Below are 56,486 nucleotides of genomic sequence, written 5' to 3'. Positions count from 1 at the left end.
CTCGGCACCTCATGGGTCTTGCGACTGAGGCGGCGCGTGTCGCGGCTGGTCTTCATCTCCTTGATCTCGCGGCGGAGCTTGGCCATCCGGGTGTTGATGCGGCGCCGGTCGAGCTCGATCTTGGTCTCACCGGGACCACGGGACCCCATGCCCTGGCCACCGGCAGCCTGGCCACCGGCCTGCCGCGACATCGACTCACCCCAGCCACGCAGCCGCGGCAGGAGGTACTGCAGCTGGGCCAGCTCGACCTGCGCCTTGCCCTCCTTGGACTTCGCGTGCTGGGCGAAGATGTCAAGGATCAGCGCGGTCCGGTCGATGACCTTGACCTTGACCACGTCCTCGAGCGCACGCCGCTGGCTGGGCGTGAGCTCGGTGTCGCAGATGACCGTGTCGGCGCCCTCGGCGATGACGATGTCACGCAGCTCGATGGCCTTGCCCGAGCCGAGGTAGGTGCCGGTGTCCGGCTTGGCGCGGCGCTGGACGAGCCCGGCGAGCACGGTCGAACCCGCGGTCTCGGCCAGTGCGGCGAGCTCGCGCATCGAGTTGTCGGCGTCCTCGGCGGTGCCCTCGGTCCAGACCGCCGCGAGGACCACCCGCTCGAGCCGCAGCTGGCGGTACTCGACCTCGGTGATGTCCTCGAGCTCGGTGGACAGCCCCGCGACACGGCGCAGGGCAGCGCGGTCCTCGCGGTCGTACTGGTCGCCGTCGTAGCCGGCCCCGTCGCTGTCGAGGAATCCGTCCTCGGTCGCCAGCGCGGTGGCCTTCAGGTCAAAGATGTCTGATCGCTTCAGTGTCATGTCCCCTCAAGAATCTCACCTTTTCAACCGCCGCAGCGACCGCTTTATGTCCTGCCGTCTACCGTTGGGCCCGATGAGCACGCAAGACCACTACTTCACGGCCGCACCGGCGAGCCCCGCCCAGCAGCGCACCATCACGGTGCGACTGGCCGGGCAGACCGTCGACGTGCGCTCCGCAGCGGGCATCTTCAGCCCCGGCGGTGTGGACCAGGGCACCGCTGTCCTGCTGCGGCACGCCCCGGCCCCGCCCCCTGAGGGGGCCCTGCTCGACCTCGGCTGCGGCTGGGGCCCGATCGCCCTCACCCTGGCGCTCCGCTCGCCACAGGCGACCGTGTATGCCGTGGACGTGAACGAGCGTGCGCTGGACCTGCTGCGCACCACGGCGGCGTCGCTGGGGCTGGACCGGGTGCACGCGAGCCAGCCGGACGGCATACCGGAGGGAGTGCGGTTCGACGCGATCTGGTCGAACCCCCCGATCCGGGTCGGCAAGGCGGTGCTCCACGACCTCATGCTCACCTGGTTGCCGCGTCTGGCGCCCGGTGGCGCGGCCCACCTCGTCGTGCAGAAGAACCTCGGGTCGGACTCGTTGCAGCGCTGGCTTGCCGAACAGCTGGATCCGCAGGAGTTCGCTGTGTCCCGGTTCACGTCGGACAGGGGCTTTCGGATCCTGGAAGTCCGTCGCGCTCCCTAGGACGCGTCCGCGCGGCCAACCGCCCGAAGGGTCCAGCCGCTGCTCAGACGAGGTCGGTGGTGCCGTCTGCGACGAGGGCCGCGGGTCCGGCCAGTTCGACCTCGTGGTCGGGCAGCGCGCGCACCCTGAGTCGGCCACCGGGGACGTCCACGGTCCACGTTTCCGTGACGTCGCCCGCCCAGAAGCGGGTGGCCAGAGCCGCTGCTGCTGCGCCGGTGCCACACGACCGGGTCTCCCCCACGCCACGCTCGTGCACCCGCATGCGGATGTGTCCGACGCCCATGGGCCGGACGAACTCGATGTTGGTGCCGTGGGGAGGAAGTGGGTTCACCAGCGGAAGTCGGTGCAGGTCAAGGGAATCCAGGTCGATCCGCTCCGGCAGCGCCACCACGGTGTGGGGGTTGCCGAGGTCCAGGCTGAGTGCCGACAGCGGTTCGTGGCCGTCCAGGTGGACCAGCGCGTCGAAACCCTCCTCGTCGGCGATGACCTGCTGGGCCAGTCGCCACGGTCCGAGGTTGACCGCGATGAGGTCGGGCGACTCGAACCGCACCAGCTTGGTGCCGGCCCTGGTCGCGATGGCGAACTCGTCCGCCGTCTCGAGGCCCTCTCGGCGCAGGTAGGCCGCGAAGACGCGCGTGCCGTTGCCGCACATCTCGGCGACGCTGCCATCGGCGTTGCGGTAGTCCATGAACCACCGGGCTGCGTGGGCCTGGGCCAGGATGCCGCCTTCGGTGGCCAACGCCGTCGGAACGACCCGGATGACGCCGTCACCACCGATGCCGGCGCGGCGGTCGGCCAGCCGGGCCGCCTGCTGCGCGGTCAGGTCGCGGACGCCCTCCAGGTCGGGCACGAGCACGAAGTCGTTCTCGGTCCCGTGGCCCTTGGTGAAGGAGGTCTGGTCAGCCATGCGCCCCATTGTCCCTGATCGCCGCACGGACCAGCGCAACTGCCTGTCCGGTCACGTCCGGGGCGAGCGCGTCGAGCCAGGTGATGCGCGGGTCGGGGTTGAACCACGACTCCTGACGGCGGGCGAAACGCCGCGTCAGCGCGGTGGTCTGCTCCTGGGCCTGCGCGGTGGTGAGGATGCCGTCGAGCTCAGCCAGGGCCTGCGCGTAGCCCAGCGCCCGCGAGGCAGTCCGGCCCTCGCGCAACCCCACGGACTCGAGGTGGCGCACCTCCCTGAGCAGCCCCTGCTCCCACATGCCACGCACCCGGGCGGCGATCCGCTCGTCGAGGCGGGCGCGCGGCACGCGCAACCCGACCACGACGGTCGGCTGCACGTAGGTCCGGGTGGGCATCGTCGCCGAGAACGGTCGCCCGGTCAGCTCGATGACCTCGAGGGCGCGCACGATGCGGCGCACGTTGCCAGGCTCCATCGCCTGTGCCGCAACGGGATCCAGCGCTTCGAGGCGTGCATGGCTCGCGGCCGCACCGACTGCGTCGGCCTCGGCTTCGAGTCTCGCACGCACGGCGGCGTCGGTCGGCGGGATGTCGAGGACGTCGAGGGCGGCTCGGACATAGAGTCCCGACCCGCCTGCCAGCACCGGGTGGTGACCACGCTCCTGGATGGCGGCGATGTCGGCTCGCGCCGCCATCTGGTAAGCGGCGACGCTCGCCTCCTGCGTCACCTCCAGCACGTCGAGCTGGTGGTGGGGTATGCCGCGTCGCTCGGCGAGCGGGACCTTGGCCGTCCCGATGTCCATGCCGCGGTAGAGCTGGCTGGCATCGGCACTGACCACCTCACCCCCGAGGGCTTCGGCCAGGTCGAGGGCGAGGTCGGACTTGCCCGACGCGGTGGGCCCGACGACGCCGACCACCAGGGGCGTCGTCATCGGCTCACAGGTCGTGCTCGGGTCACAGGTCGTGCTCGTGGTCGTGCCAGTGCTCGCTGTCGGGATCGTCGTGGTCATGGTCGTGGCCGAACGGGTCGGGATCGACACCGGGATGCCAGGCGAACCCGGGTTTGCCCCACCCCTGCTTCTTGACCGCCTTGCGCGCCTTCTTGCCCCACCGCTCGCCCAGCCGGTCGACGTAGAGGAAACCGTTGAGGTGGTCGTACTCGTGTTGCATGCAGCGGGCGAACCAGCCGGTGGCCTCGAAGGAGAGCTCCCCACCGTCGACGTCGAAACCGGTCACCGTCGCCGCCTCCCCGCGCTTGAGCGGAAAGCTCTCCCCCGGCACCGACAGGCACCCCTCGGCCTCGTCGTGGGGGTCCGGCTCATCGAGTGAGGCCTTGGTCGAGGTGACGTACGGGTTGACGATGGCCCCCCGCGGGGGGACGCCGTCCTCGTTGTCCATCTGCCAGGTGAAGACGCGTAGGCCGACGCCGATCTGGGGAGCGGCCAGGCCAACTCCGTGGGCGGCATCCATGGTGTCGAACATGTCAGCGACGAGCGTGCGCAGGTCGTCGTCGAACGTCGCCACGGGTTCGGCCCGGCGGTGGAGCACGGGCTCACCGGTGATGACGATGGGGCGGACGGTCATGGCCGGAAGTCTTCCAGACGTCGCTGGTCGCACCCGATTCCGGGTGTCGTAGTGGTCAGCCGCACGACGCCGCCGGGACAGGGGCCGGCCGGCCCACGCCCGGCATACCCAGGGACACCCGCGGCTTGCCCGGGACCGGCGCGTCCTGCAGGGCTGCCCACGCGTCGCCGCCCGCGGTGCGCCGCACGGAGTAGGCACCGCCCTCCAGGGCCGCGTCGGCCACGAGGTGGTGCGGCGCGCCGTAGGTGACGCCGACGGTGACCATGTCGCCCGGGCGAGGGCGCTCGGCGCCATCAGGGACGGCAAAGTGGACCAGCCGGTTGTCACGAGCGCGCCCCGAGAGGCGGTGCGTGGCAGTGTCCTTGCGACCTTCGCCGGTGGCGACGAGGACTTCGACGTCCCGGCCCTCGACGGTGCGGTTCTCAGCCCAGGAGATCTCCTCCTGTGCGGCGATGAGCCGCTCGTACCGCTCCTGGACCACGGCCTTCGGCACCTGGTCCGCCATCGTCGCGGCCGGCGTGCCCGCCCGGATCGAGTACTGGAAGGTGAACGCGCTGGCGAACCGGGACTCGCGCACCACGCGCAAGGTCTCCTCGAAGTCCGCCTCGGTCTCGCCCGGGAAACCCACGATGATGTCGGTCGTGATCGCGGCGTCGGGGATCTGGGCACGTACCCGGTCGATGATGCCGAGGAACTTCTCGCTGCGGTAGGACCGCCGCATCTGCTTCAGGACGCGGTCCGACCCCGACTGCAACGGCATGTGCAGGCTCGGCATGACGTTGGGGGTCTGAGCCATCGCTGCGATGACGTCGTCGGTGAAGGCCGCCGGATGCGGGCTGGTGAAGCGCACCCGCTCCAGCCCGTCGATGTCGCCGCAGGCGCGTAGCAGCTTGCCGAACGCGTACCGGTCGCCGAACTCGACGCCGTAGGTGTTGACGTTCTGCCCCAGCAGGGTGATCTCGACGACGCCCTGCTCGACCAGGGCCTGGACCTCGGCGAGCACGTCACCCGGGCGACGGTCGGCCTCCTTGCCGCGCAGGCTGGGGACGATGCAGAACGTGCAGGTGTTGTTGCAGCCCACCGAGATCGACACCCATCCGGCGTAGGCCGAGTCGCGCCGGGTGGGGAGCGTGCTGGGGAACACCTCGAGGCTCTCGAGGATCTCGACCTCGGCACGCTTGTTGTGGCGGGCTCGGTCGAGCAGGGCAGGCAGGCTGCCGATGTTGTTGGTACCGAACACGACGTCGACCCACGGAGCCCGCTGCACGATGGTGGAGCGGTCTTTCTGCGCCATGCAGCCGCCGACCGCGATCTGCATGTCGGGGTTCCTCGTCTTGGCGGGACGCAGCTGGCCGAGGTTGCCGTAGAGCTTGTTGTCGGCGTTCTCACGCACCGCACAGGTGTTGAAGACGACGACGTCGGCCGCCTCGGGCCGCGCGGTCGCGGGCAGGCTGTTGACGTCGACATAGCCCGCGGTCTCGAGCAGGCCGGCGAGCCGCTCCGAGTCGTGCACGTTCATCTGGCAGCCGTGCGTGCGGACGTCGTAGGTCTTGGGTGAAGTCGTGGTGGTACTCATCGCACGCCAAGGGTACGTGGTGAACGCGCCGGCTCAGTCGCGTTGGTGCTCGGGCGCGGCGGCAACCGCCTCGCGAATGACCGCCATCGCGAGGTCAGCGGGATAGCCCTTGCGGGCCAGCATCCCGGCCAGTCGCCGCTTCTGGACAACGGGTTCCAGCCCGTGCATCGACCTGAGCCGCTTGGCCACGAGCTGGGCGGCACGATCCCGCTCGTCCTCGGGGTTGATCGACTCGAGGGTCGCCCTGGCCGTCTCGTCGTCGACGCCCTTGGTCCGCAGCTCGCGGGCCAGCGCGCGCCGGGCCAGCCCGCGACCGGTTTGTTGGGACCGGACGAGCATCCCCGCGTAGGCCTCGTCGTCGACCAGCCCGACCGAGGCCATCCGGTCGAGCACCGCCTCCGCGACGTCGTCGGGGCAGTTGCGCTGGCGCAGCTTGTCCCGCAGCTGTTGGCGACTCTTGGGCGAGAGCGCGAGCTGTCTCAGCACGATCTGGCGCGCGACGTCATAGGCGTCCGGTTCGGGGGGGGGTGGGGGGGGGGGGGGGGCCGGCGCGGCCGGGGCCGCCTCAAGGGCGGCCCTGGCCGCGTCGTGTCGCTCAGTCATTGCAGATCAGTCATTGCAGATCAGTCATTGCTCGCTCAGTGGTGGGTCGCTCGAGCCGTGGCTCAGAACTCGACCGGCACCTCGGGGACCGCGTCGGCCGGCTTGTCGACCTGCGGACCGATCCCGAGCTTTTCCTTGATCTTCTTCTCGATCTCGTTGCCGAGATCGGGGTTGTCCTTGAGGAACTGACGCGCGTTCTCCTTGCCCTGTCCGAGCTGGTCACCCTCGTAGGTGTACCAAGCTCCGGCCTTGCGGACGAAGCCCTGCTCGACGCCCATGTCGATGAGCCCACCCTCGCGGGAGATGCCCTGGCCGTAGAGGATGTCGAACTCGGCCTGCTTGAACGGCGGCGCCACCTTGTTCTTGACGACCTTGACCCGGGTGCGGTTGCCGACCGGGTCGCTGCCGTCCTTGAGGGTCTCGATGCGACGCACGTCCAGGCGCACCGAGGCGTAGAACTTCAGCGCCTTGCCACCCGTCGTCGTCTCGGGCGAGCCGAACATGACGCCGATCTTCTCGCGCAGCTGGTTGATGAAGATGGCCGTCGTGCCGGTGTTGTTGAGGGCACCGGTGAGCTTGCGCAGGGCCTGGGACATCAGCCGGGCCTGCAGGCCGACGTGGCTGTCACCCATCTCACCCTCGATCTCGGCACGTGGCACGAGCGCGGCGACGGAGTCGATGACGATGATGTCGATGGCGCCCGAGCGGATCAGCATGTCGGCGATCTCGAGCGCCTGCTCCCCCGTGTCGGGCTGGCTGACCAGGAGTGCGTCGGTGTCGACCCCGAGCTTCTTTGCGTAGTCAGGGTCGAGGGCGTGCTCGGCGTCGATGAACGCCGCGATACCGCCAGCCTTCTGCGCACTGGCCACCGCGTGCAGCGCGACCGTCGTCTTACCCGAGGACTCCGGGCCGTAGATCTCCACGACGCGGCCGCGGGGGAGGCCACCGATGCCGAGCGCGACATCGAGCGCGATCGACCCGGTGGGGATCACGTCGATCGGGGGGCGGACGTCGTCGCCGAGGCGCATGACCGCGCCCTTGCCGAACGACTTCTCGATCTGCCCCATCACGCTGTCGAGGGACTTTGTCTTCTGGTCCACAGTGGGAGTGTTCGCTCCAGCCATTCTGGCCACCGTTCCTTCTTTCGCTTCGAGTCGGGCGCGCCTGCCTTCGACCCTCGGGCAGCTGATCTGCTTGTCGGGTCAGACGCTAGGTGTCGGCACCGACAGCCGCCCGGGACGCTCTCGCGGCCTGTGGACGGGGGTTCTGTCGCGGTTCCACCTGTGGACGAACATACCGAACACCTGTTCGAAATATTGAATCCGGCGCGCGACACGCCGCAGCGAGTCCGATCTGCTTCAGGGCGAGGCAGGACGACGCATCGGCGTGTGCGGAATGCCGTCCTCCACGAAGCCGCGCCCGCTGGGTGCGAAGCCGAACGCGGCATACCAGTCCACGAGGTGCGACTGGGCGTCGAGCACCACGGGCCGCTCCCCCGCCACGTCGAGCGCTGCGCGCACCAGCCGCCGGGCCAGACCGTGGCCGCGCGCCTGCGGCGCCGTCGCCACCCGGCCGATGCGCCAGGCCTCCCCGTCGTCCAGCAACCGAAGCGTGGCCACCGGCACACCCTCCTGCTCGACCCACAGGTGGCGGGTCGCCGGCTCGAGGTCACGGCCGTCGAGGTCGAGGTAGGGGCAGTCCTGCTCGACGACGAACACCTGGGCACGCAGCGCCCACAACCGATAGGCCGTCAGCGGGTCGAGGTCGGCAAAGCCCGCCAGCCGCACACCGTCCGCACGCTCCAGCACATCATCGATGCTAGGCGCCCGAACGACTACGAAAGCAGGAGCTTCTCCAGGCGGCGAGCCGTCCCCACGACGCCGATCCCTCCCAGCACCGCGAGGTAGCCCACGTGCGCGAGCACCCCCCACCCGACCTCACCGAGCATCAGGGCGCGTTCGAGGGCGACCCCGTGGTAGAGCGGCGTCACCCGCACCAGCCACTGGAGAGCCTCGGGATAGGTCGACAGCGGGAAGAACGTCGCGGAGAACAGGAACATCGGCTGGATGGCCAAGGTGATGTAGTCGAAATGCACCCAGGACTTCATGAAGGTCGTCGCGAACATCCCCAGCGCGGCGAAGGCGAACCCGATGAAGACCGCCGCCGGGAGGGCCAGCAGCGCCCACCACGACCCGACCGCCCCTGCGAGCAGCGCGACGACGAGGAACGCAGCGGAGTAGAGGCCGCCGCGGATGAGCGACCAGCCGATCTCGCCCACCGCGATGTCGCGCGGGCCCATCGGGGTCGCGAGCACCGCGTCGTAGAGCTTGGCGTAGCGCAGCTTGAAGAACACGTTGAAGGTCGAGTCGAACACGGCGCCGTTCATGGCCGAGGCGGCCAGCAGCGCGGGCGCCACGAACTGGGGGTAGGAGACCACTGCCCCCGAGTCGGTCGTGACGGTCTTCACCAGCGCACCGATGCCGATGCCGAGGGAGAACAGGTAGAACACCGGCTCGGCGAACCCGGTCACGAGCGCGATCCAGCCGTGACGGAACGACGTGACGTTGCGTTCGATGAGCATCCTGGCCAGTCCGGCCCCGGCAGGCATCGGCACCAGCCTGGCCAGCCGCGCCGACGCCTGTCCGCGCGCGGACCTGGATGCGGACCGGGGGTTGGAGGTAGAGGTGCTCACGGGACCAGCCGCCTCGCGAAGGACTTCTCCGCGAGCCACCAGCCCCCAGCGGCATAGACCGCCAGCACCAGCAGGTGACCGAAGAACGGCGCCCCGACCTCGGCACCCGTGGCCACCGCACGACACGCCTCGACCCCGTGCCACAGCGGAGTGACCCACGCGATGGGCTGCATCCAGCCGGGCAGCTGCTCGATGGGGAAGAACGTGCCGGAGAACAGCATCAACGGCGTCACGATCCAGCGGAACAGGATGTTGAAACCGTCATCACCCTCCTGCCTGGCAGTGAACGCGAAGATCGGGGTGGTGAACGCCATCCCGGTGAGGATCGCGATCGGCAGGCACAGGACCGCGGCCACGGACCCGAAGCCACCGAACAGCGACGCCACCGCCATGAAGATCGCCGTGGCCGTCGTGAGGTGGGCAGCCACCGCCAGGAAGTGGCCTCGCAGCACGTCGCGCACGGACATCGGTGACGCGAGCATGGCGTGGTAGCCCATGTTCCACTTGATGTAACCGAGAACCTGGTAGGTCGACTCCCCCATCGCCACCCACATCGTCTGGGTGGCGACGATGGCCGGGACGACGAACTGCAGGTAGGGCAGGCCGCCGACTCCGCCCACCCGGTCGTCGACGAGCGAGCCCAACCCGATGCCCATGGCCAGCAGGAAGAAGAGCGGCGACAGGAACCGGCCGATGATGCTCCCTCGCCAGGTGCGCCGGTAGACCGTGAGGAAGTAGGTGAAGACGGCCAGGGCCCGCTCAGTGGCCGACAGGGGCGGACGGATGCCGTGGTCGGCCCGGGACTGGTGATGAAGCTGCGGCTGCGGCTCGTGGAGCGCCATCAGTCCACCAGGGTCCGGCCGGTGAGGTGCAGGAACACGTCCTCGAGCGTGGCTCGGCGCACGAGCGAGGACAGGGGCGCGATCCCGCGCGAGTGCACGACGGCCGCAGCCTGGTCACCGTCGTCGGCGTAGACGAGGAGCCGGTCGGGCAGCACCTCGACGCGCTCGCCGATCCCGACGACCTGCTCGGCGAAGTCCTGGTGGTCCTCGGCGTCGAAGCGCAGCTCGAGGACCTCTCGCGTGGAGAACTCGTCGATGAGCGAGCGCGGGGACCCCTCAGCGACGATCCGTCCGTGGTCCATCACGACGAGCCGGTCGCAGAGCTGCTCGGCCTCGTCCATGTAGTGCGTGGTCAGCACGAGCGTCACACCCGACCGCTTGAGTCGGAACAGCCTGTCCCACAACACATGTCGGGCCTGGGGGTCCAGACCGGTGGTCGGTTCGTCGAGCAGGAGGATCTCGGGTGAGTTGATGAGGGAGCGGGCGATCGTGAGACGTCGCTTCATCCCACCCGACAGCGGCTCGACCTTGTCCTTGGCGCGGTCGGTGAGCTGGGCGAAGTCGAGCAGCTCGGCCGCGCGGGAGCGAACCTCCTTGCGGGAGAGGCCGAAGTAACGCCCGTAGATCCAGAGGTTCTCCTCGACGGTGAGCTCCTCGTCGAGCGTGTCGCGCTGCGGACAGTTGCCGAGCCGGGCGCGGATGGCGGGGCCGTTGTCCGCTGGGTCGAGCCCGAAGAGCCGCAGCTCGCCGCTCGTGACCGGCGACACGCAGCCGACCATCCGCATCGTGGAGGACTTGCCGGCGCCGTTGGGCCCGAGGAACCCGAAGCACTCGCCCTTGCGGACGGCGAAGTCGATCCCGTCGACCGCCGTGAACTCCCCGAACCGCTTGGTCAGTCCGGTCGCGCTCAGCAGGATCTCTTCGTCACCAGTCACTCGCCCCAACCTAGCGAGGTCCACCGACAGACTCACGCGCATTTCCGGTCAGGTGGTCCGGGCGGCCTCGAGCTCGGCGAGGAGGGTCCGGGCCAGGTCGGCCGCCGGCAGCCGGCGCAGTCGCCCGTGGCCGGTTCCGGCCCACAGGTGGACCAGCTCGGCCTCACCGGTCGCCTTTCCGTGCGCCCGCAAGGGTGCCGTGAGGTGGTGGACGTGCGGGTATGCCGCGGGCGCAGCCTCGCTGAACAGCTCGGTCCACGTCGTGGTCAGGGCACGGGCACTGCGTCCGGTGAAGGCGCGGGTCACGGTGGTCCCGGACCGGTGGGCCAGTGCGTGCCGGTGCACGGGCGCCGTCCCCGCCTCGGGGCAGTCCAGGAACGCCGTGCCCAGGGCCACTGCAGTCGCGCCCGCGCGCAGGACGGCGGCTGCGTCGGTCCCGGTCATGACCCCACCGGCGGCCATCACCGGCAGGGAGGTGTGGCGGACGACCTCCGCCACCAGTGGCAGCAGCTCGGACTGGGTCGAGCCCGTGTCGACGGGGCCGCCACGGTGACCTCCCGCCTCCCAACCCTGCACGACGAGGCCGTCGACGCCGAGCTCCAGCGCCCACTCGACCTCCATGGCCTCGTTGACGGTGACCCACACCTCGACCCCGGCGGCCTGCAGTCGCGCGACCACCTCCGCGGGCGGCCACCCGAAGGCAAAGCTCACCAGGGCGGGCGCAGCCTCCACGAGGAGGTCGACCTTCGCATCGAAGGCGTCGTCGTCGTAGCGCGGCGCCCCCAGCTCGACGCCCGCCGACGCCGCCCACGGTGCGAGCAGCGCGGCATACTCGAGGGCGTCCTGCTGCATGGACGGGGTGTCCGGTGACGGCGCAAAGATGTTCACACCAAAGGGTTCTGGCGTCGTTGCCCGCAGGGCGACGACGTCGTCGCGGAGGCGTTCCGGGGTGAGGTAGGCGCCCGCGAGGAAGGGGAACACTCCGCCCTCGACAGCTGCTGCGGCGAGCGCGACTGTCGACGGCCCGCCGGCCATCGGTGCAAGGACCAAGGGGTGGGCGGACCAGTCGACGGACGTCACTTCGCCGGTCTCCGCTCGATGCCGAGCCGGCGCGACTCTGGCACGTCCATCGCGTCGCACAGCGCCAGCCAGACCCGACGAGGACTCTCCCCCGCCTCGAGCGCCTGGACGACCGTGCGCTCGCCGAGGACCCCGAGGACGAGGTGCTGCCCGAGCGAGGAGGCGTAGCCCTCCCCGAACTCGTCGTTCATCAACACCCAGAAATGGCTCAGCCGCACGGAGTGAGTGTAGGCGGCTGCGGGCCGCTGCTCAGTCGAGGTGGTGGAACCGTGCCCACAGCGCTGCCCACGGCGCGATGGGACCGCTGCACACTGCGACCGGCGCCCCCTGTTCCTCGTTGTCCACGCCGATGCCGTTGTCCAGCTGGTCGACCACCTGGCACGCAGCGAACAGGTCGAGCACGTCGTCGAGCTGGTAACCGACGAACACCACAACGGTGCTCGCGTCCGCGGGGCGGGCGACCTCGGCGAGGGAGTTCTGCCCGCTCACGGGTCGCGGTAGGCCTCGGGCCGGTCCGAGGCGCGCGATCGCGCCGGCCTCGCCGTAGTTGGACGTGATCACTTCCGTGGGGTGCAGCGAAGAGTCCCGGTATGCCGCGGCGATCTGGTCGACGTAGCGCGGCCAGCCGATCTGGTCGGCGACGAGCGGACCGATGTCGGGCAGGGGCGTACGGCCGACGCTGGCCAGGGGCACCACGGGCAGGGCGAGCACGACGGCGACAGCCCCGTTGACGACGAGCAGTCCGATCGCGACCGCCCGAGCGGCTCGCCGCGACGCGAGCCAACGCGACACCGGAACGCAGCCCGCGGCGTACACCACGGCCAGGAGGTGGATCGGGTAGTGCGGCTGGGCCCCAGAGACGAAGGTGAAGGCGACCATTGCTGCTGCACCGACGCCGAGGTAGCCGACAGTGGCACGGCGCCGGGGCCGGAGCAGCCAGACGATGCCGATGGCCCACACGACCACGAGCGGTGGCCCGAGCATGCCCAGCAGCAACAAGGGCAGCTGGGTGCGGACCTCATCGGCGTTGTTGTCGGCCAGCGCCGCGCCCATGGAGAGCTGAGGCCAGTCATGGGCGACCTGGTAGACGAGGTTGGGCAGACCGACGACGACAGCCAACGCGCCACCAGACCAGAGGTGGGGCGATCGGAAGGAGCTGCGGGGGCCGAGCAGGGCGATCCCGAGCACGAGGCTCGCAACCACGACGGCGACGAGGAGTCTGTTGTAGGTGGCGATTCCTGCGATCGCTCCGGCCGCCAGCCACGAGCGCGACGAGCCGGCAGTCGCTCGGAGAACGGCGAACACCACGAGGGCAAGGAGCAGGAGGTCGATGGTCGAAGTGAGCAGGATGTGGCCGAGCATGAGGGGCATCGCGGCGAACGCGTAGCCCCATGCGGCGAGCCCTTGGGCGCCACGGCCCCCGCCGAGCTCACGGCAGATCAGCGCGACCACGACGACCGAGAGCACGGTCGCGATGGTGGCCGGGAGCCGCAGAGCCCACGGTTCGTCTGCGAGGCGGGTGCTGAGCCGCGCCAGAAACGGTGTGAGGGGCGGCTGGTCGACGTAGCCCCAAGCGCCCGGCAGCATCCGGAAATAGAGCTCGTCCCGGTGGAATCCGTAACCGAAGGAGCCCAGCGTCAGCACGATCGCCTGGGCGATTGCGGCGGGCGCGACCACGTGCCCCGAGAAGGGTGGTCGTTCCACGGTCAGGAGTTCGCGGCCATCACCTGCTCGACGGCGCTGAATCCGTCGGGCGCGGTTGTCGGCTTCTTCGCAGGCATTTCTCGGGCTCCCTTCGTGGGCTCTGGGCTCGGCGTCATGCCGGCCCCCCCGTCCAAAGCTAGGCCCGCCCAGCGCCGGTGGTCGCTCCTTCAGCCGGGGTTGGAGGAGTCGCTCTGCAGGTGGAGGTCGCCCACGAGGGCTTCTGGTGCTCGCATCCGCCACGCGTCGGTCACGAGCTCGCGAAGACGTGTGACCTCCACCTGGGCCAGTCGCAGCATCACCAGGGGCACGCTCTCGTAGCCGGGCGCGGTGAAGAAGACGTCGGGCTCGCCGAGGAGCAACGCCTGCTTCTCACTCTCGTCGCCGACGAAGAGCACCGCGATGTCGGTGCGGATCAGCCGCGGCCTGCCCGGTCGGCGCTCCGGGTAGGACCAGACGAACCCCTTGTCGCCCACCCGGAAGTCGAATCCGGAACTGGGCACCTCCACCACGTGGGGCAGCGAGGTGGCGAGTCTGCGGACGTCCTCGGCGTCAGCCAAGGCGGCCGCCCCCAGACCGCATCGTGCCCATGCCGTAGAGGTTACGGCGTGGCTGCCCTCAAGGAACGCGCGCGCACATCTTCACCTCGGGCAAGGCCCGGAGTAGAGTGGTCGCGCTGCCCCGGACCATGGTTGCGAATGAGTGACAGTCCGGGGCTCGTGCGCATCCCCAGACTCTCGTTCGCCACCCGAGGCAGGTCACCGCGCGCCCCTCCCTTCCGCCCCCGAGGGTCGAGGGGCGCGCGAATCCACGCCGACGCTCGCGTCGGAGCCCGCCGCCTGCGCGGCGCTCGGCCAGAGGAGTGTCAGTGCGGGGTGAGAGGCTGTAGCCCTCATGGCAACGGACGTCCTCGACCGGTTCTCCCCAGCCACTGCCGAGTGGTTCAGGGGCTCGTTCAGCGCACCCACTGCCGCACAGGCGGGTGCGTGGGATGCGATCAGTTCCGGCCACCACGCCCTGGTCGTGGCACCGACCGGATCGGGCAAGACCCTGTCGGCCTTCCTGTGGGCCCTCGACCGGCTCGCGGCCGAGCCTCCGCCCGCGGAGAAGATCAAGCGCTGCCGGGTCCTCTACGTCTCCCCCATGAAGGCGCTGGCCGTCGACGTCGAGCGCAACCTGCGCTCACCACTCGTCGGGATCGGCCACGCCGCAACCCGTCTGGGGCTGACGCCGCCGGACATCACCGTGTCGGTGCGGTCCGGCGACACCCCCGCCTCCGAACGACGAGCCTTCGCGCGCACCCCCACCGACGTGCTGATCACGACGCCCGAGTCGCTGTTCCTCATCCTCACGTCACAGGCTCGAGAGGCGCTGGCCGGCGTCGAGACCGTCATCCTCGACGAGGTCCACGCGGTGGCCGGCACCAAGCGGGGTGCCCACCTCGCGCTGTCCCTCGAGCGCCTCGATGCCTTGCTCGACAAGCCCCTCCAGCGGATCGGCCTGTCCGCCACGGTCGAGCCCGTGGCCGAGGTCGCGCGCTACCTCGCGGGCGGTCGGCCGGTCGAGATCGTGCGACCGCCGTCCACCAAGGAGTGGGACCTCGAGGTCGTGGTGCCGATCGCCGACATGTCGGCGCTCGGGGAGGTCATCGAGGACGACCTGTCCGGACCCGCGTCGGGAGCCGAGCGCCGTGCCTCGATCTGGCCGCACGTCGAGGAACGCATCGTCGACCTCATCGCCTCCCACCGGTCGACCCTGGTCTTCGCCAACTCCCGTCGCCTCGCCGAACGGCTCACGGCTCGGCTCAACGAGATCTGGGACGACCGCCTCGAGACCATGCGTGAGGCGCGAGGCGACGAGCCGCCCGAGCCGACCACGCGGCATACCGGCAACCGCACCCCGGCCCAGCTGATGGCGCAGTCGGGGGCGTCGTCGGGGGCTCCCGCGGTGCTGGCGCGCGCGCACCACGGCTCGGTGAGCAAGGAACACCGCCAGCTCATCGAGGAGGACCTCAAGGCCGGGCGACTGCCCGCGGTGGTCGCGACCAGCTCGCTCGAGCTGGGCATCGACATGGGCGCGGTCGACCTGGTCATCCAGGTCGAGTCTCCCCCGTCGGTGGCTTCGGGGCTGCAGCGGGTCGGCCGGGCCGGTCACCAGGTCGGGGCGGTGTCGCGGGGCGTGTTGTTCCCCAAGTTCCGCGGCGACCTCGTCCAGACCGCCGTCGTCGTCGAGCGGATGCGGGCTGGCGCCATCGAGTCGCTGCGGGTGCCGGCCAACCCGGTCGACGTGCTCGCCCAGCAGATCGTGGCGATGTGCGCGCTCGACGAGTGGACCGTCGACGAGCTGGAGTCGGTGGTCCGCAAGGCGACCCCGTTCGCCTCGCTGCCGCGCTCGATCCTCGAGTCGGTGCTCGACATGCTGTCGGGGCGCTACCCCAGTGACGAGTTCGCCGAGCTGCGCCCGCGCATCGTGTGGGACCGCGTGACCGGGGTGCTGACCGGCCGTCCGGGCGCCCAACGGCTCGCCGTCACCTCCGGTGGCACCATCCCCGACCGCGGCCTGTATGCCGTGTTCCTGGCGTCCAGCGAGGGCGCCGGGCGCAGGGTCGGCGAGCTCGACGAGGAGATGGTCTACGAGTCGCGGGTCGGCGACGTGTTCACGCTCGGCACCTCGACGTGGCGGATCGAGGACATCACCCACGACCAGGTGCTGGTCACGCCGGCGCCGGGGCTGCCGGGGCGGCTGCCGTTCTGGAAGGGCGACCAGCAGGGCCGACCCGCCGAGCTGGGGCGCGCCGTCGGTGCCTTCGTCCGCGAAGTGGTCGGGCTCTCGCCCGCCAAGGCGCGAGACCGCGTGACCGCCGCCGGGCTCGACGAGTGGGCCGCGGACAACCTTCTCGGCTACCTCGCCGAGCAGCAGGAGGCGACCCGGCACGTCCCCGACGACCGCACGATCGTCGTCGAACGGTTCCGCGACGAGATCGGCGACTGGAGGGTGGCCGTCCACTCGCCCTTCGGTGGCCAGGTGCACGCCCCGTGGGCGCTGTGCGTGTCGGCCCGGATGCGAGAGCGCTACGGCGTCGACGTCCAGGCGATGCATGGCGACGACGGGATCGTGTTCCGGCTGCCCGACCTCGAGTTCGAGGACGAGGGGTCCGGGACGCGCGGGGTCGGGGCCGAGCTCCTGGAGCTGGTCCGCCTGGAGGCCGACGACGTCCACGACCTCGTCACGTCCGAGATCGGCGGGTCGGCACTGTTCGCCGCCCGGTTCCGCGAGTGCGCGTCCCGCGCCCTGCTGCTGCCCCGCCGACGCCCCGACCGTCGCCAACCCCTGTGGCAGCAACGACAGCGGGCGGCGCAGCTGCTCGAGGTGGCCAGCCAGTACGCCTCGTTCCCGATCGTCCTGGAGACGGTCCGCGAATGCGTCCAGGACGTGTTCGACGTACCCGGCCTGACCGCCCTGATGCGCTCGATCGAGTCTCGCGAGGTCACCCTCGTCGACGTCGAGTCGGCCCAGCCGTCGCCCTTTGCCCGGTCCCTGATGTTCGGCTACGTCGCCCAGTTCCTCTACGAGGGCGACTCCCCGCTGGCCGAGAAGCGCGCCGCCGCGCTCGCGCTCGACCCGACGCTGCTGGCCGAGCTGCTGGGCCGTGGCGAGGGTCTGTCGCTGCGTGACCTGCTGGATCCGGCCCAGGTCACCCGCACCGACGCCGAGCTGCAGCGCCTGGTCCCCGAGCGGGCCTGCCGCGACGCGGAGGACGTGGCCGACCTGCTGCGCGTCCTGGGTCCGCTCCCCCTCGACGAGATCGTCCGCAGGTCGCAGGAGTCGTTGGCGCGCAACGAGGTCGGCGCGTGGTTGGTCGACCTCGAGGGGGCGCGGCGGCTGATCCGCGTGCGCATCGCCGGCCAGGAGCGCTGGGCCGCGATCGAGGACGCCGGACGCCTTCGTGACGCCTTGGGCAGCTCCTTGCCGGTCGGCATACCGCAGACGTTCCTCGAGTCGGTGCCGGACCCGCTCGGCGACCTGGTCCGCCGCTACGCCCGCACCCATGGCCCCTTCCCTGCCGCCGCAGTGGCCGCCTGGTGGGGCATCGGTCCCGCCGTCGCCCTCGATGCGCTGCGCCGCCTGGTCTCCTCCGGTCGCGTGGTCGAAGGCGAGCTGCTCCCCACCGAGAACGGTGGTGGGCTGCACGGCCTCGACTACTGCGATGCCGAGGTGCTGCGCCTCCTTCGACGTCGCTCCCTGGCCGCCCTCCGCGCCGAGGTCGAGCCGGTCCCAGCCGTCGAGCTGGCCAGGTTCCTTCCCCAGTGGCAGTCGGTGGGTGGAGGCCTGCGCGGTCGCGAGGGTCTGGTGCGCGCCGTCGAGCAGCTGGCGGGAGCCGTGCTCCCGGCGAGTGCCGTGGAGAGCCTGGTCCTGCCCAGCCGCATCGTGGACTACTCCCCCGCGCTGCTCGACGACCTCACGAGCAGCGGCGAGGTCCTCTGGCGCGGGCACGGATCACTGCCCGGAGACGACGGCTGGGTGTCGTTGCACCTCGCCGACACCGCCCACCTGACGCTGGCGCCGCCTGCCGAACGCACGCCGAGCGACGGTGAGCAGGCGATCGTGGACGCGCTCGCGGGCGGCGGGGCCTACTTCTTCCGCACCCTGGCCGACGCCGTGGGCAGCACCGACGACGAGTCACTGCTTGCCGACCTGTGGGCGCTCGCCTGGGACGGCAGGATCAGCAACGACACCCTCACCCCCCTTCGAGCGCTGCTCGCCGGTGGCCGCACCAGCCACAAGCGCAGCCGTCCCGGCCCACGCACCACGAGGTATGCCGGACGGCGGGGCTCGCTCGGCGCTCTCTCGGGCCAACGCGGGCTGGGTCGTCCCCCATTGCCGACCCGCAGTGGGCCGCCGGTTGGGGCCGGACGCTGGTCGCTGCTGCCCGAGGTCGAGCTGGACTCAACGGTGCGGGCCTACGCGACGGCCGAGGTCCTCCTCGACCGCTACGGCGTGGTCACCCGCGGCTCGGTGGTCGCCGAGGACGTTCCGGGCGGGTTCGCCGGCGTGTACCGCGTGTTGGCCGCTGCCGAGGAGTCGGGGCGGGTCCGCCGCGGCTACTTCGTCGAGTCGCTGGGCGCCTCACAGTTCTCCACCACCGGCTCCGTCGACCGGCTCCGCGCCGGTGCCCGGCCGGTCGGCGACGACGCCGACCGAGCAGTCCCGGCGATGGTCCTCGCGGCCACCGATCCGGCCAATGCCTACGGTGCGGCGCTGCCGTGGCCGGACCGGGCAACTGGTCCGGACGGCACCAGTGCCGACGCGGGTGCCGACGAGTCGCGCGGAAGGCCCCCGGCGGGTCCTTCCTCGGGCATCGCGTCAGGAGTCAAGACACCCGCAGCCAAACGCGGCCACCAACCGGCCCGCAAGGCCGGAGCCCTGGTGGTCCTGGTCGACGGCGAGCTCGTCCTCTACGTCGAGCGTGGCGGCAAGACGCTCCTGTCGTGGACGGACGACGAGCAGTCGCTCCAGGGCGCGGCCGATGCGCTCGCACTCGCCGTCCGCGAGGGTGCGCTGGGCAGGCTCACCGTCGAGAAGGCCGATGGCGGCGCCGTGCTCGGGTCTGCCCACCCGCTCGCAGCCGCTCTCGCCAAGGCGGGCTTCCACGCCACTCCGCGCGGTCTGCGGCTGCGGCGGTGAGGTCCCAGGCAGCCTTCGGAGTCCCTCGTGCCTGAGGGCGACACCGTGTGGCGCACCGCCCACCGACTGGACAAGGCACTGGCGGGTGCCGTGGTCGTGCTGAGCGACCTGCGGTTCCCCGAGGTGGCCACGGCCGACCTCCGCGGGTCCACCACCCTCGAGGTCGTCAGTCGTGGCAAGCACCTGCTCCACCGGTTCGACAACGGGCTGACCCTGCACTCACACCTGCGCATGGAGGGTCAGTGGCGGGTCGAAGCCCCCGGCGACGCTTCCGGCTGGCTGCGCCGCGACGACCTGCGTGCTGCCGTGGGCACCTCCTCGTGGACCGCCCTGGGGCTGCGGCTGGGGATGCTCGAACTGCTCCCGACCGGCCACGAGACGACGGTGGTGGGCCATCTCGGGCCCGACCTGCTCGGCAGCGACTGGGACCTCGCGCGGGCGCTGGCCAACCTGAGGAGGTCGCAAACCACGATCGGGGCCGCCCTCCTCGACCAGCGCAACCTCGCCGGCCTCGGCACCTTGTGGGTCAGTGAGTCGCTCTTCCTGTCGCGGCTCGGACCGTGGACGCCCGTCGCCGACCTCGCCGACACGGACGTGGAGCGGGTGGTCACCCGGGCCCAGCAGCTGCTCGACCAGGCTCGACACCACGCCGTCCAGTCCAGCACCGGGAGCCGGCGCCACGGCGAGGAGTCCTATGTCCATGCCCGCTCGGGTCGGCCCTGTCGCCGGTGCGGCACCACTGTGCGTGTCGCGATGATCGGTCCCCCGATGCGGGAACGCACGATGTTCTACTGCCCCGGCTGCCAGGACGGCGTTGCGCCTACCGACGACGGTCGACCCCAGCGTCCGCTCGGTGCCGCCACGGGACGCGGGACCGGTCGAACCACGGGTCAACGTCGCAGCTGACCCGAAGGTCCACCAACGCTCCCGGCACAACGACTCCCACGACACCCGGTGCCGCTCGCATCGTCCGTCAGGCAGCTGAGGCGGAAACCATCGCGGCCGCTGGAAGCGGCAGCGAAACCGGCGCGGTCAGCGCCTCGGTCTCGGCGACTCGCTCGGAGACCTGACCGAGCACCTCTGACAACGGCAGGCGCAGTGCCCCGCAGATCGAGGCGAGCAGCTCGGAGGATGCTTCCTTCTCGCCGCGCTCGACCTCGCTGAGGTAGCCGAGTGACACGGAAGCGGCAGCGGACACCTCGCGCAAGGTGCGTCCCTGCGACTGGCGTTGCTCACGGAGCACGTCACCAAGTTCACGACGAAGCAGAATCATGACGCCTCCTTCACTGCTCGATTGCCGGTTGCGAGGACACCAACGTTACCCCGAGCCCCTGACGCTGCGCGCGCGGGAACGCAGAACACGCGGTACGACGAGATCAACGGTCCACGAGGTGAGAATCTTCCGTCCCACCGATCACATCAGCCACGAGGGCCAGGGCGTGCGACACCGTCTCGAGCCGGATCGAGGCTCGGTCCCCGGTCAGCGTCAGCTCACGGACGGCCACGTCGCCCTGGAACGCCACCGCGACGAACACGGTCCCGACCGGGCGGCCGTCCTGGGGGTCCGGCCCGGCCACGCCTGTGGTGGCGACGCCGACGTCGGACCCGAGCACGCGGCATACACCGGTAGCCATCTGACGAGCCACCTCGGCCTGGACAGCACCACCGGTTGCGAGCAGGCCGGCGTCGACGCCGAGCGCCTGGGTCTTGAGCTCGGTCGCGTAGGCGACCACAGAGCCTCGCACCACGGCCGAAGCGCCGGGTACATCGGTCAACGCCGCGCAGACCAGACCACCGGTGAGCGACTCGGCGGTCGCAATGCTGCACGAGGCCGCAGCCAGAGCGGCCACCACCTCGGATGCGGTGCTCATCCGTGTCGGGCGGCTCGGCGCGCGCGCTTGATCGCGGACCGCTCGCTGGTCTGCCGCAGGCGCACTGCCTTGAGCGCGATGTCCAGACCGGTCACGACGGTCACGACGACCGCGAGCCCCAGGACCACGTCCGCGACGAGCGTCCAGGTGTCCGCTCCGGCGAACGACGACAGCGGCAGCGTGAACAACAGCAGGCCGAAGAACTGCAGGGCCGTCTTGACCTTGCCGCCCCGACCGGCCGGCATCACGCCGTGACGGATGACGAAGAACCGCAGCACCGTCACACCCCACTCGCGCACCAGGACGACGACGGTGACCCACCACGGCAGCTCACCGAGGACCGAGAGCCCCACGAACGCCATACCCATCAGGGTCTTGTCGGCGATCGGGTCGGCGATCTTGCCGAAGTTGGTGATCAGGCCGCGCCGCCGGGCGATGTCGCCGTCGACGCGGTCGGTGAGCGTCGCGAAGGTGAACACGGCCGCGGCCGCCCAGCGCATCACGGGACGGTCCCCACCGTCGAACAGCAGCAGCCAGCCGTAGACCGGCACGAGCAGGATCCGAGTGACCGTGAGCGCGTTCGCGATGTTCCACGAACTCGGCGGCGGGACAGCCACCGGCGCCGCGGCAGGGTCGGGAGCCGGCGCGGACTCGCTCAGCATGGCGCGGCCAGCAGGTCGATCCCCTCGGTCCCGGTCACGACGGCCCGCACGATGTCGCCGACCACGACATCGGGGAACTCCGTGGGATCGAGCATGGTCACGCCGTCGACGTCGGGTCCCTGATGGGCCGCCCGACCCACGACGGAAGTCTCCTCGTCCTCGTCATCTCCCGTGGGAACCGACTCGACGAGCACGTCCACGATCTCACCGATGCGCTCCTCGGCACGCTGGAGGTTCAGCTCCTCGATGAGAGCGGTGAATCGCGAAACACGTTCTGCGACAACATCATCGGGCAGCTTGTCGCCGTAGGTCTCGGCCTCGGTGCCGTCCTCGTCGGAGTAGCCGAAAACTCCGACGACATCGAGTCGGGCGGCCACGAGGAACGCCTCCAGCTCGGCGAGGTCGTCCTCCGTCTCACCGGGGAACCCCACGATGACGTTGCTCCTGATGCCCGCCAGGGGCACGCGGGCGCGCACCTCGTCGAGCAGCCCGAGGAAGGCCTCGCGACCGCCGAACCGCCGCATCGAGCGCAGCAAGGTGGCGGACGCGTGCTGGAACGAGATGTCGAAGTAGGGCACGACACCCGGCACCGAGGCCATCGCGTCGAGCAGTGCGGGGCGGATCTCGGCGGGCTGCAGGTAGCTCACCCGCACGCGCTCGATCCCGGGGACGGCCGCCAGGTCGGGCAGGATCTTCTCGAGCAGCCCGATGTCCCCGAGGTCCTTGCCGTAGGACGTGGAGTTCTCGCTGACGAGGAACAGCTCCTTGACGCCGCGCTCCCCCAGCCAGCGCGCCTCGGCGACGATGTCGTGCGGGCGCCGCGACACGAACGCACCGCGGAACATGGGGATGGCGCAGAAGGCACACCGTCGGTCGCATCCGCTGGCGATCTTGAGCGGAGCCCACGGGCGCCCATCGAGACGGGCGCGGATCACCCGAGGGCCGGAGGCCGGGAACGGTCCATCGGTCATCTCGGGCGACGTGGGGTCAGTGGGTATGCCGTGGCCGGGCAGCGCGACACCGGACGACCCGTCCTGCCGCTGGACCGGGGACAACGGGAGCAGCCGGCGCCGGTCGGAGGGGACGTGCGAGGCCGGCGCGTGACCGTCGAGGACGGCCCGCAGGTGCGTCGACATGTCCGCGTACGAGTCGAACCCCAGCACGGCGTCGGCCTCGGGCAGCTCGTCGGCCAGCTGCTGGCCGTAGCGTTCGGCGAGGCATCCCACCGCCACGACCTTCTGCGTCTTGGAGTGTCCCTTGCGGGCCGAGGCCTCGAGGAGCACGTCGATCGAGTCCTTTTTGGCCTGCTCGACGAACCCGCAGGTGTTGACCACGGCGACGTCGGCGTCGTCGGCGTCGTCGACGAGCAACCAGCCCTCCGCGGCGAGGCGTCCGGCGAGCTCCTCGGAGTCGACCTCGTTGCGGGTGCACCCCAGGGTGACCAGGGCGACACTGCGCTGGGCTGTCGAACTCATGCGCCCACTCTACGGGTGGGTAGCGTGGCCTCATGACCGCGACAGCCGATGCGACCACCGCCCGGATCAGCGCGCTGCTCGAGCGCCACCCCGTCATCGACGGGCACAACGACCTCCTCTGGGAGGCGCGGGAGCAGGTCGGCTATGACTTCGACCGGCTCGACATCGAGGCCGGCGGCACCCCGACGCACACCGACCTCCCGCGCCTGCGCGAGGGCGGGGTCGGAGCACAGTTCTGGTCGGTCTTCGTGCCTGCGTCCCTGAGCGGCGACGACGCCGTGAGCGCCACGCTGGAGCAGGTCGACGCGGGCCACCAGATGGTGGCGAGGTATGCCGGCCAGCTGGCTTTCGCCCGCACTGCTGACGACGTGGCCCGCGCCTGGGAGTCGGGTCGCATCGCCTCCCTGCTGGGGGCCGAGGGCGGGCACTCCATCAACAACTCGCTCGCGACCCTGCGCATGCTGCACGTCCTGGGCGTCCGCTACCTCACGCTGACCCACAACAGCAATGTCGACTGGGCCGACTCGGCCACGGATGTGCCGGTGCACCAAGGGCTGTCCGCCTTCGGCGTGGAGGTCGTGCGCGAGATGAACCGGATCGGCATGCTCGTCGACCTCAGCCATGTCTCGGCCGACACCATGCGCGACGCACTCCGGGTGGCCGAGGTCCCGGCCATCTTCAGCCACTCGTCGGCGCGAGCGGTCTGTGACAGCCCACGCAACGCGCCCGACGACGTGCTCGAGTCGTTGCGTGACAACAACGGGGTCTGCATGGTGACGTTCGTGCCGACCTTCGTGAACCCCGAAGCGGCAGCCTGGCGTGACAAGCTGAACGCCGTTGCCGCAGCACAGGGCATCACGCCGGCCGACGCCGCCGCCTACACCACGTTCTACGACGAGTACCGCCTCGCCCAGCCCACCCCCAAGGCCACCCTGGCCGACGTCGTCCGCCACGTCGAGCACGTCCGCGACGTGGCGGGGGTCGACCACGTGGGCCTGGGGGGCGACTACGACGGGGTGGCCACGCTGCCCGAGGGTCTCGAGGACGTCACCGGCTACCCCCGGTTGCTGACCGCCCTGGCCGACCGCGGCTGGTCCGACGACGACCTCGGCAAGCTGACCAGCGGCAACATCCTCCGGGTGATGAGAGACGCCGAGGCAGGCGCGAGGTCGCTGCAGGAGCAGCGCGGGCCCAGTCTGGCCACCATCAAGGACCTCGACGGCGAGCCGACTGACGGCTAGCTGCAGCTCTCCCGCTAGTTGCGCCAGCGGGTGATGGTCAGGCCGACGACGCGGGCGATGATCAGCGCGACGTACATGACGCCGGCCACCTGCTCGATGATCACGACCGACCGCGCGAGCGGTAGGACCGCCGACACGTCCGAGAGCCCGACGCTGGTGAGGTTGGCGAAGGACAGGTAGAGCAGCTCGAGGAAGGTGCGGTGGCCCTCGCCCTGGAAGGCGGTGAAGGACCCCGGATAGACCACCTGCACGGCCATGAACAGGTGGGCGAACATCCACGACACCACCGTGAAGTTCGCTCCCACCGCGAAGATCTCGTCGCGGGTCACCCAGGAGTCGTCGAACAGGTAGCGGATCAGGCCGTACCCGGTGTAGCCGTAGAACGCGGCGTGCAGGATCGCCGACCAGAAGATCACCTGCTGGTTCGCCGGGACCAGCCCCTCGGCGACCGTCAGCGCCACGACCGGCAGGCCCAGCACCACCGCGACCCACGTCAGCGCCGGCGTCGCTCTGACCGCGTAGACCGCGATCGACAGCACCAGCACTCCGAACACCCCGATGAGCGTGCGCCCGAGCGGTGTGTCCCCGGCAAAGGGGTACGCCATCACCTCGAGCAGCTGGGCCGCGAGGAGCACCCCGCTCGGGTGTCCCTTGACGGCGTTGAACCATTCACGCATGGCGACACCCTAGGGGTGGGCGCCGAGTTGCCAGGCGGCGTGCTTCAGTTCGTGACGATCCTGACGCGCAGCGTCCGGGCGGCCACGACGGCAGCCAGGCAGGCGGTGACCGCCATGACCAGCGCCATCGGCACGGCTGAGCCCGAACCCATCGCGCCGATGAGCGGGGCGGACACCCCACCGATGACGAACTGCGAGGCGCCGAGCAGAGCAGCGGCAGTCCCGGCAGCCTCACCGTGGCGGGTCAGGGCCAACGCGGGGGTGTTCGGCAGGGTGAGACCGCAGGCGAACAGCAGGAACCAGAGCGACACCAGGACCATGGCGAGACCGCCGAACCCGGTGACCGCCGAGGCGAGGAGCAGCAACGCGGCGACTGCCCCGATCGACACCCCGGCGCGGACCAGCTGGCGCGGCTGGAACCGCTTGAGCAGGAAGGGGTTCGCCTGCGATCCGGTCAGGAAGCCCAGCGAGTTGAGGCCGAAGGCGAGACCGAACTGGGTCACACTCAGGCCGTAGATGTCCTGCAGCACGAACGACGAGCCGCCGATGTAGGAGAACAGCGTCGCGAACATCAGGCCGCTGATGAGGACGAGCCCGACGAAGGTGCGGTCCCGCAGGAGCATGCCGTAGGTGTTGAGCACCGGACGGAGGGCCAGCGGCCGTCGACGCTCTGCCGGAAGCGTCTCGCGCAGGGCGAGGCTGGCCAGCGTCACCAGGAGCACACCCGCCACGGCGAGGATGACGAAGACACCGCGCCACGAAGTGAGGCGGAGGATGAAGCCACCCAGCGTCGGGGCAAGCACCGGCGCGAGTCCCATGACCAGCATCAGGCGGGACAGCATCGTCGCGGCGGCGGACCCCGCGAACAGGTCGCGCACCATCGCCATGGCAACCACTGACACGGCCGCGTTGCCCAGCCCCTGGATGGCTCGTCCGACAGTGAGCAGCTCGATGGTCGGGGCGAACGCACAGAAGACCGAGGCCGCGATGTGCAGTGCCAGTCCGGCGATCAGCGGTCGGCGGCGACCGATGGCGTCCGCGAGCGGGCCCACGAGGAGCTGCCCGAGCCCCATGCCGAGCAGGATGCCGGTCAAGGTGCCCTGCACCGCCGACTCCGACGCCGCGAGGTCGCGGGTGATCGACGGCAGCGCCGGGAGATAGGTGTCGATGGTCAGCGGGCCGATCGCGATCAACGCGCCGAGCACGAGGACGAAGCGAACGTAGGAACGGCCCGTCGGGGCGCTCTGGACACCGTTCGCCGGCAGCGGTGTCCGGGTGCTGACCGAAGCCTCAGCAGTGGCTGTCGCAGCAGTGGGGGTCGCTGCAGTGGGGGTTGATGCAATGGACGTCGGGGCGGTCGGAGTCGGGGCGGTGGCGTCAGTCAGGGTCTCGGGGGCGGCAGTCACCTCTGCGCAACGACGAAGGGCACGGGATCTATTTCATCCCGTGCCCTTCGATCTCAGGTGATTTCTCCCACGCAGGGGTCCGTCCCTGCCTTGAATCCTTGCCGTCAGTCCCTGCCGGTGAGCTCCCAGGCATCGAGCGACTCCTCGACCTCCTCGCGACCGGCCAGGCCTCTGGCGACCGGGTCGTTGTCGTAGCGCGAGTCGGGTGCGTAGCCCGGCGTGTAGCCGGCGCCGGGCAGGACGACCTCGTCGGTGCGCTCGACCCCGGCGTCGGCCGGAGCGGCCTGCCCGTCGAACACCGGCTCCATCTCGGGCACCTCGTCCCCGCGCATGAGTGCCAAGGTCATCGGCAGGTCGTCGAGCTTGATCAGCACGTCGCGCGCCTTGGAGCCCTCGGACGGACCCACGACTCCGCGGGACTCCAGCAGGTCCATCAGTCGGCCGGCCTTGGCGAACCCGACGCGCAGCTTGCGCTGGAGCATCGACGTGGAGCCGAACTGCGTCGTCACGACGAGCTCGGTCGCCTGGAGCAGCAGCTCGAGGTCGTCGCCGATGTCGTCCTCGACCTGCTTCTTGGACGCGACCACGGTCACGTCCTCGCGATAGCTGGGCTTGAGCTGGCCGGTCACGTGCTTGACGACCTGCTGGATCTCGGACTCGGTGACCCACGCACCCTGGACGCGCATGGTCTTGCTGGAACCCATCGGCAGGAACAACGCGTCGCCCTGACCGATCAGCTTCTCGGCACCGGGTTGGTCGAGCACGACCCGGCTGTCCGCCAACGAGGACGTCGCGAACGCCATCCGGGACGGCACGTTGGCCTTGATCAGACCGGTCACGACGTCGACCGACGGCCGCTGGGTGGCCAGCACCAGGTGGATGCCGGCCGCCCGCGCCAGCTGGGTGATCCGGACGATGGACTCCTCGACGTCACGGGGCGCGACCATCATCAGGTCGGCGAGCTCGTCGACGATGACGAGCAGGTAGGGGTAGGGGTGGATGACCCGCTCGGACCCTGCCAGCGGCTTGACCTTCCCCGCCTTGACCGCCTTGTTGAAGTCGTCGATGTGCTTGAACCCGAACTGCGCGAGGTCGTCGTACCTCGTGTCCATCTCGCGCACCACCCAGGCGAGTGCCTCGGCTGCCTTCTTGGGGTTCGTGATGATCGGCGTGATGAGGTGCGGGATCCCCTCGTATGCCGTGAGCTCCACCCGCTTGGGGTCCACCAGGACCATGCGCACCTCGTCGGGCGTGGCCCGCATCAGGATCGAGGTGATCATCGAGTTGACGAAGCTGGACTTGCCCGCACCGGTGGCGCCCGCGACGAGCAGGTGCGGCATCTTGGCGAGGTTGGCGATGACGTAGCCGCCCTCGACGTCCTTGCCGACCCCCATCACCATCGGGTGCTCGTTGCCCCGCGCGGCCTGGCTGCGAAGCACGTCGCCGAGGCTGACCTTCTCGCGGTCGGCGTTCGGGATCTCGATGCCGATCGCGGACTTGCCCGGGATCGGCGAGAGGATACGGACGTCGGCGGAGGCCACGGCATACGCGATGTTCTTGGAGAGGGCGGTGACCCGCTCGACCTTGGTGCCGCGGCCGAGCTCGACTTCGTAGCGGGTGACCGTCGGTCCGCGGCTGAAGCCGGTGACCTGGGCATCGATGTCGAACTGCTCGAGCACCTGGCTCAGCGACTCGACCACCCGGTCGTTGGCGGCGCTGCGGGTCTTGTGCGGTGAGCCGGGCTCGAGGATCGCGTTGTCGGGCAACGTGTAGGTGATGTCGCCGGCCAGGGCGAGCTGCTCGACGCGCTGCGGCAACGGGGTCGTCGGCGGCGCCTCGAGGGCGGCCTTGACCTCGATGGCCGGACCCTTGACGGGCGAGGTGGTTTCGGCGGTCGCCGAGGGGGCCAGCACGCCGGGCGAGGTCGGGCGCTTCTCGCCCGGGCGGAACCGCCGACCGTCGGGTGCCACGAGGGCGGCCTGCTCGAACGCCTCGTCCCCCTCGAGGGGACCCTCCGGGTCGATCACCCGGCGACGACGCTTGGGCTTGTCCTCGACCGCGTCGGTGAGCCCATCGGTGCCGGGGTCGACAGCCCCACGGTGCAGGAGGTGGTCGCGCAGCTCGGAGAGTCGGGTCGGGACCAGGTGCAGCGGCGTCGCGGTCATGACCAGGAGGCCGAAGAAGCCGAGCATCAACAGGATCGGCACGGTGCCGTAGACCGACACCGCCGCCTTCAGCGGGCTGGAGGCGAGGAAGCCGATGATGCCGCCGCCGTCGCGCATTCCGTCGGCGCCCTGCGGCGGAACGGGAACCCCGGCGGCGACGTGCGCCAGTCCGGAGGCAGCGAAGGCGAGTGCGCCGAGACCGACGCCGATACGTGAGTTGGCCGAGTCGTCCTGCGGTGCCCGCAGGAGACGGATGCCGAGGAAGAGCAGGGCGAGCGGCACGGCATACGCCACCCGCCCGAAGGTGCCCGCCACGATCGCGTGGATCACGTCGCCGATCGCACCCTCGAAGGCCCACCACTCGCGGGCCGCCACGACGATCGACAGGCCGATGAGGGCGAAGCCGATCCCGTCGCGGCGGTGCTCGGGCTCGAGCTCGCGAGCGCTGCTGCCCACTCTGCGCACGGCTCCCCCGGCAACGTGTGCCATGCCCATCCAGGTCCCTCGGACGGCGCGCAGGGGCAGGGGCAGTCCGCCCCCGCTGGTCTTGCCGCGGGCAGGGGACTTGCGGGGTGCGCTGCTCTTGCGGTTGGCGGGGCGTGTTGCGGTGCCCCGGCCCCCGGATGAGCGCGACCCTGCTGTTGATCGTGCTGGTGTGGACGGACGTGTCGCCATGATCCGCAGGCTACGCGAAGGTCACACCGGACACACGCGTCACACGCGTTCCACGGCCGGGCAATGTGTCCCTTCCGGCCTCGCCGACGACCAGGAATGGTCGTCGGCACAGGCGCGCACCCAGGGGGAAAAAAGGTCGCGCGGGGACGGCGGTGCCGACCCACCCCGCCAGACCGCTCGGCCAAGGCCGCCCGGCCGTTCCACGCCGCAGACCGCAGACCGCGGATCCATCTCAGATCGCGGGAACCCCGCCCGGGTGCTGGATCGCGCTGGGCACGTGCCGCTACCCTCGACGACAGGTCATGAGTGTCAGCGCGAAGCCCCGGCTTGCTGACCAGCAACCCTCCTCCGCGGTGGGGTGCTCCGGGTGACGACCGGGCCGACTGCACCCGCAGCCGGCAAGCGCGGACTCGGGAGCTCTCTCGGGTCCCACCCGGACCAGGAGCTGTACCCCATGTCGATCGCGAGCACCCCGCCACCCGCCTTTCGTCGGAGCGCGCCCCTGGCGCACGCCCGCACCCAGAGCCACCTGCGCCCCGTCCCCGACGCCGGTTCCCTGGGCGAGGTCGGCCCGCTGCCCGCAGTGGTGTCCGAGTCGCTGCTCGTGCCGACGGTGGACGGCGCCGTCGACTATGCCAACTTCGACCACGCCGCGTCGACGCCGGCGCTGGTGAGCGTCAAGAAGGCAGTCGACACCGCGCTGCGGACCTACTCCTCGGTCCACCGGGGCAACGGCTGGGCCTCCCGGGTGACCTCGGCGTGGTACGAGCAGGCGCGGGCCGAGGTGCGGGCGTTCGTCGGGGCACGTGAGGGCGACGAGGTCGTCTTCACCCGCAACAGCACCGACTCGTTCAACCTCCTGGCTCGCTGTCTGCCACGACACACGCAGGTCTTCGTCTTCGAGTCCGAGCACCACGCCGCACTGCTGCCCTGGCCGACGAACCGGACCCACCGGCTTCCGGTTCCCGGCAGCGTCAGCGACGCGAGGGCCCTTCTGCGCACCGCACTCCGCGACCACCCCGGCCGGCACCGCCTGGTCGTGCTGGCCGGTGCCTCCAACGTCACCGGGGAGATCTGGCCCGTCCGGGAGCTGGCCGCCATCGCCCGGCAGGCCGGTGCGAGGGTCGTCCTCGACGCCGCCCAGTACGCACCGCACCGCCCGGTCGACCTCGACGACCTCGGCGTCGACTACGCCGTGCTCTCCGGCCACAAGCTCTACGCACCGTTCGGCACGGGAGTCCTGGCGGGTCGGGTCGACTGGCTCGACGCTGCGGCGCCCTACCTCGCCGGCGGCGGCGCCACCAAGTCGGTGACCGAGCGCGGTGTCGTATGGCAGCAGGGGGCCGCCCGCCACGAGGGGGGCAGTCCCAACGTCATCGGCGCCATCGCCCTGGCGGCGGCGTGCCACGCCCTGCGCGCGCACTCCGACGCCGTCGAGGAGCACGAGCGCGCGCTGGGCGCACGCCTGCTGGAGGGCCTGTCCGCCATCGACGGTGTGCAGACCTACTCGCTCTTCAGTCCCGACCACGAGCGGGTCGCTGTGGCGACCTTCACCATCGACGGGGTGGACTCGTCCCTGGTGTCCGCGGCCCTGTCGGCCGAGCACGGCATCGGCGTCCGGGACGGCAAGTTCTGCGCGCACCTGTGCGTCGACGCCCTGCTCGACGACCCCTATGCCGTGGGCTCCACGACCGCCGTCCGGGCCAGCGTCGGGCTGGCCACGACCGCGGAGCACGTCGAGCGGTTGCTCTCGGCCGTGGCCGAGCTCGCCGAGCACGGGCCTCGCGCCGAGTACGTCAACGGTCCGCAGGGCTGGTTGCCCGTCGGCGACCCGCGGGCGCTCGACCTCGCCCGCCCCTGGTAGCCGACCCCGCGGCATACCCCGCCGTTGGCTGGCAGCTCACACCCCACCCGCCACCCCTTTATCGGGTTACCCGATAAAGGGGTGCTTCACCCGGGAACGGTTCTCGGGTGAAGCGCAACCTTGTTGGGTGAAGCCGGCGCAGGTCAGGCCTGGATGACGACCGGGATGATCATCGGGCGGCGGCGGATCTTGCCGCCGACCCAACCGCCGATCGCCCGGCGCATGACCTGCTCGAGCTGATGGGAGTCGGTGACACCGTTGCCGGTGGCCTCGGCGAGCGCCTGCTCGATCTTGGGCCGCACCTGGCTGAAGATCTCGTCGTCCTCGGCGAAGCCCCGGGCCTGGATCTCCGGCCCGGCGGCGATCTTGCCGGTGGCGGAGTCGATCACCACGATGACCGAGATGAACCCCTCGTCACGCAGGATCCGGCGGTCCTTGAGCAGCGCCTCGTCGAATTCACCCACCGAGGACCCGTCGACGTAGACGTAGCCGCAGGGCACCGCCCCGACGATCCGCGCGACACCGTCGACGAGGTCGACGACCACGCCGTCCTCGGCCAGCACGACCTGCTCGCGGGGGACACCGGTCTGGACCGCGAGCTCGGCGTTGGCCACGAGGTGGCGCCACTCGCCGTGCACCGGCATCACGTTGCGGGGCTTGACGATGTTGTAGCAGTAGAGCAGCTCGCCGGCGCTGGCGTGGCCGGACACGTGCACCTTGGCGTTGCCCTTGTGCACGACGTTGACACCGAGCCGCATGAGGCCGTTGATGATGCGGTAGACGGCGTTCTCGTTGCCGGGGATCAGGGACGAGGCCATGAGGACCGTGTCTCCCTCTCCCACATCGATGCGGTGGTCGCGGTTGGCCATCCTCGACAGCGCAGCCATCGGCTCGCCCTGCGACCCGGTGCAGATCAGGACGACCTGGTCGTCGGGGAAGTTGTCGAGCTTCTTGACGTCGACGAGCACGCCGTCGGGCACGTGGAGGTAGCCCAGCTCGGCGGCGATCCCCATGTTGCGCACCATCGAGCGGCCCACCATGGCGACCTTGCGCCCGGCCGACTCTGCGGCGTTGAGCACCTGCTGGACACGGTGCACGTGCGAGGAGAAGCAGGCGACGATGATCCGGCGCTGGGCGTCGCGGAACACCTTGTCGATCGCCGGGGCGATCTCGCGCTCCGGAGTGGTGAACCCGGGGACCTCGGCGTTGGTCGAGTCCGTCATGAACAGGTCGACGCCCTCCTCCCCCAGCCGGGCGAAGGCGCGCAGGTCGGTGAGCCGGTTGTCCAGCGGGAGCTGGTCCATCTTGAAGTCACCGGTGTGCAGGATCGTCCCGCCCGGCGTCCGCACGAAGACCGCGAGCGCGTCGGGGATCGAGTGGTTGACCGCCACGAACTCACAGTCGAAGACACCGAGCTTCTCGCGCATCCCCTCCTTGACACCGAGGGTGTAGGGCGTGATGCGGTGTTCCTTGAGCTTGGCCTCGATGAGCGCCAGCGTCAGCATCGACCCGACGACCGGGATGTCGCGCTTCAGCTTGAGCAGGTAGGGCACCGCGCCGATGTGGTCCTCGTGGCCGTGCGTGAGGACGATCGCCTGGATGTCGTCGAGCCGGTCCTCGAGGTACTCGAAGTCCGGGAGGATCAGGTCGACGCCGGGGTGGTGGTCCTCCGGGAACAGCACGCCACAGTCGATGATGAGCAGCTGGCCGGCGTGCTCGATGACGGCCATGTTGCGGCCGACCTCGCCGAGGCCGCCGAGGGCGATGATGCGGACGCCGTTGGCGGCAAGCGGCCGCGGGAGGTTGAGCTCGGGGTGGGGATGACTCACAAAAGTCCTGACTCGGTGAGACCGGCGCGCAGCTGCGCGACCTGGTCGGGGGTGGCTTCGACGAGGGGCAGGCGCACGGTCGCGGAGTCGATGACTCCGAGCTCGACCAGGGCGGCCTTGGCCATGATGGCTCCCTGCGTGATGTTCATGACGGCGTTGACGGCCGGGACCGCCTGCCGGTTCAGCTCCTGCGCGCGGGCGAGGTCGCCCTTGTCGACGGAGGCGACCATCTCGGCATAGATGTCGCCGGCGACGTGGCCGACGACCGACACCACGCCGATGGCGCCGTTCGTGAGGTGGGCGAGGTTGAGGGCGTCGTCACCGCTGAACCACAGCAGGTCGGTCTGCCGCATCACCTCGGTGGCGGCGAAGAGGTCGCCCTTGGCGTCCTTGACCGCCCGGATGCGAGGGTGCTGGGCCAGCCGCAGGTGGGTCTCGGTGTGGATCGGCACCCCGGTGCGCCCGGGGATGTCATAGACCATGACCGGCAGGTCGCTCGCGTCGGCGACCGCCTCGATGTGCCGGGCGATCCCCTCCTGCGGTGGCTTGTTGTAGTACGGCGTCACGACGAGCAGGGCGTGGGCCCCGGCCCGGGTCATCGCCTTGGCGAGCTCGACGGAGTGGGCGGTGTCGTTGCTGCCGGCCCCCGCCGTGATGGCGGCCCGGTCGCCGACCGCCTCGAGGACGGCCTTGAGCAGCTCGACCTTCTCGGCGTCGGTCGTGGTGGGCGACTCCCCGGTGGTGCCGCTGACGACCAGGCCGTCGTGGCCGTGGTCGACCAGGTGGGTGGCCACGCGCTGGGCGGCGTCCAGGTCCACGGATCCGTCGGGACGCATCGGGGTGACCATGGCCGTGACCACCCGGCCGAACGGAGACGTCGCACTCATACCGGCAGGTTATCGCCCCTGGGGCCAACGCTCGCGCCCCGCACACCCTGCGGTCGCCGGTTTTGGCGGGAACGCGCCGCCCCCTGGCGCCATCGGGCCCTCGGCCAAGCCCACCGCTGGGTATGCCGCGTGGCCGGCCACGCGGCATACCCAGCCGTGGTGGTTGGGTCCCGGCAGCTGTCACTGGCTCGGGTTACGCTGCGTCCGTGCAGCAGTATCTCGACCTCCTCGACCACGTCATGACCACCGGCACGGACAAGTCCGACCGCACCGGCACGGGCACCCGTTCGGTGTTCGGCTACCAGATGCGGTTCGACCTCTCCGAGGGCTTCCCGGTGCTCACGACCAAGAAGCTCCACCTCAAGTCGATCATCGGCGAGCTGCTGTGGTTCCTGCGGGGCGACTCCAACGTGCGGTGGCTGCAGGAGCGGGGCATCAGCATCTGGGACGAGTGGGCGGACGACAACGGCGACCTGGGCCCGGTCTACGGCTACCAGTGGCGATCCTGGCCGACCCCGGACGGCGGCCACGTCGACCAGATCGCCAAGGTCATCGAGTCGATCCGCACCAACCCCGACAGCCGCCGACACATCGTGTCGGCGTGGAACGTCGCCGACGTCGACTCGATGGCGTTGCCGCCGTGCCACACGATGTTCCAGTTCTACGTGTCCCCTGCGGCGGACGGGCACCGGGCCAGGCTCTCCTGCCAGCTCTACCAGCGGTCGGCCGACATCTTCCTCGGCGTCCCGTTCAACATCGCGTCCTACGCGCTGCTGACGATGATGGTCGCGCAGGTCTGCGACCTCGAGCCGGGCGACTTCGTGCACACCCTCGGCGACGCGCACCTCTACTCCAACCACGTCGAGCAGGCCACTCTCCAGCTGACCCGTGAGCCCTTCCCCCTGCCCCAGATGAAGATCGCCTCCGGCAAGGAGATCGACCAGTTCGACCTCGGCGACTTCGAGCTGGTGGGCTACCAGGCACACCCGTCGATCAAGGCCCCGATCGCGGTCTGAGCCGTGCCGATCGCGGTCCGAGCCGTCTTGTCCAGCCGCCGCGTGCGCGCTGTCGCTAACCTGTGCCCATGACCAACGTGACGCTCATTGCCGCGGTCGGCCGCAACGGCGTCATCGGAGCCGACAACGACATGCCGTGGCACCTGCCCGACGACTTCGCGTACTTCAAGCGCACGACGATGGGCCACCCGATGGTCATGGGGCGCAAGACCTTCGACTCCATCGGCCGGGTGCTGCCGGGTCGCCGGACCATCGTCGTGACGCGCCAGGCCGACTGGAGCCACCCCGACGTCGAGACCGCGCACTCGCTCAGCGAGGCGTTGTCGCTGGCTGGTCCCGCGGCCGAGGTGTTCGTCTGCGGCGGTGGGCAGGTCTACACCGAGGCGATGCCGTGGGCGCACCGGTTGCTGATCACCGAGGTGGACCAGTCGCCAGAGGGTGATGTGCGCTTCCCCGACATCGACCCGGCCCACTGGCACGAGGTCCGGCGTGAGCGGCGCGACGGCTTCAGCTGGGTGACATACGACCGGGCCTGACCCCGGACGACGCGACCGTGCCCGGAGCGCGGCGCAGCACCGATGGCAGGATGCAGGGCATGGCTCACCAGCACGACCACGCCGGTCACACCTCCTCCCCCGGACCGCTCGCCGACGCCAGCGTCCGGGTGGCGCGCGAGACCGACACTCCTGCCGTGGGGCTCGTCCAGGCCACCGTGTGGCGCGAGGCGTATGCCGCGGTGCTGCCCGCGGAGGTGCTGGAGACCTTCGAGCCACAAGCCTTCGCGGCTGTCTGGCGGCAGTCCCTTGCCGCACCTCCCCAGGGGGTCTACCGGCTGCTCGCCGCCTGCGCGGGCGACCAGGTCGTCGGCTTCGCGGCCATCGGCCCGAGCCAGGACCCTGATGCGTCCCCAGGCACTGGTGAGCTGTCGGCCCTCGGGGTTCACCCACAGGCACGTCGGGTCGGACACGGGTCACGGCTGCTGAACGCGGCCGTCGACACGCTGCGCGGCGCCGGTGCGGACCGCTTGCACACCTGGGTGCTGGCCGGCGACGAAGCCACCCGGGCCTTCCTCCTCGCCGCGGGGCTCAACCCTGACGGCGCGTTCCGCGACCGGGTGGTCTCCCCCGACGGTGAGACCGCACGCGAGGTCCGCCTGGTCGCCGACATCACGCCGGAACCTCCGGGCCGGTGAGCACGACCCTGACCCCGGAACGCCGTTCCCGGGTCGTGCGCCAGGCCCTGTCCGTGGCGGTGGCGACGGGGACCTACGGCATCAGCTTCGGTGCCCTGTCGGTCGCCGCGGGGCTGTCCATCCTGCAGACGCAGGTGCTGTCGCTGCTGCTGTTCTCGGGCGGGTCGCAGTTCGCCTTCGTGGGGGTCATGGCGGCTGGGGCGGCCGGCGGACCCGCCGCCATCGCCACCTCCACCCTCCTCGGCGTCCGCAACGGCCTGTACGGACTGCAGGTCGCGCGGATGCTGGACGTGCGTGGGCTCCGGAAGGTCTTCGCCGCCCAGTTGACCATCGACGAGTCGACGGCAGTCAGTGTCGCCCAGCCCGAGACGGTCGCCGCGCGACTCGGCTTCTGGGTGACCGGCGTAGGGGTCTTCGTGCTGTGGAACGCGACGACGCTGGTCGGCTCGGTCGTCGGCGATGCCATGGGCGATCCCCGCCGCTACGGACTCGACGCCGCCGCGGCGGCAGCCTTCTGCGCCCTTCTCTGGCCGCGGCTGAAGTCGCGGGATGCCGTCGCCATCGCCGTCCTGGCCGCGGTGATCGCCGTGCTCGTCGCGCCGCATGCTCCTGCCGGCGTCCCCGTCCTGGTCGCCGCCTGCACCGCACTGCTGGCGGGCGTGTGGCAACGCGCGCACCACGACCCGTCGCCACCGCACCAGTGGCCTGACGAGGCGGCGCTGCAAACCGGGACCGCGCCACCCGGGACCGCGAAGCCGGAGACCACACCATGAGCACGTGGACCGCCCTGCTCATCGCGTGCGGGCTGGCCTTCGTCCTCAAGTACCTCGGCTACGTCGTGCCGGCGTCGTGGCTCGACGGCGAACGGACGACGCGGATCACCTCGGCGTTGCCCATCGCCTTGTTGGCCGCCCTCGTCGGCGTGCAGACCCTGACCTCGAGCTCGGGGGCGATCACGCTCGACTCGCGTGCTGCCGCGGTCGGTGTGGCCATGGTGGCACTGGTGCTGCGGGCGCCGTTCATCGTCGTGGTGGTGCTGGCGGCCGCGGTCGCGGCGGGACTGCGGCTCCTCGGCCTGCCCTGACCCCCCGAAGCCACGCCCCGGCCCCAGAGGTCGCTGCCCCGACCCCAACGGTCACGGCCACTCGCGAGCATCCTCGAGGAACCTGTCACCGGTCTGGATCCCGACGACGCAGAAGATCACTCCGCCAGGATCAGCCATGATGACGTAGCGACCCCGGTCGTCCACCGTGGTCGCACCGAGGGCCGTCAGCCGCCCGACCTCGGCACGGACGTTGTCCGTCTCGATGTCCAGGTGGACGCGCGGCGGTCCGTCCTCGAGTCGCTGGACCTCGAGGTTCAGGGTCCCGATCTCGCCGACGCTCGCATAGGGACCGTCCTCGACCGGGCGCACGCCCTGCGCACCTGCCCAGAACGCGAGGCCTGCGTCGTAGTGCTCGCCAGGATGGTCGATGAGGACGATGCCGATGCGCGAACGGTGCATGCCACCACGGTATGCCGCGCGTCTCAGGGACGCGAGGTCCGCCAGGCCCGCACCGCGGCGCGGTAGTGCGCCTGCTCGCCCTTGCGGTCCTTGGCGACCCGACAGGTCTCCGCCTGCTCGAGCTCGTCAGCCCAGGCGCCGTGGGCACCCGACTCCCGGGCCTGCGCCATCATTCGCGAGCCATCCCGCGCGAGCCTCACCAGTGGCATCATCGCCAGCAGCGCGACGACCGGGATGAGGATCACGGCGATACCGAACAGCACGGCCACGGGCCGACCGTCCCGGACCAGCTCGACTCCCCGCCAGCCGATGGTCGCGCAGTAGAACCCCAGCACCGCGAGCAGGACCAGAGCGGTGACCTTCTCGCGCACTCAGTCGTCCAGGCCGAGGTAGTGCTCGAGCCCGACGGTCAGCCCGGGGTGGGCGGCGACCCCGCGAATCCCCTCGAGGACACCTGGCATGAAGGAGGTCCGGTCGAACGAGTCGTGGCGCAGGGTGAGCATCTCACCCTCACCACCGAGCAGGACCTCCTGGTGGGCGACCAGCCCACGCAGCCGGATCGAGTGCACGGGTATGCCGTCGACGCGCCCGCCGCGTGCCCCGTCGGGATCCTGGGTGGTGGCGTCCGGGACGGCGCCAAGTCCGGCGTCAGCGCGGGCGGCGGCGATGAGGCTGGCGGTGCGTGCTGCCGTGCCCGATGGCGCGTCCACCTTGTTGGGGTGGTGCAGCTCGACCACCTCCACCGACTCGTAGAACCGTGCGGCCTGCTGGGCGAAGCGCATCATCAAGATGGCACCGATGGCGAAGTTCGGGGCGATGAGCACGCCCACGGACGGGTGCTCGGTGAGCTGGTCGCGCACCGACGCCAGCCGCCCCTCGTCCCACCCTGTCGTGCCGACGACGACGTGCACGCCACGGGCGACGCAGTGCGCCACGTTGGCCGGGGACGCAGCCGGGACCGAGAACTCCACGACGACAGCGGCACCGCCGAGGTCGCCGAGCTCGTCGGCCTGGTCGAACTGCCCGACCAGCTCGAGGTCCGGCGCGTCGGCGACCGCCCGGCACACCTGGGCGCCCATGCGTCCTGCCGCACCGATCACGGCCACCTTGATCGTGTCACTCACGGTCGCCAGCGTAACCACCTGCCCACGACGACGGGCCCGGTCCCCCGTTCGGGAGACCGGGCCCCGTCGCTCGCGGAGCTGGTTCGACTACTTCACGAAGGCCGTGAGTCCCAGAACGACCGGGTCGTGGTCGGACGACCGGTACGGCCCCGGGTCGTGGAAGTCGGTCGAGTGGTAGTTGTACCGGCTGTACTCCATGGCCACCGACTCACCGGAGTTGATGTTCCAGTGGTCGGCCCCGGTCGACATCCGCAGTGCGTGGTCGTTGACGAGGATGTGGTCCAGCGAACCGGACAGCCCGCTGAACGAGTACGAGTAGCTGTTCGGGTCGAAGCGACTGCCGACGTCGGTGTAGCCCGCCTTGTAGAGGACGTCCAGCGGGTCCTCCATCGTGTACGAGTTGTAGTCGCCTGCCATGACGATCCCCTTGGCGCCGTACTCGGCTGCGACCCCGGGCACCCAGTCGCGGAGGGCCTGGGCCTGCAGGATGCGGCTGGTGACCGACGCACCCTGGCCGTCGCCGCTGTCGGCGTCGCCCGGGAACGGACCGGCCGAACCCTTGGACTTGAAGTGGTTGACGACGAACAGGAACTTGTCGCCCTTGCCGGTCTTCGCCTTGAAGGTCTGGGCGATGGGCTCACGGGCGTTGCCGAAGGCCTGGCCATCCTCGCTCTGGTCGCCCAGGGCGCGCGACCGGTCGACCCGCATGACGGTGGCTGGCTGGTAGATGATGGCGCTGGTGATGAAGTCCTGCTCGTCTGGCGAGGGCAGGTCGGTCGAGGACGGGACGAACGCCCAGGTGCCGGCGCCCGCCTTCGCGTTCAACGCCGCAACGAGCGCCGCCAGGGCAGCGTCACGGTCGTGACCGAACCGTGCGGAGTTCTCGATCTCCATCAGCCCGACGACGTCGGCGTCGAGCGCGGTGATCGCCGACACCTCCTTCTCGGTCTGGCGAGCGAGGTCACCGGCATCCCAGGCACCCCGCCGGGTGCAGGGGCTGCCGTCGACGCCGCGGACCGTGTCGCCGTTGTCGTCGCGGTCGTAGAAGGCCACGCAGGTCGGGTCGGCGTCGCCGAGATCGGTGAAGTAGTTGAGGACGTTGAACGAGGCGACCTTGAGGTCGGGAGTGCCGAGCTGGTTGATGTCGGCGGTGTCGGGCGCAGCCGTGCGGGTGTTCTCGAAGCTGACCGGTGACGTCGCGTTGTCGGGGCCGACGACCTGGGCCGTCGGCTGGAAGCGCCACAGGTTGAACCGGTAGTCCACGACGACGGGAGCGGTGAAGGTGGCCGCCTCGCCGACCCGGACCGGCTTGGTGTTGGAGACGTAGGCGGGCGTCAGGTCGCCGTTGAGCAGGCACGGGATCGGACGGCCGGCGCAGGTCGCTGCGCTGAAGCTGCTCGCCGTGAAGTTGCTGGAGGCACCGTCGTCGAGGGTCACCGCGCGCGTGGCGTTGTCGGCCACGACGGCCGCGGCCTCGGGGCTGCCGGGGGCGCCCACCTCGGTGTTCTGCAGCAGCGGGTGGTCACCCACGGCCAGGCCGACCTCGCCGAACTGGTTGGTGCCGAAGGTGTTGGTCACGGTGTAGTCGCCGGTGGGCTGGAAGAGCATGCTCTCGATCGACTCACGCCCGGCGCCGGTGGTCGGCCACGGCACGGTCAGCGGCTGGACCGGGCTGAACTCGCTGCCCGCGTCGCTGATGTTCGCCGCGGAAGCGGTGATCTCGGTCAGGGTCCCCGGGTCGGTCGATGCGCTCCGGAACTCGCTGACCGCACCGGTCACCTGAACGTAGTTGCCGACCTCGACGTCGGGGTCGAGGGGGCTGCCGGAGCCGCCCGTCTGGAAGACGAAGAGTCCCTCGGAGGCGCCGGACGAGCTCGGCTCGGGACCGGTCCCCTGGGTCTGGATGTAGAAGCCGTGCAACCCGCCCGTGGGGTAGGCCGCGGTGACGACCCCCTTGGTGGTCACCGTCTGCCCCGACAGCTGGGTGCTCGGACCCGTGCCCTGGATCTCGGCGATCGTCTTCTCTTCCGGGCCGGGCGGCGTCGTGCAGGTCGTGCCGCACGCCACCGGGCTCGGGGCCCCGGCGGCGAAGTCGGCGGCGTTGTCGGCGGTGTTCTGCGGTCCCGCCTTGCGGCTGACCGACACGGTGTTGCTCGGGGCCGGCGTGGGGCCGGTCCCCGCGTAGTCGTTCGCCGCGCCGAAGCCGACGAAGTCGACCACGGAGGGCTGGGCGGAGCACGGGTTGAGGCCGGACTTCGCGGTGCACGGGGTGGCCGTCCCGCCGAGCGGCGTGACGTTGTTGACCAGGGCCACCTTGCCGGCGCCGCCGGCCATCGCGATGGTTCCGGAAGCATCGAACGGGACCTCGGTGGTCCCGGCGGTGCCCGCGGCCTCACGGACGACGTAGCTGCCCCCGGCCGGCAGGAACCCGGCCAGCCCGGTGACCTGCCACGAGACACCGGTCGACCCGGCGTACTGCACCGACCAGCCGTTGAGGTTCACTGTGGACGCGCTGGTGTTGACCAGCTCGATGAAGTCGTTGCGGTACGTCGCGCCGGTGTTGCCGCCGCCGCCGTAGACCTCGTTGATCACCACGGGCGCACCGACCGAGGGCGCCGCGAGGGCACTCATCGGGGCGATGCTCACAACTCCGGCGGTGAGGGCTATGGCGCCCACCGCTCCCATCACGTGCTTGCGGGGTAGGCGCACAGCAGTCCTCCAAGGCGAACTCAGGATTGACAGCCTTGGGACGGTGGTCCGGGCCGATGGGGCATCACACCACGGCCACGGCGAATAGGAAACGGCTGGGACAGGTCGCGAAGGTAAAGGTCAGGTCAGGGTTTCCCGCTGAGCCCTTCCAACGGCAGCGCGGGGTCGGCCAGCCGGTCCGGCGCGACCACGCTCCTCGACCGGATCAGGGCCTTGACCGCGTCCCCGACGTCCCACACGTTGACGTTCATCCCCGCGGAAACCCGGCCGTCGCGCAGCCAGAACGCCACGAACTCCCGTGTCGCCAGGTCTCCGCGCACGACGACGTCGTCGTCCGGACTCCCGAGGCCGTGGTACTCCATCCCGAGGTCGTACTGGTCGGTGTAGAAGTAGGGCAGCTCCGCCTCCGGCCCCTCCTGGTCGAGCATCGCCGCGGCCACCAGCGGGGGCTGGTTGAGGGCGTTGGCCCAGTGCTCGACGCGGATCCGCTGCCCGAGGAACGGGTGCTCGACGTTCGCGACGTCCCCCACCGCGAAGATGTCGGCGTCGCTCGTGCGCCCCACCGCGTCGGCCGTCACGCCGTTGTCGACGTCCAGCCCCGCAGCCTGCGCGAGCTCGACGTTGGGAGTCGCCCCGATCCCCACCACGACGGCATCGGCCGGCACGACCGAACCGTCCGCGAGCCGCACGCCCGTGACGGCAGAGTCGCCCTCCACGGCCTCGACCGTCACGCCGGTCCGCAGGTCGACTCCGTGCTCGCGGTGCAGGTCCGCGAACACCTGGGCGATCGTCGGCCCGAGCACTCGCACCAGCGGCAGGTCGAGCGCTTCCAGCACCGTGACCTCGGCACCGGCCTCGCGCGCCGCCGACGCCACCTCCAGCCCGATCCAGCCGCCGCCGATGAAGACGATGCGCCGCCCGGGGCCGAGCGCGGCACGGATCGCCTGGCTGTCCTCGATCGTGCGCAGCGAGAACACCCCGTCGAGGTCGGCACCGGGGATGGTGAGCCGTCGCGGAGCGCTACCGGTCGCGAGGACGACCCGGTCGTAGGCCGTGCGTTCACCGGTGTCGGCCACCACCTCTCGGGCGTCGCGGTCGATGCTCACCACGGTCGTGCCAGTGCGCACGTCGATGTCGTGACCGGCATACCAGTCCTCGTCGTGGACGTAGACGTCCTCGAGCTTGTCACCTGTCTTGAGGTAGTCCTTGGACAACGGCGGCCGCTCGTAGGGCAGGTGCGGCTCGCCCGCGAAGAGCACGACGCGCCCCTCGAAGCCGCGCTCGCGCAGGGCCTCGGCGGTCTTGGCGCCAGCCAGCCCGCCACCGATCACGACGAAGGTCCGGTCGTCAGTCATGCGTCATCCTCTGGCTCGGCTCTTTGGTCCACTCACTACTCCACTTTCTAAAGGAGTGTTAGATTGACTTTAGGAGTGGTGTCCCCATTAGTCAACGAGCCGTTCGAGGAGCGTGAATGTCGCCCGAAGCTCACGACGTGCACGACGTGCACGACGGCATCGAGTCCGTGGGCGCCCTCGCCGAGCCGTCCCGACGGGCGTTGTACGACCACGTGGCGAGGCAGCGCACGGCGGTCAGTCGCGAGCAGGCGGCCGAGGCCGTGGGACTCCCGCTCCACTCGGTGAAGTTCCACCTCGACCGGCTCGTCGACGAGGGCCTGCTCGAGGTCGAGTTCCGCCGCCTGAGCGGCCGCCGGGGGCCGGGCGCGGGCCGACCCTCCAAGCTCTACCGCCGCGCCCGGGGCGAGGTGTCGGTGTCGCTCCCCGCCCGGCAGTACGACCTGGCCGCCGCCGTCCTCGCCGACGCCGTCGAACGAGTGGGGCGCGACCACGTGACGCTCGACCGGGCGATCGACGACGCGGCGAGCGACGCGGGTCGGGCACTGGCACGGGGCACCCCCCGCGCTCGTGGCCCCGAGGCTGAGCTGCGCACCGTGTCGGAGCTGCTGGCGCGGCACGGCTACGAGCCCTCCCCGACCGACGACGAGACCGAGCTCGAGCTGGCGAACTGCCCGTTCGACCGGGCCGGCATACCGATGGGGTATGCCGGCCCGCTGTCAGGTGCGGTGGTGCGTGGGCTCAGCCCGCCGCGTCCTCCGACGTGGCCGGAGCCGCGCTGTCGGACACGTCGACCCCACGGTCGTCGCCACTGCGCTCACCGCGTCCGCCACGACGGCGGTTGCGGCTGCGACCACCGTCACGACGCTCGCCGCTGTCGTCACGCTCTCCGCGCTCGTCGCGGGGTGCGTCGGCGTCGGCGTCGGCGGTCGGGGCCGGGGCCTCGTCGCCTGCCTCGGCGTCGCCGCCCTCACCCTCGGCGAGCACTGCCGCGAGGGACAGCTTGCCGCGCGGGTCGATCTCCTTGAGCTCGACCTGGACCTTCTGGCCCACGGCCAGGACGTCCTCGACGGCCTCGATCCGCTTGCCACCGACGAGCTTGCGCACCTCGGAGATGTGCAGCAGACCGTCCTTGCCCGGCAGCAGGGAGATGAACGCACCGAAGGTCGTGGTCTTGACCACGGTGCCCAGGAAGCGCTCGCCGATCTCCGGCATCTGCGGGTTCGCGATGGCGTTGATCTGGGCCCGGGCGGCCTCGGCCGAAGGGCCGTCGGTCGCACCGATGTAGATCGTGCCGTCGTCCTCGATCGAGATCTGCGCGCCGGTCTCGTCCTGGATCTGGTTGATCATCTTGCCCTTCGGCCCGATGACCTCGCCGATCTTGTCGATCGGGACCTGCACCGAGATCACGCGAGGAGCGAAGGGGCTCATCTCGTCGGGTGCGTCGATGGCCTCGTTCATGACGTCGAGGATGTGCAGGCGGGCGTCGCGAGCCTGGGTCAGCGCGCTGCCGAGCACCGAGGCGGGGATGCCGTCGAGCTTGGTGTCGAGCTGGATGGCCGTGACGAACTCGCGGGTACCGGCGACCTTGAAGTCCATGTCACCGAACGCGTCCTCGGCACCCAGGATGTCGGTCAGCGCGGCGTACTGCGTCTCACCGTCGACCTCCTCGGAGATGAGGCCCATCGCGATGCCCGCGACGGCGGCGCGCAGCGGCACACCGGCGTTGAGCAGCGACAGGGTGGAGGCGCAGACCGAGCCCATCGACGTCGACCCGTTGGAGCCGAGAGCCTCGGACACCTGGCGGATCGCGTAGGGGAACTCCTCGCGGGTCGGCAGCACGGGCATCAGGGCCCGCTCGGCGAGCGCTCCGTGACCGATCTCGCGACGCTTCGGCGAACCCACCCGACCGGTCTCACCGGTGGAGTAGGGCGGGAAGTTGTAGTTGTGCATGTAGCGCTTGCGCGTCACGGGCGACAACGTGTCGAGCTGCTGCTCCATGCGGAGCATGTTCAGCGTGGTGACGCCCATGATCTGGGTCTCGCCACGCTCGAAGATGGCCGAACCGTGCACGCGCGGCAGCACCTCGACCTCCGCGCCCAGGGCGCGGATGTCAGCGAGGCCACGGCCGTCGATGCGGACCTTGTCGCGCAGGATGCGCTGACGGATCAGCTTCTTCTGCACGGACTTGTAGGCCGCGGACAGCTCCTTCTCGCGGCCCTCGAACTCACCGGCGAGCTTCTCCTTCATGGAGTCCTTCAGCTCGTCGATACGGTCCTCGCGCTCCTGCTTGCCGGCGATGGTGAGCGCCTGCGCCAGGTCGTCGGAGGTCGCAGCCTCGACGGCGGCGTACGTGTCGTCCTGGTAGTCGAGGAAGATCGGGAACTCCTGGACCGGCTTGGCGGACTTGCTCGCCAGGTCGGCCTGGGCCTCGCACAGGACCTTGATGAACTTCTTGGCGGCCTCGAGGCCCTCGGCGACGACCTCTTCGGTCGGAGCCTGCTTGCCCTCGTTCTTGACGAGGTTCCAGGTCGACTCGGTGGACTCGGCCTCGACCATCATGATCGCGACGTCATCGCCCGCGATGCGGCCCGCGACGACCATGTCGAAGGTCGAGCGCTCGATGTCGGAGAAGTTCGGGAAGGCAACCCACTGGCCGTCGATCAGCGAGACGCGGACGCCACCGATCGGACCGGAGAACGGCAGACCCGAGATCTGGGTGGAGGCGCTGGCCGCGTTGATGGCGAGCACGTCGTACTGGTGGTCGGGGTTGAGCGCGAGCACCGAGATGACGACCTGGACCTCGTTGCGCAGACCCTTGGTGAAGGTCGGGCGCAGCGGGCGGTCGATCAGGCGGCAGGTGAGGATCGCGTCGGTCGACGGGCGACCCTCGCGGCGGAAGAACGAGCCGGGGATCTTGCCCGCGGCATACATCCGCTCCTCGACGTCGACCGTCAGGGGGAAGAAGTCGAAACCTTCGCGCGGGTGCTTCCCGGCGGTGGTGGTGGAGAGGAGCATCGTGTCCTCATCCAGGTAGGCGGCAACTGCGCCACCGGCCTGCTTGGCCAGGCGTCCGGTCTCGAACCGGACCGTGCGGGTGCCGAACGAACCATTGTCGATGGTCGCTTCGGCGAAGTGGATCTCTGGACCCTCCATTGGGCCCTCCTTCTTTTGTTCTGGTGACCCTGGTGCATCGTCGTTGTGCACGGGTGTTCTTCGTGGGTGGTGCTGAACGCGGGCGGCGTGGTGCCTACCCCATGCGAGAGGGACGGCCCTCATGGAGGACCGTCCCTGTCGAATGCTTAGCGGCGCAGACCGAGGCGCTTGATCAGCGAGCGGTAACGCTCGACGTCGACACTCTCGAGGTAGCGCAGGAGCCGGCGACGCTGGCCGACCAGGAGGAGCAGGCCGCGGCGGCTGTGGTGGTCGTGCTTGTGCTGGCGCGAGTGCTCGGTGAGGTCGAGGATGCGCTGCGTCAGCATCGCCACCTGGACCTCGGGGGAACCGGTGTCGCCCTCGTGCGTGGCGTACTCGGACATGATCTTCTTCTTGACGTCGAGGCTCAACGGCATGGGTCGGCACTGCTCCTTTGTGTGATCGTTGCGCGGTGCGCCAGGGCTGGTTCACCTGGGCTCTCTGGATCCGCGGCCGGTCTACGGCGGTTCCAAGGTTACCAGCGGGCGGGTTGGGCCCCTAATCGCCGCCTGGCCGCCCCGCGTGTTCCCCCCGCGTGCTCCTCCGCGTGCTCCCCAGGCGGGCGCAAGCGGTGTTGGATGGGGACATGCAGATGCCCAAGCACAGTGACGAGGCCAAGGCCCGCTTCCGGAGCCTGATCAGCGACGCGCCAGGGGTCGAGGTCAAGCCGATGTTCGGCAGTGTCGGCGCGTTCGTCAACGGCAACATGTATGCCGGGTTGTTCGGTGAGGACGTCGGGGTCAAGCTCGACCCCGCAGGGCTGGAGGAGCTGCAGGCACTCCCCGGCAGCGGTCCGTTCGGACCGGCCGAACGCCCGATGAACGGATGGCTGTCGCTGCCCTCTGACCTGTCCGATGAGGAGACGTCGGCTTGGACGGACCGCGCGCGAGACCACATCGCCACCCTGCCGCCCAAGGTCAAGAAGGCAACGGCCAAGAAGGCAACCGCCGGGAAGGCAGCAAAGCCAACCACGTAGCCAGATCAGCCGCGGGTACCCGCCAGTTCGGGCTCCCGATCGTGCTGACGTTCGATCTCGGCTTCGGGCTCAGGGCGGGCGACGGCCCGCGAACGCGCGTGCAGGAACGTTCGCGCCGGGCGTTCGACCAGGACGTGCATCAGCCAGGCGGCGCCGCCGAGGACGAGCACCAGCGCCACGACCGCCAGACCTGCCGTCCACCAGGCGTCCTCGCCCCACTCACGCAGCCACGTGATGACCGGACGCAGGAGGTAGTGGGTCATGTAGAGGCAGTACGACGCCTCTCCCGCGGCCACCATGAACGGCGTGGAGAGCCAGCGCCACACCGAGCCCCCGGCCGTCGCCACGACCGCCACGACCAGCCCCATCACCGGGGCCATCCAGTAGTCGCCGGACGCGACCGCCGGGACCAGGGCCACCACGAGCACGACGACAGGCAGCAGCGGAGCCAGTCGTCCGAGGGCCACGCCGCCGCGCACCCAGGCGAGGCAGAGGAACGCCCCGGCGACGAACTCACCCATGATTCGCACGTAGAACATGTGCTCGAGGTTGCCGTTGGGCAGGGCGAACACCGCGAAGACGGTGAGCATCACGGCATACGACAGGGCGGCGAGCAGCACGGAGCTGCGGGCCCGGACCACCCGCGCGGCGAGCACGAAGAGCAAGGGCGCCACGAGGTAGGCGAACCATTCCGAGCCGATCGACCACGCCGGACCGTTGAAGCTGGGCCGGTCGTTGAACCAGTTGTGCACCATGAGCACGTTCTGCCCGTATGCCGCGGGCGTGCGCCGCTGCCCGCCCTCGCCTACGCCGAGGGTCCCCATGGCGACGGCCATGGCGAGGTCGATGTTCAGCGCCACGACGTGCACCGGCCAGACGCGCGCGAACCGGTTGCGGATGAACGAGACCGTCGCCTGGGCAGAGAAGGTCTGCATGGAGTCGGCGTAGTTGTAGGCCAGGATGAAGCCGCTCAACGGAAAGAACAGGTCCACGCCGAGGTAGCCCGCCCGCATCAGGGTGTCGGCAGGCACCGTCCACGGGGCGAGCGCCTCGAGGTCGGGGCGGTAGTGGAACAGCACCACCCAGGCGGCCGCCAGGACGCGCAGTCCGGTGAGCGCGGGCAGCGGCGAGCGGCGCTCCGAGGTCGGAGTCGCAGTGCGGGAACTCAGGAGTCAGCCTCGGCCAACCACTCGTCGGCGCGCAGGGCGTAGATCGCCAGGTCGGTCCACTGCTCCTTGAACCACGAGGCCTTCTCGAACATGGCCTCGCGGCGCATGCCCAGCCGTTCGCAGATGCGCGACGACCCGGTGTTGACCGGCTCGAGCTGGGCCCACACGCGGTGCACCCCGACCTCACGGAACGCCGCGTCAGCGATGGCTCTGGCCGCCTCGGTCGCGTAGCCATGACCCGCCACATCCGGGGCGAAGACCCAGCCGATCTCGGCCTGCCGTCCGTCGTGGCCGTCGAGTCCGTCGAGGTGGATGAGCACGTCCCCGATGACGCGACCGCCGAGCTCGACCGCGAGGGTGAGGATCGGTGACTTCTCGTCGACGCGGCCGGCGGTGGCCCGCTCGGCCACGAGGTCCGCCACCTGCTCGCGGGTCTTGGGCTCGCCGGGGATGTACCTCACGACGGACGCCACCGACCGGTAGGCGAAGACGTCGTCCTCGTCACCTGGACGGAAGCTGCGCAGGACGAGCCTCTCGGTCGTGATCGGCAGGCTGACGCGCGGCATACCGGGAAACTCCGAACTGTCCGCGGGCGGACGGCGAGACGACAGGGATCAGTGAACGACAGGGATCAGTGGACGATCAGAGGTTGATCATGTGGCCGGCGATGCCCTCGACGGCTTCCTTGACCGCCTCGGACAGCGTCGGGTGGGCGAAGACGTTGCGGGCGACCTCGTCTGCCGTGAGGTCCCACTTCTGCGCCAGGGTCAGCGCCGGCAGCAGCTCGGTCACCTCCGGGCCGATGAGGTGGGCGCCGATGATCTCGTTGTGCTTGGCGTCGGCCACGACCTTGACGAAGCCGACGGCGTCGCCGAGGCCCATCGCCTTGCCGTTGGCGGAGAACGGGAACTTCGCGACCTTGACGTCGAAGCCCTTGTCCCTGGCCTGCTGCTCCGTGTAGCCGAACGAGGCGATCTGGGGCTGGCAGAACGTCGCCCGCGGGATGAAGTCGTACTCGACCGGCATGGTCTCGGCACCCGCCATGGTCTCGGCGGCGACGACGCCCTGCGCCTCGGCCGTGTGGGCCAGCATGAGCTTGCCGGTCACGTCGCCGATCGCATAGACGTTGTCGACGTTCGTGCGGCAGTGGTCGTCGATGACGATGGCACCGCGTTCGGTGGCCACGCCGAGCGACTCGAGGCCGTAGCCCTCGAGCCGCGGGGCGAAGCCGATCGCCTGGAGCACCTTGTCGGTCTCGATGACCGTCGACTCACCACCGGCGGCCGGCGACACCGTCACCTTCACCTTCTCGCCGCTGTCGTCGATCGACTCGACCTTGGTCGAGAGCAGGACCGTGACCCCGAGCTTCTTGTAGTGCCGGAGCAGCTCCTTGGACACCTCGGCGTCCTCGGTCGGCACCATCCGGTCGAGGAACTCCACGATGGTCACGTCGACCCCGAAGTTCTTCAGGACGTAGGCGAACTCGACGCCGATGGCACCGGACCCGGCGATGACGATCGAGCCGGGCAGCTGGTCGGTGAGGATCTGCTCCTCGTAGGTCACGACGCGGTCCGACAGCGACGTGCCGGGGATGAGCCGGGTCGTGGCGCCGGTGGCGATGATGAGCTTGTCGAAGGTGACCGTCTGCTTCTCACCCGAGCTGAGCGCGACGTCGATCGAGGTCGGGCTGGTCACCGTGCCCCAGCCGTCGATCTCGGTGATCTTGTTCTTCTTCATCAGGAAGTGGACGCCCTTGACGATGCCCGCAGACACGGCGCGCGAGCGGGTGTGCGCGGGGCCGAAAGCCATCGTCGCGTCGCCCTCGATCCCGAACTTGTCCTTCTCGTGCGTCAGGATGTGGGACAGCTCGGCGTTGCGCAGGAGCGCCTTCGACGGGATGCACCCGACATTGAGGCAGACCCCACCCCAGTACTTGGACTCGACCACCGCGGCCTTGAGACCGAGCTGGGAGGCGCGGATCGCCGCGACGTACCCGCCAGGACCAGCACCGAGAACTACGACATCGAAGTCAGCCATGGCGGTCAGCCTACTGACTGTCCGACCAGCGCCCCACTTCGCCCGTCCCTACTTCAGGGTGCGCAGGACCTCGTGGATCCGCCGGGCAACGGGTGCGGCGCCCTCGCCTCCGGTGCCGCCCTGCGAGACGACCACCGCCACGGCATACCGCGGCTTGGTGGCCGGTGCGTAGGACACGAACCAGGCAGTGTCCTGCTTGCCGAAGGCCTCGGCGGTGCCCGTCTTGCCCGCCACTGGCCACTGGTCGAGCGGGAAGCCGGCGAAGGCCCCCTTGGCCGTGCCCGACGTCACGACCCCCGCGAGCGCCCCCCGCAGGAAGGACAGCGCGCCTGCGGGAAAGGCCACGGTTCCCGTCCTGACCGGGGCCAGAGGTTCCGTCGCCCCGCCCGCAGCCACGAAGGCGCGCGCGACCTCCGGCTTCCAGAGCGTCCCGCCGTTGGCGATGGCCGAGTAGACCTGGGCCATCTGCAGGGGTGTCACCGTGATGTCGCCCTGGCCGATCGCGAAGTTCGCCGCGTCACCGGCACGGAACTGGAAGCCGCTCTGACAGTTCTCGACGGCAAGTGCCTTGAGGTATGCCGCGCGGGTGGGGTCGGCGCGCGCCAGCTCCGGGTAGCCGGACCTGGCGCGGCTGCAGGTCTCGGCGCGGGTCTGGTCCCACTGCCGCTGCTTCCACGTGCGGTCGGGGATCCGCCCAGCCTGTTCGCCGGGCAGGTCGATCCCGGTGGCCCGGCCCAGTCCGAATGCGTCGGCCATCGCGATGAAGGGGTCCTTCGCATCGGACTTCGCGGCGAGTCCGCCCTGCGCCAACCAGGATCGGTAGGCGAAGTCGTAGAAGATCGTGTCGCAGGAGACCTCGACGGCCTTGCGCAGGGAGATCGGACCATAGGCGCGGGACTCGAAGTTGGCGAACCGGCGGTTCCCGATCGTGTAGCTCGACGTGCAGTTGTAGGTCCCGTCGAGCGAGTTCCCGGCCCTGACCGCGGCGGGCAGGCTGACCACCTTGAAGGTCGAGGCAGGCGAGAACGCCGCCGAGGTCACGCGCGAGACCAGGGGCGTCCCGGCCGCCGCGTCGGTGAGACGCGCGAACTCGGCAGGAGTCACGCCACCCGTCCAGACGTCCGGATCGTAGGACGGGTAGCTCGCGGCCGCGACGACGCCGCCGTTGGTGACGTCCAGGACGACGGCTGCGGCGGAGTCGGCCGGGTGGCCGTGCTTGCGCGCGGTGGCGACGGCCGAGGCCAGGGCAGCCTCGGCCGCTGACTGCACCCTGGCGTCGAGGTTCGTGACGACGTCCAGACCGGGGACGGGGTCGGTCTGCCCGAGTCTCCTGGTGACGATGCCGCGGGGGTCGACGGCGACGGTGCTCGTTCCCGGGCTGCCCCGGAGCTGGGTGTCGTACTGCTGCTCCAGACCTGACCGACCCACGAGGTCGAGGTCGCCGATCGCGCCCTTCGAGGCCGCCACGTCCTCGGCGTTCGATCGGGCGAGGAAACCGAGCACGTGGGCAGCGTTGACGGTCCGCTGGGCTGGGTAGTCCCGCACTGGCTGAGCCGAAACCCCTACTCCTGGAAAGAGATCCGGACGTTCGAGGAGACTGAGCGCCTTGCGGGGGTCGACGCCGCTGGTCAACGGGATCGGCACGTAGGCGGACCCGGCCCAGCAGACGGGGGCGGGCGGTGCATCCTCGACCCCACACAGCTGGGTGCGCCCCCACAGCTGGTCGAAGTCGGCCCCCAGCACACCGGCAACCCGATGGATGAGATCGCGTCCGCCGTCCTCCGACCCGACGAGCACGGCCCGGTCGACGGTGACCACGGTCTCGGTCGTGTTGTCCACGAGCGGCCGACCAGTGCGGTCGAGGATGCGGCCCCTGACAGCGGGTTCGGTCACCGTGCGGGTGTTGAGGGTGGCCGCCGCCCGCTGGTAGTCCTCGTGGCCCACGATCTGGACCTGCCCCAACCGACCGAAGAGCGTGCCCATGAGGCACAGGACCACGAGTCCGAGCACCCACACGCGAGGCGAGTGGTCCCGCACGACCGGAGAACGCTTCACGGTCGCCGCCAGCGCTTCATCGTCGTCCTCGGGCAAGTCGCTGCTCGAGGTTGATGAGGGCGGGCACGCACATCGCGCACAGGAGTGCAGTGAGCAGCACGCGCAGCCCGAGGACGGGCCACTCCACAGCAGCCCCGGACAGCACCGCGACCACGAGTCGTCCGGCCGCGACGAGCACCGCGCTGCCCAGCCCCACGACGGCGACCCAGCCGAAGGGCGCCTCCCCCTCGCGCCTGCCGGCCCCGGCGAGAAGTCCGGCCGCGGCATACACCAGGGCTGCGGTGCCGAGCACGGACGAACCGGGAGGCATCAGGTCGACCAGCCAACCACCCGCGAGGCCGAGCATTGCACCGCGGGACGCCCCGGCCCGCAGGGCGCCGGCCACCACGACGGGGAGGACCAGGTCGGGCAGGACCAGCTGCGAGCGGGCGGCCAGGGTCACCGATGCCACGGCGGCGACGAGCAGCAGGAGGCCACGAAGGCTGAGGGCCAGGTTGGGCAGGGGCATGGTCAGCCGCCGCCGGTGACGGCCGGCCTGGGGGTGGAGCGAGGGCCCGTGCGCAGGATGCCGACCACTCCCAGGGTGGTGACGTCGGTCGCAGGACGGACTGAGGCTGTGGGGGTGAGGTCGCCGGGGGCGTCGTCGACGCGCTCCACCGTTCCCACTCTCAGCCCCGGGGGAAAGGGCGATCCCCCCACGCTGCCCAGCGTGGTCACGGTGTCACCGGTCCGCACCTGGCCGCGCTCGACGACGGTGAGGTTGAGCTCGCCCGCAGGACGTCGGTGGGCGCCCTGTGCGCCGCTGCCCACCGCACCAAGCGTGCCGGTGGCTCCGACCCGGACGCCCACGACCAGGTCGGCACTGCCGACGAGCAGCACGTCGCAGGTCCAGGGAGAGACCGCAACCACCCGCCCGACCAGACCGGCGGCACCGACCACGGACAGGTCGGTGCCCACACCGTCGCGTGACCCGGCGTCGAGCGTCACCCGCTCGGGTCCCGCTGCCCCCTCGCGACCGATGGCGACGACCCGCGCGGGGACGAACTCGCTCCCGGCCAGGTCGGGTGAGTCAAGGAGCTGCTGAAGTTGTTGCCCTGCAACGGATTGCTGCGAGGTCTGGTTGTGCAGGACCTGGTCTCGCGCGCGGTGGGCATCGGCGACGTCGCGAGGAGCGTTGGGTGACAGGAGGCGTTCGAGAGGTCCGAGCACGGTGCCACCCGCGGACCGAAGCGGTCCCACCCCCGGACCACCGGACACGTCCAGGGTGAGGGCGACGACGGTCAGGACCAGCAGCACCACGAGGAGCCGACGTCTGGAGGTGGCACGCATCGGTCACCAGAGCCTGTCAAAAGCGGCGGGTGTCGATGAGGACCCGCTCGAGGGTGGAGAACTCCTCGATGCAACGGCCGGATCCGCGAACCACTGCCCGCAACGGGTCGTCGGCGACGCGCACCGGGACGCCGAGCTCGTGCCGGAGCCGCTCGTCGAGCCCGCGGAGCAGCGCTCCCCCGCCGGTCAGCGTGATCCCGTTGTCGAGGATGTCGCCGGCCAGCTCCGGCGGGCAGACGTCGAGCGTTGCGCGCACCAGCTCGACGATCTGCAGCACCGGCCCCTCGATCGCCCGGCGGACCTCCTGGCTGGAGATGGTGACGGTCTTGGGCAGGCCGCTCACCAGGTCGCGGCCTCGCACGCGGGTGCTCGTCTCCTCACTCAGGGGAAAGGCCGATCCGGCGGCCACCTTGATGTCCTCGGCACTGCGCTCGCCCAGCAGCAGGGAGTACGCACTCTTGACGTGCGCGATCACCGCCTCGTCGATCTCGTCGCCACCAATCCGGACGGAGCGGGCGGTCACGATGCCGCCGAGGCTGATCACGGCGACGTCCGTCGTGCCGCCACCGATGTCGACCACCATCGAGGCCGAGGTCTCGTTGACCGGCAGGTCGGCGCCGATGGCCGCAGCCATGGGCTCCTCGATGACGTAGACCCGGCGCGCGCCCGAGCGCATCGCCGCGTCCTCGAGGGCGCGGCGCTCGACTCCGGTCACCTCGCTCGGGACGCAGACGACCATCCGCGGACGGACCAGTCGTGAGGGGCGCACCTGGTCGACGAAGTACCGCAGCATCTGTTCGGTCACGTCTGCGTCGCAGATGACCCCGTCGGCCAGCGGCCGTACCGCTCGGACGTGGCCGGGGGTGCGACCGAGCATCTCCTTGGCCCGCTTCCCGGCCGCGATCAACTTGCCGGTGGCGGCCTCGACCGCCACGACGGACGGTTCGTCGAGGACGACGCCGCGACCCCGCTCGTAGACCAGGGTGTTGGCCGTGCCGAGGTCGATCGCCAGGTCCCGACCCAACGTCATCCAGCCGCCCGCACCGCCTCTCACGCCCGCGATGCTAGGTCGGCTCGCCACCGCGATCCGGGAGCCGCGCCCGAGACCTCCCGATACTGAGGCTGGTGTGACAGGTGTGACTCCCTCCCCCGAGCAAAACGGCCGTTGCTCGACGACACGGGGTCTCTAGATCCCGTGTAGCCGAGCAACCACCGTTTTGCGGGTGGCAGCGCGAGGTATGCCGCGTGGCTCAGGCTGCGAGCTCGGCCTCGACGCGGCGCGGCAGGGCCGACCGGCGGGGGCGCATCGCGGCGCGCAGCCGCCACGCACCGAAGACGGCGAGCAGGCTGATCGCGACGTGCAGCCCGATGAACAGGCCACCGAAGCCGGCACCGAGCACCACCCCGGCCACCAGCGGACCGGCGGCCGAGAAGCCCGTCTGCAGCGCGGTGAACAACCCGAGCGTGGTGCCGACCAGACCCGACGGAGCCAGGCTGGCGGTCAACGGGTTGAGCACCGGGGCGTACATCGTCTCGCCGACCGCGAAGATCCCGAACGTCGTGACGAACAGGGCCGCCGACAGCTCGGGGGCGAGCGAGGCAGCGGAAAGCACGAGCCAGGACAGCGTCCAGATGGCACCGACGCCCATCAGCAGGGTCGCGCCGCTGCGCTGGGCCGTCAGCCGGACGACCAGCATCTGCAGCGCGATGATGACCACGCAGTTGACGGCGGCAGCGAGGCCGATGGTGGTCTCCTGCACGTGCAGCACCGTGAGCGCATAGGCAGGCAGCCCCGACTCGAACTGGGCGTAGAAGCCCAGCGCCAGGGTGACCGTGACCAGCGCCGTCCAGCGCAGGGCGGGGATGGCCCAGATGGCGCGCAGCGCCTCGCGAGGGCTGGCCGCCCCGATCCCCTGGGAGGTGAGGGACTCATCCTGCGCTGAGGCAACCGGCATACCCCAGCGCCGGGCACCTGCGGCGAGCAGGAGGAGGCTGGAGACGAGGAAGCCGACCGCGGCGGCGGCGAAGGCCGGCCACATGCCGGATGTGCGGTCGAGGTCGACGACGTAACCGGCGCCGAACGCCCCGACGGCCATGCCGAGGGCCTGGCCGGTGAACTGCCACGCGAACACCCGGCGTCGGTCGGAGCCGCCGACCCAGCGCAGCACGAGAACGGACTGGGCCGGACCTGCGGCGGTGATGCCGAGGCCGAAGACGAACATGCCGACGAGGAACGACACCGGGCCGTTCGCCCAGATGAGGGAAGCAGCACCAGCGGCGGCGACCACCTTGGCGCCCACCGCGACCAGGACGGGCGACATGCGGTCTGCGAGGCGGCCGCCCACGGGAGCGGCCAGGAGCGCTCCCACCGAGAAGAGGCTCGATGCCGCCGCCGCCACCAGCGAGCCCCAGCCGCGCGTCGTCGCGGCGTAGGCGTACTGGTAGGGCAGGACGGTGCCCCAGCCGAGCATGGCTACGGCGGAGGCGAGGATCAACAGACGGGCGCGCATGGTCACTTCAACAGTTCTTCGAGGTCGAATATTTCGATATCGAAATCTTAGCATGCGAAGATGACGGCATGCCTCCGAGGTCCAAGAGCGCCCAGCGCGCCCAGAGCGCCCAGAGCGCCCAAGAGCAGTACCGGGAAGCCGTCGCGACCTACGTCGCGGCGGGCGGGGACGAGTCAGTGCAACGCGTCATCACGGCCGTGAACTCCCTGAGCCGAAAGCTCGAGCAGTGGTACACGCGCCAGCTCGTGGACCTCGACCTCTCCCACGGCGAGTGGTCAGTGGTTGCGCAGCTGGCCACCGCGGACGGCAAGCCGCTCACGCCGAGCCGGCTGGCCGACGCGACGAACGTCGCGGCCTCCTCGATGACGCACCGGCTGGACCGGATGACCGAGCGCGGCGTGGTGCGCCGCTCCCCCGATCCGCAGAACCGCACCCGCGTCCTCGTCGAGCTCACCGACCAGGGCTGGGAGCTGTTCGAGG

At 70.4% G+C, this 56,486-nt stretch carries 51 protein-coding genes, 1 pseudogene and 1 riboswitch (2 of these 53 only partly in view); of the genes and pseudogenes, 13 read left to right on the top strand and 39 right to left on the bottom strand.

Features of this window, described 5'->3' with window-relative positions:
• Positions 1 to 797, bottom strand: the 5' portion of a protein-coding gene (hflX, locus tag AC1DYG_RS11030) for a GTPase HflX (protein ID WP_477639894.1). The gene continues 655 nt to the left of window position 1, outside the view; only the first 797 of its 1,452 coding nucleotides appear in the window; it begins with the start codon at positions 795 to 797; the stop codon falls past the left edge of the window.
• Positions 798 to 870: 73 nt separating this feature from the next.
• Between hflX and AC1DYG_RS11025 the strand changes: the two genes are divergently transcribed.
• Entirely contained in the window at positions 871 to 1,488 is a 618-nt protein-coding gene (locus tag AC1DYG_RS11025) for a class I SAM-dependent methyltransferase (protein WP_477639893.1), read from the top strand.
• A gap of 43 nt (positions 1,489 to 1,531) precedes the next feature.
• Here AC1DYG_RS11025 and dapF read toward each other — a convergent pair whose 3' ends face one another.
• From dapF to AC1DYG_RS10955, 14 genes are all read right to left on the bottom strand, one after another.
• On the bottom strand, positions 1,532 to 2,395 hold the full coding sequence (dapF, locus tag AC1DYG_RS11020) for a diaminopimelate epimerase (RefSeq protein WP_477639892.1): 864 nt from the start codon (positions 2,393 to 2,395) through the stop codon (positions 1,532 to 1,534).
• Positions 2,388 to 3,320, bottom strand: coding sequence for a tRNA (adenosine(37)-N6)-dimethylallyltransferase MiaA (miaA, locus tag AC1DYG_RS11015; protein ID WP_477639922.1), 933 nt, complete (start codon positions 3,318 to 3,320; stop codon positions 2,388 to 2,390). The genes dapF and miaA overlap by 8 nt, the downstream gene beginning before the upstream one ends.
• Before the next feature lie 22 nt (positions 3,321 to 3,342).
• A complete protein-coding gene (gene def, locus AC1DYG_RS11010) occupies positions 3,343 to 3,972 on the bottom strand; it encodes a peptide deformylase (RefSeq protein WP_477639891.1) in 630 nt (209 codons plus the stop codon).
• A 55-nt stretch (positions 3,973 to 4,027) separates the two neighbouring features.
• Positions 4,028 to 5,548: a tRNA (N6-isopentenyl adenosine(37)-C2)-methylthiotransferase MiaB gene (miaB, locus tag AC1DYG_RS11005; RefSeq protein ID WP_477639890.1), complete on the bottom strand. Its 1,521-nt coding sequence runs from the start codon at positions 5,546 to 5,548 to the stop codon at positions 4,028 to 4,030.
• A 33-nt stretch (positions 5,549 to 5,581) separates the two neighbouring features.
• Positions 5,582 to 6,034 (bottom strand): regulatory protein RecX, encoded by a 453-nt coding sequence (locus AC1DYG_RS11000; RefSeq protein WP_477639889.1) that lies wholly within the window; start codon positions 6,032 to 6,034, stop codon positions 5,582 to 5,584.
• A 179-nt stretch (positions 6,035 to 6,213) separates the two neighbouring features.
• The gene (gene recA / locus AC1DYG_RS10995) at positions 6,214 to 7,275 is read right to left on the bottom strand and encodes a recombinase RecA (protein WP_477639888.1); all 1,062 of its coding nucleotides are present in this window, start codon (positions 7,273 to 7,275) and stop codon (positions 6,214 to 6,216) included.
• Between the two features lie 234 nt (positions 7,276 to 7,509).
• Positions 7,510 to 7,959 carry a GNAT family N-acetyltransferase gene (locus AC1DYG_RS10990; RefSeq protein WP_477639887.1) on the bottom strand — a complete coding sequence of 150 codons (450 nt, stop codon included), beginning with the start codon at positions 7,957 to 7,959 and terminating at the stop codon, positions 7,510 to 7,512.
• A gap of 26 nt (positions 7,960 to 7,985) precedes the next feature.
• Positions 7,986 to 8,843 carry an ABC transporter permease gene (locus tag AC1DYG_RS10985; RefSeq protein WP_477639886.1) on the bottom strand — a complete coding sequence of 286 codons (858 nt, stop codon included), beginning with the start codon at positions 8,841 to 8,843 and terminating at the stop codon, positions 7,986 to 7,988.
• Positions 8,840 to 9,685 (bottom strand): ABC transporter permease, encoded by an 846-nt coding sequence (locus AC1DYG_RS10980; RefSeq protein WP_477639885.1) that lies wholly within the window; start codon positions 9,683 to 9,685, stop codon positions 8,840 to 8,842. Before AC1DYG_RS10980 ends, AC1DYG_RS10985 begins: the two co-directional genes overlap by 4 nt.
• Entirely contained in the window at positions 9,685 to 10,620 is a 936-nt protein-coding gene (locus AC1DYG_RS10975; protein ID WP_477639884.1) for an ABC transporter ATP-binding protein, read from the bottom strand. The genes AC1DYG_RS10980 and AC1DYG_RS10975 overlap by 1 nt, the downstream gene beginning before the upstream one ends.
• Positions 10,621 to 10,668: 48 nt before the next feature.
• Complete coding sequence (locus AC1DYG_RS10970; RefSeq protein ID WP_477639883.1) at positions 10,669 to 11,700, bottom strand: NAD(P)H-dependent flavin oxidoreductase; 1,032 nt, start codon at positions 11,698 to 11,700, stop codon at positions 10,669 to 10,671.
• A complete protein-coding gene (locus tag AC1DYG_RS10965; RefSeq protein ID WP_477639882.1) occupies positions 11,697 to 11,918 on the bottom strand; it encodes a DUF3046 domain-containing protein in 222 nt (73 codons plus the stop codon). The genes AC1DYG_RS10970 and AC1DYG_RS10965 overlap by 4 nt, the downstream gene beginning before the upstream one ends.
• Before the next feature lie 31 nt (positions 11,919 to 11,949).
• Positions 11,950 to 13,404, bottom strand: a complete 1,455-nt coding sequence (locus AC1DYG_RS10960; RefSeq protein ID WP_477639881.1) for a glycosyltransferase family 39 protein — start codon at positions 13,402 to 13,404, stop codon at positions 11,950 to 11,952.
• Positions 13,405 to 13,571: 167 nt separating this feature from the next.
• Complete coding sequence (locus AC1DYG_RS10955) at positions 13,572 to 13,961, bottom strand: MmcQ/YjbR family DNA-binding protein (RefSeq protein WP_477639880.1); 390 nt, start codon at positions 13,959 to 13,961, stop codon at positions 13,572 to 13,574.
• Positions 13,962 to 14,295: 334 nt separating this feature from the next.
• Here AC1DYG_RS10955 and AC1DYG_RS10950 point away from each other — a divergent pair, with 334 nt between their 5' ends.
• Positions 14,296 to 19,086: an ATP-dependent helicase gene (locus AC1DYG_RS10950; protein WP_477639879.1), complete on the top strand. Its 4,791-nt coding sequence runs from the start codon at positions 14,296 to 14,298 to the stop codon at positions 19,084 to 19,086.
• A gap of 27 nt (positions 19,087 to 19,113) precedes the next feature.
• Entirely contained in the window at positions 19,114 to 19,992 is an 879-nt protein-coding gene (locus AC1DYG_RS10945; RefSeq protein WP_477639878.1) for an Fpg/Nei family DNA glycosylase, read from the top strand.
• Positions 19,993 to 20,059: 67 nt separating this feature from the next.
• On the opposite strand, the gene AC1DYG_RS10940 is transcribed toward AC1DYG_RS10945, so the two are convergent.
• From AC1DYG_RS10940 to rimO, 4 genes are all read right to left on the bottom strand, one after another.
• On the bottom strand, positions 20,060 to 20,359 hold the full coding sequence (locus tag AC1DYG_RS10940) for a helix-turn-helix domain-containing protein (protein ID WP_477639877.1): 300 nt from the start codon (positions 20,357 to 20,359) through the stop codon (positions 20,060 to 20,062).
• A 103-nt stretch (positions 20,360 to 20,462) separates the two neighbouring features.
• A complete protein-coding gene (locus tag AC1DYG_RS10935; RefSeq protein WP_477639876.1) occupies positions 20,463 to 20,957 on the bottom strand; it encodes a CinA family protein in 495 nt (164 codons plus the stop codon).
• The gene (locus tag AC1DYG_RS10930) at positions 20,954 to 21,619 is read right to left on the bottom strand and encodes a CDP-alcohol phosphatidyltransferase family protein (protein ID WP_477639875.1); all 666 of its coding nucleotides are present in this window, start codon (positions 21,617 to 21,619) and stop codon (positions 20,954 to 20,956) included. The genes AC1DYG_RS10935 and AC1DYG_RS10930 overlap by 4 nt, the downstream gene beginning before the upstream one ends.
• Positions 21,613 to 23,094 carry a 30S ribosomal protein S12 methylthiotransferase RimO gene (gene rimO / locus AC1DYG_RS10925; RefSeq protein WP_477639874.1) on the bottom strand — a complete coding sequence of 494 codons (1,482 nt, stop codon included), beginning with the start codon at positions 23,092 to 23,094 and terminating at the stop codon, positions 21,613 to 21,615. The genes AC1DYG_RS10930 and rimO overlap by 7 nt, the downstream gene beginning before the upstream one ends.
• A 32-nt stretch (positions 23,095 to 23,126) precedes the next feature.
• On the opposite strand from rimO, the gene AC1DYG_RS10920 reads away from it, so the two are divergent.
• Positions 23,127 to 24,335 (top strand): dipeptidase, encoded by a 1,209-nt coding sequence (locus AC1DYG_RS10920; RefSeq protein ID WP_477639873.1) that lies wholly within the window; start codon positions 23,127 to 23,129, stop codon positions 24,333 to 24,335.
• Between the two features lie 14 nt (positions 24,336 to 24,349).
• Here the strand turns inward: AC1DYG_RS10920 and AC1DYG_RS10915 are convergent, their stop codons facing one another.
• From AC1DYG_RS10915 to AC1DYG_RS10905, 3 genes are all read right to left on the bottom strand, one after another.
• Positions 24,350 to 25,012: an ion channel gene (locus AC1DYG_RS10915; RefSeq protein WP_477639872.1), complete on the bottom strand. Its 663-nt coding sequence runs from the start codon at positions 25,010 to 25,012 to the stop codon at positions 24,350 to 24,352.
• Between the two features lie 44 nt (positions 25,013 to 25,056).
• Positions 25,057 to 26,418: a multidrug effflux MFS transporter gene (locus AC1DYG_RS10910; protein ID WP_477639871.1), complete on the bottom strand. Its 1,362-nt coding sequence runs from the start codon at positions 26,416 to 26,418 to the stop codon at positions 25,057 to 25,059.
• 104 nt (positions 26,419 to 26,522) lie between these two features.
• Positions 26,523 to 29,078, bottom strand: a complete 2,556-nt coding sequence (locus tag AC1DYG_RS10905) for an FtsK/SpoIIIE family DNA translocase (RefSeq protein WP_477639870.1) — start codon at positions 29,076 to 29,078, stop codon at positions 26,523 to 26,525.
• 478 nt (positions 29,079 to 29,556) lie between these two features.
• Positions 29,557 to 29,669, top strand: a riboswitch (SAM riboswitch).
• A gap of 43 nt (positions 29,670 to 29,712) precedes the next feature.
• On the opposite strand from AC1DYG_RS10905, the gene AC1DYG_RS10900 reads away from it, so the two are divergent.
• On the top strand, positions 29,713 to 31,122 hold the full coding sequence (locus tag AC1DYG_RS10900) for an aminotransferase class V-fold PLP-dependent enzyme (protein WP_477639869.1): 1,410 nt from the start codon (positions 29,713 to 29,715) through the stop codon (positions 31,120 to 31,122).
• Between the two features lie 143 nt (positions 31,123 to 31,265).
• On the opposite strand, the gene AC1DYG_RS10895 is transcribed toward AC1DYG_RS10900, so the two are convergent.
• Both AC1DYG_RS10895 and dapA read right to left on the bottom strand, forming a co-directional pair.
• On the bottom strand, positions 31,266 to 32,951 hold the full coding sequence (locus AC1DYG_RS10895; RefSeq protein WP_477639868.1) for a ribonuclease J: 1,686 nt from the start codon (positions 32,949 to 32,951) through the stop codon (positions 31,266 to 31,268).
• A complete protein-coding gene (gene dapA, locus AC1DYG_RS10890; RefSeq protein ID WP_477639867.1) occupies positions 32,948 to 33,838 on the bottom strand; it encodes a 4-hydroxy-tetrahydrodipicolinate synthase in 891 nt (296 codons plus the stop codon). The genes AC1DYG_RS10895 and dapA overlap by 4 nt, the downstream gene beginning before the upstream one ends.
• A 206-nt stretch (positions 33,839 to 34,044) precedes the next feature.
• Between dapA and AC1DYG_RS10885 the strand changes: the two genes are divergently transcribed.
• From AC1DYG_RS10885 to AC1DYG_RS10865, 5 genes are all read left to right on the top strand, one after another.
• On the top strand, positions 34,045 to 34,854 hold the full coding sequence (locus tag AC1DYG_RS10885) for a thymidylate synthase (RefSeq protein WP_477639866.1): 810 nt from the start codon (positions 34,045 to 34,047) through the stop codon (positions 34,852 to 34,854).
• A 68-nt stretch (positions 34,855 to 34,922) separates the two neighbouring features.
• Positions 34,923 to 35,390: a dihydrofolate reductase gene (locus AC1DYG_RS10880; RefSeq protein ID WP_477639865.1), complete on the top strand. Its 468-nt coding sequence runs from the start codon at positions 34,923 to 34,925 to the stop codon at positions 35,388 to 35,390.
• A gap of 59 nt (positions 35,391 to 35,449) precedes the next feature.
• Entirely contained in the window at positions 35,450 to 36,046 is a 597-nt protein-coding gene (locus AC1DYG_RS10875) for an N-acetyltransferase family protein (protein ID WP_477639864.1), read from the top strand.
• Complete coding sequence (locus AC1DYG_RS10870; protein ID WP_477639863.1) at positions 36,043 to 36,819, top strand: AzlC family ABC transporter permease; 777 nt, start codon at positions 36,043 to 36,045, stop codon at positions 36,817 to 36,819. Before AC1DYG_RS10875 ends, AC1DYG_RS10870 begins: the two co-directional genes overlap by 4 nt.
• Positions 36,816 to 37,130, top strand: coding sequence for an AzlD domain-containing protein (locus tag AC1DYG_RS10865; protein WP_477639862.1), 315 nt, complete (start codon positions 36,816 to 36,818; stop codon positions 37,128 to 37,130). The genes AC1DYG_RS10870 and AC1DYG_RS10865 overlap by 4 nt, the downstream gene beginning before the upstream one ends.
• Before the next feature lie 51 nt (positions 37,131 to 37,181).
• Here AC1DYG_RS10865 and AC1DYG_RS10860 read toward each other — a convergent pair whose 3' ends face one another.
• The 5 genes from AC1DYG_RS10860 to AC1DYG_RS10840 all read right to left on the bottom strand — a co-directional run bounded on the left by AC1DYG_RS10860 (position 37,182) and on the right by AC1DYG_RS10840 (position 42,738).
• On the bottom strand, positions 37,182 to 37,550 hold the full coding sequence (locus AC1DYG_RS10860; protein WP_477639861.1) for a VOC family protein: 369 nt from the start codon (positions 37,548 to 37,550) through the stop codon (positions 37,182 to 37,184).
• A 23-nt stretch (positions 37,551 to 37,573) separates the two neighbouring features.
• Positions 37,574 to 37,921: a hypothetical protein gene (locus tag AC1DYG_RS10855; RefSeq protein WP_477639860.1), complete on the bottom strand. Its 348-nt coding sequence runs from the start codon at positions 37,919 to 37,921 to the stop codon at positions 37,574 to 37,576.
• Positions 37,922 to 38,674 (bottom strand): 4-hydroxy-tetrahydrodipicolinate reductase, encoded by a 753-nt coding sequence (gene dapB, locus AC1DYG_RS10850; RefSeq protein WP_477639859.1) that lies wholly within the window; start codon positions 38,672 to 38,674, stop codon positions 37,922 to 37,924.
• Between the two features lie 87 nt (positions 38,675 to 38,761).
• Entirely contained in the window at positions 38,762 to 41,305 is a 2,544-nt protein-coding gene (locus AC1DYG_RS10845) for an ExeM/NucH family extracellular endonuclease (protein ID WP_477639858.1), read from the bottom strand.
• Positions 41,306 to 41,508: 203 nt separating this feature from the next.
• Positions 41,509 to 42,738 carry an NAD(P)/FAD-dependent oxidoreductase gene (locus AC1DYG_RS10840; protein WP_477639857.1) on the bottom strand — a complete coding sequence of 410 codons (1,230 nt, stop codon included), beginning with the start codon at positions 42,736 to 42,738 and terminating at the stop codon, positions 41,509 to 41,511.
• Positions 42,739 to 42,854: 116 nt separating this feature from the next.
• On the opposite strand from AC1DYG_RS10840, the pseudogene AC1DYG_RS10835 reads away from it, so the two are divergent.
• Positions 42,855 to 43,010, top strand: a pseudogene (locus tag AC1DYG_RS10835) (hypothetical protein); the annotation flags it as partial.
• 466 nt (positions 43,011 to 43,476) lie between these two features.
• On the opposite strand, the gene AC1DYG_RS10830 reads toward AC1DYG_RS10835, so the two are convergent.
• Positions 43,477 to 45,891 carry a polyribonucleotide nucleotidyltransferase gene (locus AC1DYG_RS10830; RefSeq protein ID WP_477639856.1) on the bottom strand — a complete coding sequence of 805 codons (2,415 nt, stop codon included), beginning with the start codon at positions 45,889 to 45,891 and terminating at the stop codon, positions 43,477 to 43,479.
• A gap of 146 nt (positions 45,892 to 46,037) precedes the next feature.
• Positions 46,038 to 46,307: a 30S ribosomal protein S15 gene (gene rpsO, locus AC1DYG_RS10825; RefSeq protein ID WP_140737145.1), complete on the bottom strand. Its 270-nt coding sequence runs from the start codon at positions 46,305 to 46,307 to the stop codon at positions 46,038 to 46,040.
• Between the two features lie 209 nt (positions 46,308 to 46,516).
• Between rpsO and AC1DYG_RS10820 the strand changes: the two genes are divergently transcribed.
• On the top strand, positions 46,517 to 46,906 hold the full coding sequence (locus AC1DYG_RS10820; RefSeq protein ID WP_477639855.1) for a TfoX/Sxy family protein: 390 nt from the start codon (positions 46,517 to 46,519) through the stop codon (positions 46,904 to 46,906).
• A 5-nt stretch (positions 46,907 to 46,911) separates the two neighbouring features.
• Here the strand turns inward: AC1DYG_RS10820 and AC1DYG_RS10815 are convergent, their stop codons facing one another.
• The 8 genes from AC1DYG_RS10815 to AC1DYG_RS10780 form a co-directional block, all read right to left on the bottom strand.
• On the bottom strand, positions 46,912 to 48,012 hold the full coding sequence (locus AC1DYG_RS10815) for an acyltransferase family protein (RefSeq protein WP_477639921.1): 1,101 nt from the start codon (positions 48,010 to 48,012) through the stop codon (positions 46,912 to 46,914).
• A gap of 59 nt (positions 48,013 to 48,071) precedes the next feature.
• Complete coding sequence (locus tag AC1DYG_RS10810) at positions 48,072 to 48,641, bottom strand: GNAT family N-acetyltransferase (protein ID WP_477639854.1); 570 nt, start codon at positions 48,639 to 48,641, stop codon at positions 48,072 to 48,074.
• Positions 48,642 to 48,717: 76 nt separating this feature from the next.
• On the bottom strand, positions 48,718 to 50,112 hold the full coding sequence (gene lpdA, locus AC1DYG_RS10805; RefSeq protein ID WP_477639853.1) for a dihydrolipoyl dehydrogenase: 1,395 nt from the start codon (positions 50,110 to 50,112) through the stop codon (positions 48,718 to 48,720).
• A gap of 48 nt (positions 50,113 to 50,160) precedes the next feature.
• Positions 50,161 to 52,167 (bottom strand): penicillin-binding protein 2, encoded by a 2,007-nt coding sequence (gene mrdA, locus AC1DYG_RS10800; RefSeq protein WP_477639852.1) that lies wholly within the window; start codon positions 52,165 to 52,167, stop codon positions 50,161 to 50,163.
• Positions 52,168 to 52,183: 16 nt separating this feature from the next.
• Positions 52,184 to 52,675 carry a rod shape-determining protein MreD gene (locus tag AC1DYG_RS10795; protein ID WP_477639851.1) on the bottom strand — a complete coding sequence of 164 codons (492 nt, stop codon included), beginning with the start codon at positions 52,673 to 52,675 and terminating at the stop codon, positions 52,184 to 52,186.
• Between the two features lie 2 nt (positions 52,676 to 52,677).
• Entirely contained in the window at positions 52,678 to 53,496 is an 819-nt protein-coding gene (gene mreC, locus AC1DYG_RS10790; RefSeq protein WP_477639850.1) for a rod shape-determining protein MreC, read from the bottom strand.
• A gap of 16 nt (positions 53,497 to 53,512) precedes the next feature.
• Positions 53,513 to 54,526, bottom strand: a complete 1,014-nt coding sequence (mreB, locus tag AC1DYG_RS10785; RefSeq protein WP_477639920.1) for a rod shape-determining protein MreB — start codon at positions 54,524 to 54,526, stop codon at positions 53,513 to 53,515.
• Between the two features lie 220 nt (positions 54,527 to 54,746).
• Positions 54,747 to 56,006, bottom strand: a complete 1,260-nt coding sequence (locus tag AC1DYG_RS10780) for an MFS transporter (protein WP_477639849.1) — start codon at positions 56,004 to 56,006, stop codon at positions 54,747 to 54,749.
• 68 nt (positions 56,007 to 56,074) lie between these two features.
• On the opposite strand from AC1DYG_RS10780, the gene AC1DYG_RS10775 reads away from it, so the two are divergent.
• Positions 56,075 to 56,486, top strand: the 5' portion of a protein-coding gene (locus AC1DYG_RS10775; RefSeq protein WP_477639848.1) for a MarR family winged helix-turn-helix transcriptional regulator. It continues 128 nt past the right edge of the window; the window shows 412 of its 540 coding nt (coding positions 1-412); it begins with the start codon at positions 56,075 to 56,077; its stop codon lies beyond the right edge, outside the window.

It is taken from the genome of Pedococcus sp. P1_H8 (genome assembly GCF_056405175.1).
The sequence above is the reverse complement of the archived record's forward strand: the minus strand, read 5'-3'. Positions and strand labels throughout refer to the sequence as shown.

Excerpts from the sequence above, each read along its gene's own strand:
- AC1DYG_RS10915 (WP_477639872.1), bottom strand. The coding sequence starts at position 25,012 with ATGCGTGAATGGTTCAACGCCGTCAAGGGACACCCGAGCGGGGTGCTC.
- AC1DYG_RS10830 (WP_477639856.1), bottom strand. The coding sequence starts at position 45,891 with ATGGAGGGTCCAGAGATCCACTTCGCCGAAGCGACCATCGACAATGGT.
- AC1DYG_RS10940 (WP_477639877.1), bottom strand. The coding sequence starts at position 20,359 with ATGATTCTGCTTCGTCGTGAACTTGGTGACGTGCTCCGTGAGCAACGC.
- AC1DYG_RS11025 (WP_477639893.1), top strand. The coding sequence starts at position 871 with ATGAGCACGCAAGACCACTACTTCACGGCCGCACCGGCGAGCCCCGCC.
- AC1DYG_RS10980 (WP_477639885.1), bottom strand. The coding sequence starts at position 9,685 with ATGGCGCTCCACGAGCCGCAGCCGCAGCTTCATCACCAGTCCCGGGCC.
- AC1DYG_RS10935 (WP_477639876.1), bottom strand. The coding sequence starts at position 20,957 with ATGAGCACCGCATCCGAGGTGGTGGCCGCTCTGGCTGCGGCCTCGTGC.
- AC1DYG_RS10840 (WP_477639857.1), bottom strand. The coding sequence starts at position 42,738 with ATGACTGACGACCGGACCTTCGTCGTGATCGGTGGCGGGCTGGCTGGC.
- dapA (WP_477639867.1), bottom strand. The coding sequence starts at position 33,838 with ATGAGTGCGACGTCTCCGTTCGGCCGGGTGGTCACGGCCATGGTCACC.
- miaA (WP_477639922.1), bottom strand. The coding sequence starts at position 3,320 with ATGACGACGCCCCTGGTGGTCGGCGTCGTCGGGCCCACCGCGTCGGGC.
- AC1DYG_RS10905 (WP_477639870.1), bottom strand. The coding sequence starts at position 29,078 with ATGGGCATGGCACACGTTGCCGGGGGAGCCGTGCGCAGAGTGGGCAGC.
- AC1DYG_RS10865 (WP_477639862.1), top strand. The coding sequence starts at position 36,816 with ATGAGCACGTGGACCGCCCTGCTCATCGCGTGCGGGCTGGCCTTCGTC.
- AC1DYG_RS10875 (WP_477639864.1), top strand. The coding sequence starts at position 35,450 with ATGGCTCACCAGCACGACCACGCCGGTCACACCTCCTCCCCCGGACCG.
- AC1DYG_RS10930 (WP_477639875.1), bottom strand. The coding sequence starts at position 21,619 with ATGCTGAGCGAGTCCGCGCCGGCTCCCGACCCTGCCGCGGCGCCGGTG.
- def (WP_477639891.1), bottom strand. The coding sequence starts at position 3,972 with ATGACCGTCCGCCCCATCGTCATCACCGGTGAGCCCGTGCTCCACCGC.
- lpdA (WP_477639853.1), bottom strand. The coding sequence starts at position 50,112 with ATGGCTGACTTCGATGTCGTAGTTCTCGGTGCTGGTCCTGGCGGGTAC.
- AC1DYG_RS10880 (WP_477639865.1), top strand. The coding sequence starts at position 34,923 with ATGACCAACGTGACGCTCATTGCCGCGGTCGGCCGCAACGGCGTCATC.
- AC1DYG_RS10950 (WP_477639879.1), top strand. The coding sequence starts at position 14,296 with ATGGCAACGGACGTCCTCGACCGGTTCTCCCCAGCCACTGCCGAGTGG.
- rpsO (WP_140737145.1), bottom strand. The coding sequence starts at position 46,307 with ATGCCGTTGAGCCTCGACGTCAAGAAGAAGATCATGTCCGAGTACGCC.
- AC1DYG_RS10920 (WP_477639873.1), top strand. The coding sequence starts at position 23,127 with ATGACCGCGACAGCCGATGCGACCACCGCCCGGATCAGCGCGCTGCTC.
- AC1DYG_RS10795 (WP_477639851.1), bottom strand. The coding sequence starts at position 52,675 with ATGCCCCTGCCCAACCTGGCCCTCAGCCTTCGTGGCCTCCTGCTGCTC.
- AC1DYG_RS10900 (WP_477639869.1), top strand. The coding sequence starts at position 29,713 with ATGTCGATCGCGAGCACCCCGCCACCCGCCTTTCGTCGGAGCGCGCCC.
- dapF (WP_477639892.1), bottom strand. The coding sequence starts at position 2,395 with ATGGCTGACCAGACCTCCTTCACCAAGGGCCACGGGACCGAGAACGAC.
- AC1DYG_RS10810 (WP_477639854.1), bottom strand. The coding sequence starts at position 48,641 with ATGCCGCGCGTCAGCCTGCCGATCACGACCGAGAGGCTCGTCCTGCGC.
- recA (WP_477639888.1), bottom strand. The coding sequence starts at position 7,275 with ATGGCTGGAGCGAACACTCCCACTGTGGACCAGAAGACAAAGTCCCTC.
- mreB (WP_477639920.1), bottom strand. The coding sequence starts at position 54,526 with ATGACGTTGGGTCGGGACCTGGCGATCGACCTCGGCACGGCCAACACC.
- AC1DYG_RS10860 (WP_477639861.1), bottom strand. The coding sequence starts at position 37,550 with ATGCACCGTTCGCGCATCGGCATCGTCCTCATCGACCATCCTGGCGAG.
- AC1DYG_RS10820 (WP_477639855.1), top strand. The coding sequence starts at position 46,517 with ATGCAGATGCCCAAGCACAGTGACGAGGCCAAGGCCCGCTTCCGGAGC.
- mreC (WP_477639850.1), bottom strand. The coding sequence starts at position 53,496 with ATGCGTGCCACCTCCAGACGTCGGCTCCTCGTGGTGCTGCTGGTCCTG.
- rimO (WP_477639874.1), bottom strand. The coding sequence starts at position 23,094 with ATGAGTTCGACAGCCCAGCGCAGTGTCGCCCTGGTCACCCTGGGGTGC.
- AC1DYG_RS10845 (WP_477639858.1), bottom strand. The coding sequence starts at position 41,305 with ATGAGTGCCCTCGCGGCGCCCTCGGTCGGTGCGCCCGTGGTGATCAAC.
- miaB (WP_477639890.1), bottom strand. The coding sequence starts at position 5,548 with ATGAGTACCACCACGACTTCACCCAAGACCTACGACGTCCGCACGCAC.
- AC1DYG_RS10780 (WP_477639849.1), bottom strand. The coding sequence starts at position 56,006 with ATGCGCGCCCGTCTGTTGATCCTCGCCTCCGCCGTAGCCATGCTCGGC.